The organism is Cricetibacter osteomyelitidis, from assembly GCF_004340985.1.
In the GTDB taxonomy this organism is placed as follows: Bacteria; Pseudomonadota; Gammaproteobacteria; order Enterobacterales; family Pasteurellaceae; genus Cricetibacter; species Cricetibacter osteomyelitidis.
In genome coordinates, this window is record NZ_SLYB01000007.1 from 56,942 (window position 1) to 112,198 (window position 55,257).

Genomic DNA, 55,257 nt, shown 5'->3' on the forward strand with positions numbered 1-55,257 from the left:
GCGGGCTGTGTTCAGGCACAACGTTCTGCGGATTCCGTAAAATTGTTGGCAGTAAGCAAAACAAAACCTGTTGAAGATATTATTGCAGCTTATGAACATGGTCAGTACGCGTTCGGTGAAAATTACGTGCAGGAAGGTGTGGATAAAATTCACTATTGCCAAGAACGGGGGATTGCATTGGAATGGCATTTTATCGGGCCGTTACAATCGAACAAAACCAAATTAGTGGCAGAGCATTTTGATTGGATGCAGACCTTGGAACGGAGTAAAATTGCCGATCGACTAAACGATCAACGTTCAGCACATAAAGCACCGTTAAATGTGTTGATTCAAATTAATATTAGCGGAGAAGCCTCGAAATCCGGTATCCAACCGTCAGAAATGCTGGTTCTGGCAAAACACATCGAAAACCTACCGCACTTACGTTTACGCGGGTTAATGGCTATTCCGGAACCTACTGATGATGAACAGGCTCAGACCGAAGTATTTAATCAAATGCAAAGGTTATTCCTGCAATTACAACAAGCCTTGCCAAATCAGCAAATCGATACTTTATCAATGGGCATGACAGATGATATGCAGACCGCAATAAAATGCGGTTCAACGATGGTGAGAATCGGTACGGCAATTTTCGGTAAGCGGAATTACGGTAATCATCAATAACACAGTGGCAACAAGGCAGTATATGCTTTGTTGCTATACTTGATTTAATATTTCCAATAAAACGGGAATATGACTTTTTTCCGGATTTTTGACCGCACTTAAGAGTAACACAGAACCTTGTTGTCGTTCTAATTGTTTTAATTCTGCCAATCCTTGTCGCTGTTCATTTCCTTGTAATTCTTGCCGATATTGGATTTTAAAAAGCCTGAAATTGCCATCCGGATCTTGATGAAACCATTTGCGTAATTCATTGGAAGGTGTAACGGACTTTAGCCATAAACACTGTTGAAATAATTCTTTGTGTATGCCGCGCGGATAGAGACGGTCGACGAACACGGCCGGTTTATTTTTTTGTGGTACAAAATCATAAATACGCTGAAAACTAAACATCATCACCTCTTATAACGTTGATCTGATAGCAAAAGTGTGAAAAGGCATTTGGGGTGTTAAAGTGTAATTAAAGGTAACATAGCCAATATCATTTCCGATGATTGTGCCGCCGCGATAGGTAAAAATTCTTCAAAAGACATACTTGCTTCGCCATTCCCCGCATCGGAAATCGCACGAACCACCACAAACGGCACATTAAAACTATGACATACCTGAGCAATGGCAGCGGCTTCCATTTCTACGGCAGCGACCGTCGGGAAGTTTTGCTTGATTGTGGCCAATTTTTCGCCACCGTGAATAAAACTGTCACCGGTACAAATTAACGCACGTTTGACATTTTTACCTTGTTGTTTAACAATTTTCTCTGCAAGATCTGCTAATTTTGTATCAGATTTAAATGCCGACGGACAAGCGGGCAGTTGACCGATAGCGTAGCCGAAAGCGGTGACGTCGGCATCGTGATAGCAGGTTTGTTCGGAAATTATAATATCGCCGATATGTAATCCTTCACATACGCCACCGGCAGATCCGGTATTAATGACTATATCCGGACGGGCGAGTTGCAATAATAGGGTAGTGCCCATTGCGGCAGCCACCTTACCGATACCGGATTGCAATAATGCCACATCAATACCGTTAATTTTGCCTTCATAGATCGTGCAAGTTGCTAATTCAGTGGTGTTCACATCGCTCATTTTTTCTCGTAAAATAGCTACTTCTTGAGCCATTGCACCGACAATACCTACTTTCATTATTATTCCTTATATTTTTAATGTTTTTTTAATTTTTCGATAAAAAGCACTGCTGCCATCTGCAAGGGCTCGTTCAAAATCGGTAATATTTTTTATTTCATCACCATTTATCCGGCAAATACTGTGTGGATTTAAATGTAATGAATTTGCTCCTTTTTTGGTGGTGACAAAAACATTTACGCCTAATTCTTTGAGATCTTTAATGTTGCCTTTATAGCGATGTCCCCACGGATAGGCCAAACAATCTGCTTCTTTATTTAATTCTTGTTGTATGTAATATTTATTTTTTGTAATTTCATTTTCTAATATTTGTTTAAATTGAGCTTTGCTTACTTTATCAAAAAGTTCTGATGTATTATCGTTAAATAATTGAGTTAATTTTTTCTTTTTATCTTTATCTGATAAATGAATAAAATCAGCCTGTTTTTCTAATTGACGATATTTTTCCACGAAGTGATTTTTTGGTCTGAAACCGGCTAAGGAAATTTGACTCCGCATTTTAAATATTGGTAAACCATTGAGTTTATCGGCATCTTGAATATTGTCGTATAAACCGTCAAAGAACAAATTATAGCTTTCCCGTTTGAGATATTTAGAGGTATTTTCATCAAAAAAACCAAAAACTTCTACTGTTTTTGCGGTTAAGCCATGAGAATGGGTATGCAATTGAAAATCAACCAGACCGCTTTGATACATCTCGCGAATTTCATCCCAATTGAGATATTCCTCATTTGTACCGATATATCTTGTATTTAGAAAAATAGTCGCTTTAATGCCGTATTTTTTTAAAATAGGAAAAGCCAAAATATAATTACTCTTATAACCATCATCAAAAGTTACTAAAATACTATTTTTCGGTAATTGATAATTTAATGATTTCAACTCTTCCATTTTAAATGTTGTTTTATGTTGAATATGAGCCATTTGTAAATCAAATTCTTCAACACTTATTTCAGCATTACCGATTGTATCGCTGATATTATGATACATTAAGCAATGTACAAAATTCTGACGTTTTTTATTATAAATAATATAACTTAAACTCAATATTAGAATAAAAGAAATATAATATGTCATAATAAATTGCTCTATAAATGAAATGATAAATAGATTTATTTTTTACGTTCGTTTTCTACTTTATCCACTAAATAATCCAGTACGGCAAAAGTGTAATCATCGTTATATAAGGTACTTTGAGTAAGGACATATTTGCCATTGATAACAACAAAAGGAATCGTGAATACGCCGTATTTTTGTGTCAGTTCAATGGCTGATTTGATTTTTTGTTGGATTTCCGGTGTTTTCAAGGTTGTAATAAACGCTTCTTCTTCCACTTTGTGTTTTTTAAGCCAATGAATAAATTTTTTATTTTTAATTTGTTGATTGGATTTATCGGCATTTTCAAATAAAAATAAATTAGCCAGATCTTCCCGTCCTAAGCTAATCAGAGTGAAATAAATGCTTGGCGTAAAAATAGCATCTTCTGTGGCGACGGGATGACTTTTTAAGATAACCCGGTTTCCATTAATTTGGCTGTATAATTCTAATACATCATGAGTAGATGAGCAGCCGCTGCAATCATAAGCAAAAAACGAACGAATGACAATTTTCTTATCCGGGCGGGGGAGTTCAACAATCGGTTCGAGATAAGAAAAGTAATCTTTGCCATCTTCAAAGTGCGGTTGTTCTTCGAACGTATTTTCCGATTCCACTGCATTTACTGGATCGGCAAATACCGTAGGAGAGAAAAATAACAATAAAGCAGCACTTAATTCACGTATGTCCATTTGTAGCTCAAATTAATTACAAGGTTCAATATAATCTACTAATAATTGCAAGTTTCGATTGCCACGAAATTCGTTAATATCCAATTTATAAGCTAATTTGGCAATTTTTATTGACAGATCGGGATAATAACGGGTATCTACGTTAAATGCAATGGCATCCACCAATGCTCCGCCGTTTTTCGGTTCCACTATCATTTTTAAATGTTTTTCGCCCACTAATCGCTGTTGCAGGATTTTAAATTCACCGTCAAACATCGGTTCCGGAAAGGATTGTCCCCAAGGTCCGCCCTGTTTTAGTTGTTCGGCAGTATCTAAATTCATCAGTTGTGATGTGAGCTCACCATCGGTCCAAATTGTACCTTGCAGTTGTGCATCATCTAGCCATTCGGTCACAGTTTGATTAAATAATTGTTGAAATTCGTTGAAACGATTAGCAACAATACTTAACCCCGCCGCCATTGCATGCCCGCCGAACTTTAAAATGATTCCCGGATTGCGGCTATCAATACGTTCCAGCAGATCTCGGATATGTAAGCTTTCAATGGAACGGGCAGATCCTTTCAGCATGTTATCCTGATCTTGTGCAAAGGCAACTACCGGGCGATGAAATTGATCTTTGATGCGGGAAGCTAAAATACCCAATACCCCTTGATGCCAATCCGCTTGATACAACGCAATGCCCACCGGTAATTCTTGCTTAAGTGCGGTCAAATTTCGGCAAATTTCCAAGGCTTCCAGTTTCATGCCTTGTTCGATTTCTTTGCGGGTTTGATTCAAACCGTCTAATTCTAAGGCTAACGCACGGGCGGTAGCCATATCTTCCGCCAATAATAATTCCACACCGACGGACATATTATCCAATCGACCCGCGGCATTAAGCCGTGGACCGATAGAAAAGCCAAGATCGGATGCTACAAATTTAGCCACATCACGATTTGCTACTTCCGCCAATGCCAAGATCCCGCAACGACAACGTTGAGCACGAATTCGAGCTAAGCCTTGATAGGCGAGTATGCGGTTATTTTGATCCAAGGGTACGACATCGGCAATGGTACCTAATGCGACTAAATCCAATAAATCGGCGAAATTAGGCAGTTTTTCCGTTGGTATCAAGGCTAATTCGCGGAATTTTGCCCGCAGTGCCAACATCACATAAAATGCCACACCTACACCGGCAAGGGATTTGGACGGAAATCCGCATTGAGATAAATTTGGGTTCACGATAGCATCGGCTTGCGGCAGTATTTCCGGCGGCAAGTGGTGATCTGTAATAATCACTTGCACGCCATGGGATTTCATAAAATCCACCCCTTCCAGCGATGAAATACCGTTATCTACCGTAATCAGCAATTCAACGCCTTTTTCTAACGCTTCTCGAGCCACCGCAACACTTAATCCGTAGCCTTGTTCAAAGCGGTTCGGTACTAAATAATCCACATTGGTAAACCTGAGTTGACGCAATGCCAACACAGTTAACGCGGTGCTGGTTGCACCGTCTGCATCAAAATCACCCACGATAACAATTTTTTTATCTGTTTGTTTTGCCTGCAATAATAGTTCTACCGCTTGCTCAATGCCTTGCAATTTTGGTGGTAGCATAGATTGCAAAGAGCGGTCTAATTGTTGTGAATTTTGAATGTGTCGCGAGCGGTAAAGACGATCCAGCAAAGGATTTTCATTAACGATTTCACCGGCAGGAACAGGACGACGTTGAATAATCTTTTTCATTACTAATGAGCTATAAAGCTAGAGATTCTCTCTAGCTTATTGATTTTATTTTTGTTGTTCTAAAGCGGCTAATAAATCTTTTGGTGCTAAATAGCCACCGAGCATTTCACCACTTGAAGTGATAATGCTTGGTGTGCCATGTACACCGAATTGAACGCCTAAATTATAGTGTTTTTTCACTGTATTTGGTGTTTTTAAGGTTTTCGGCATATTGCCTTTTTCCGCTTCATTTAAAGCAAATTGCGGATCTTTGGCTGTCCAAATGGCTTCCATTTGTTCAGCGGTTTTATTCATTCCCGTACGTGGAAATGCCAAATAGCGTACAGTGATACCTAAATCATTGTATTGCTTGATTTGTTCGTGCAATAAATGGCAATAATGGCAAGTGATATCCATAAACACCGTTACCACGTGTTTTTCATTTTTTGCCGGATAAATAATCATTTCTGATTGTAATGCATTCAGTTTATCCAACAACATTTTGCCTACAACATCAGTGAAACCCTGTTCGGCCATTTCATACATTTTGCCTTGCAACACATACTTGCCGTCTTCACTGGCATACAAAATACCCTGATCGGTAATTATTGTTTTAATTCCTTTCAATGGGGACGGTTTGATTTCGATATCTTGTGCCCCAAGTGCTTGTAAACGTTTGATGATCGTTGCGTCGTTCGCCATTGCCGTGCCGGCTGAAGCGATTAAAAGTGCGGTCAGTAATTTTTTCATTTTTGTCCTAAATTAAAATTTTGCCAAAATTGACCTTTAATTATAAAAGGATTATGGGATTTTGCCTACCATAATTAAATAAAATAGCTTATAATTTGCCACTTTAATAATTATGTTCAAGTGTTTAGAATTAAATTATGTTTGAAATTAATCCAGTAAAAAGCAAAATCGCTGATCTTGCCGAACGTACGAATGTACTTCGGGGGTATCTTTGACTTTGATGCCAAAGTTGAGCGGTTAGAAGAAGTCAATGCCGAATTAGAACAGCCGGATGTGTGGAATGAACCGGAAAAGGCACAGGCATTAGGTAAAGAGCGTTCGGCATTAGAAGCGGTGGTGGAAACCATCACCGTATTAGAGCGTGGTTTGGAAGATGTGGACGGGCTGTTAGAGCTTGCCGTAGAAGCGGAAGATGAAGACACGTTCAATGAAGCAGTGAGCGAACTTGACGAATTAGAAGCTAAATTGGCTCTGTTGGAATTTCGTAGAATGTTCAGCGGTCAGCACGATGCGGCGGACTGTTATGTGGATTTACAAGCGGGTTCCGGTGGTACGGAAGCACAAGACTGGACAGAAATGTTGTTGCGGATGTATCTGCGTTGGGCGGAAAGCAAAGGTTTTAAAACCGAACTAATGGAAGTTTCCGACGGTGATGTAGCCGGTTTGAAATCCGCTACCATCCGTATTTCCGGCGAATATGCTTTCGGTTGGTTACGTACGGAAACAGGCATTCATCGCTTGGTGCGTAAAAGCCCGTTTGATTCCAACAACCGCCGTCACACATCCTTTAGTGCAGTGTTTGTATATCCGGAAATTGATGATGATATTGATATCGAAATCAATCCGGCGGATTTGCGAATTGACGTATATCGAGCCAGCGGTGCGGGTGGACAGCACGTAAACAAAACCGAAAGTGCGGTACGGATCACTCATATTCCAAGCGGTATTGTGGTGCAATGTCAAAACGACCGCTCACAACATAAAAACAAAGATCAGGCAATGAAGCAACTGAAAGCCAAATTGTATGAACTTGAATTACAAAAACAAAACGCGGAAAAACAAGCAATGGAAGACAGCAAATCCGACATCGGTTGGGGCAGCCAAATCCGTTCTTACGTACTGGACGATTCCCGTATTAAAGACCTACGCACCGGTGTAGAAAACCGCAACACCCAAGCTGTACTCGACGGCGATCTAGACCGCTTTATCGAAGCCAGCTTAAAAGCAGGATTATAAAAAAATTGAAAAATCCACCGCACTTTTGTGTTGGACGGATTCCCGCCGATTTTGAATGTTGCCTATGGTGACGGCATGAAGTGCGAGCCGTGTGAGTAAAACTATGCTCGCCGACAGGCGAAAGCCACAAGGCGAAGAAACAATATTAAAATTAATAAGGTAAATAAAAAAATGTCAGAACAAACCCCAGAACTTGATTTCCATGGCGAAATGGCAGTCCGCCGTGAAAAATTAGCCGCACTGCGTGCCAAAGGAAATGCCTTTCCGAACACTTTCCGTCGCGATGCATTGGCACAAGAGCTCCATAATCAACATGACGATACCGACGGTGAAACACTCAAAGAGCAAGCTATTGAAGTCGCCGTTGCCGGCCGAGTAATGACTCGCCGAGCAATGGGCAAAGCCACCTTCATCACCTTACAGGATATGAGCGGTCGCATCCAGCTTTATGTCGCTCGCGACAATCTGTCTGAAGGTGTCTATAAAGAAGATGTCGGCAACTGGGATCTGGGTGACATTGTCGGTGTAAAAGGCACCTTATTCAAAACTAAAACCAACGAATTGACCGTAAAAGTGCATTCTGTACAACTGCTGACCAAAGCATTACGCCCGCTGCCGGATAAATTCCACGGCTTAAGCGATATGGAAACCCGTTACCGCCAACGTTATTTGGATTTGATCGCGAATGAAGAATCCCGCCGCACCTTTATTATCCGTTCTAAAGTGATTGCCGGAATGCGTGAATACTTTATTTCCAAAGGTTTTATCGAAGTGGAAACCCCAATGTTGCAAGTCATCCCCGGCGGTGCGGCAGCGAAACCTTTTGTTACGCACCACAACGCATTAGATATTGATATGTATTTGCGTATTGCACCGGAACTGTATTTAAAACGCCTTGTGGTGGGTGGTTTTGAACGTGTGTTTGAATTAAACCGCAACTTCCGTAACGAAGGAGTATCCGTACGCCATAATCCGGAATTTACCATGATCGAATACTATCAAGCCTATGCAGATTACCATGATTTAATGGATAACACGGAAGAATTGTTACGCAAATTAGCCATTGATATTTTAGGTACAACTATTGTACCTTACGGCGAATACGAATTTGATTTCGGCAAACCGTTTGAACGTATTACTATGCACGAAGCTGTTGTGAAATATGGTAACGGCATTACAATGGATGAATTACAGGATTTCGACAAAGCCTGTGCAGTTGCCAAAAAGTGCGGTATTGAAATCCAAAAATCTTGGGGTTTAGGCTCTGTGGTGAATGCAATTTTTGAAGAAGTGGCGGAACATCATTTAATTCAACCGACCTTTTTAGTGGCTCACCCTGCGGAAATTTCGCCATTAGCACGTCGCAATGATGAAAATCCGGAAGTGACCGATCGTTTTGAACTCTTTATCGGCGGTCGCGAAATCGGTAACGGCTTCTCAGAGTTGAACGATGCAGAAGATCAAGCGGAACGCTTTGATGCACAAGTAGCCGCCAAAGACGCAGGCGATGACGAAGCAATGTTCAAAGATGATGATTTTGTTACCGCACTTGAACACGGCTTGCCGCCGACCGCGGGTGAAGGTTTGGGAATCGACCGCTTGGCAATGCTTTATGCCAACGTCGCATCAATCCGTGATGTGATTTTATTTCCGGCGATGAAGCATAAGGGATAATAATATGAAGGGGAATTTTAATCATTCCCCTTCCTTTTTTTCTGTTAGAATGTTAACTCGGCATTGAGTTTAAAGTTTCGCCCTGCAGAATAGAAGCGATTAATCCCCTCTCCTGTTTTTTGATCAATCAAATTACTTGTGCCAAACGGGCGAATGGAACGCACGGAATCCCAAGTGATGTATTTACGATTCATCATATTATATACACCGGCTTGTAAAGTAAGATTTTTTAGCGGTTTAAAGTACGCAATAAAATCTACTAAGGTATAAGTGCCGCTACGCCATTTTATACTACTGTCGGTTTTTCCTTCCTCACGATAATACATATTATAAGTGTCTTTGGCTTTTTTGCTGCCTACGTGAGTAATATAGAGATCAGCGCCAAACTTATCTTCAGGATGTTGGTAACCAAGACTGAATACTGAGGTTTTCGGCTGAATGGCATTCATTGGTACATTCTTTCGAGAACGGCCTCTTTGGTAAGTAAATTTATAACTTGCATTGAAACCTTCTAATGCATTAATCAATTGTCCAAAATAAATTTTAGAATTCATTTCGAATCCTGTTACTTTGGCATCCTGTAAATTTATATTTTGATAAAGTTGATAATTTATCGTGCGAGCTTGCCCGCCATATTGATTTGTTTCATTTTTACTGCCGATATACACAAGATCAATGAAATTATCGTATTTTGTTTTAAAAATACTCGTAGTGATAAAACCGGCGTTGCCGTAGAATGTTAAAGCAGCTTCTTGCGTTTTAGCTCTTTCTGGTTTTAAGTTGACATTTGGCAATATAGAAAAATCAGGATGCTTAAATGTAAAATAGAGTTCATCGGATGTCGGTGCTCTAAATCCTTTAGAATATTTAAATTGTAATTTCAAATGTTCTGTGGGATCCAAAGCCATTTCTAAGGCATAAGAATGCGCTCTATATTTTTTGTTTCGGGTAAAATAGTTAATATTTTCTTGCACATTGGCTTTTCTTGCGGCTTCATTTGCTTTTGCACCGGCCGCTTCCGCTTCCTTCCATTTAGCTAAAGCATCTTGATAGCCAGAAGGATTTCCGCTGTAATCACTATAATTTGGTTTTGGCGTTGATTTATATGGCGGAGTATAAGGTACAAACATTGTGACCATATCATCCGGCAACTTAGGACTTACACCCGCAATGTATTCAGGTTTATACTTAACACGGTCGTAGCGATAACCTACATTAAAACTTAAGTAGTTATTAATTTTGAAGTCATCGGCAAAATAAAGCGCACCGCTTTTAGTTTTGACAGGAATCAGGAATGATGTTTCAGGCTCATTTCGCGGGCAAGTATAGGCATTTGTGTAACCTTGACCATATATATCTGCATAAGCTTCAGCGCAGGAGGCGTAAGGCTTACCGCTACTATCTGTACCGAGAAAACGATCTGCCCACCATTGCGGTAAATAGGCATAATAACCCGCACGATTTACCATTTCTTTTTTAACTGTGTTATATGAACCACCATATTGCAATAAATGTTCTGTGGTGAATAAGTCTAACTGTTTGGTAAGATCTAAATTAATTTGTTTTGTATTGGTATTTAAGTCACGTTCGCGATAAGAACGTTCCAGATAACCGCTATTATTTGGTGATATAAAACGATCTGAATAACTGGCATCTTTGACTTTAGCAAATTTATTGCCTTTACTATCTGTAACCGGAGTGTCAAAAGAGAATTCCTTTGGTGTATAAGTATATGTCCAAGAGAAATCCCGTTCTGATTTGTAGGCATTTATAGTTCCATTACAATTAAAAATAGAACAGTCGAACCAGTATTGATTTAAACGCCTAATATGAAAAACTCCATTCACTTCAGCACCATTTTTAATGAGAGTGTCAGAATTTTTTATGCTTAATTGGTCGCCATCTTTATCAACAATTTTGCCGTTTTTAACTTGTAAACCAAGAGGATTGCTAATCATATTGCATTTTTCATTACCATCACAATATTCATCCGTGCGGGCTCGTGTTTTAATTTTTTGTTGAGAATAGGTGAGTTTAAGCGTATCCCAAAAAGGTGTACTACTGAAATTTTCGTAAGTAAAGGAATAGTTTGAACGTTTAGTTTTATCATTGGTATGACGAAGTTCTTCCTCATCCGCATTAATGGTAGTCGTTCTTTTCAATGTATATGAAAAATCATGTCCTTTGCTTTTATGTTCATAAGTATCGGAGGCAACTGTAAAGCGATGTTTTTCATTTGGAGAATAAGAGAATTTAATTAATGTGCTATTTTTATCAATTGTGTAAGGATCGGTTTTATCTCTTTTTCTCCCTTGCTCTGTCGGATCAAAATCTTTATAGCCGTAATTTTCTAATTCGTGTCCGTGACGTTTGGTTTTCACAAATAAAATATCAAACCATTTATAACGACCTGCGGCAGTTAATGAATTCATCCATTGATTATCCGCGGTGGCATAACCGGTTTTATAGCCTAAATGGTAATCTTTCTCTAACAAATAATCACGTGCATCTTTTGTTTCAAAAATAACGGCTCCGCCTAGTGCACCACTACCGGTTTTAATTGAATTCGCACCTTTACTGATACTAACCTGTTTTAATGTTTCAATTTCAGTGCTATTGCGCGTATTATTGAAATTACCATACCCTTCAAATAATTCTTTGAATCCTTGAGAAGATAATGTTTCCGCTTGGTGTAAACCGTCAACAGTAATGGCGACACGATTTTCATCTACGCCTCGAATAGCATAACCACTAGACCCCATTCTACCGGCTTCAACTACAGTTACGCCTGTTTCATAACGCACCAAATCGCGATTATCTTGAACTTGCTGTTTACTCAGGGTTTTTGCTGATTTCACCGTTGTTCCAACCCTTTGTTCTTTTACTTGTTCTTGAATATTTCCATTGTTATTTGTATTTCCGAGAACATTAATCGTCTCTAATTGATCGGTTTCCTTTGCATCTCCTAGAGTAGAATAACTCAATAAAGCGACAGCAATCATTGAAAGGCGGGGAAGTTTATGCTTATTTATTTTTCTGTTCATTTTATTTTATCCTATCTAATAAAAAGTATTAACGTACAATCTATTTTTCTGAAATATGACCCTGATCCAAATGTACAAAACTGACTAAATCGTCATTGCTTACTTGAAATGCTTGTCCGAAGCCTTTAACAAATAAGCCTTGCTCCGGTTTGAAGCCAAATAGTTTGAAGTCTTTTAATTTTGATAATTCGTCAATTAATTTGCCGTGACGGGCTTTGAGCATTTGAATGCTTTGTTCCCATTCTTCGCTGTGACGAGTAACTACACGGGCTTTTGCATCAAAAGAAAGGCGACGGCGGGCAAAAATTTGACGGCTTACACTTTCATCTTCAATCAGCATTAATGCCACTTTAGGCACATCAAGCAAATTACGCGCATGACGGGCAATTGTTGAAATTAACACTTGATACTCACCATTGAGAATAATAAAAGGAGCATAACTGACATTGGGATTGCCATTATTATCTACAGTTGCAAGCATAATGGTTTTGCATTGCTGCTTTAATTCTTGAATTTCAGGGCCTAAACGATTTTGTAATATTTCTTGACGAGCAGTCATTTTGCATGTTTCCTTAGTTGTTGTCTTAATTAAAATTTTTAAATTTTTCCACTTGTTCGGGAAAGAGTTCGCGTTGTTCATTACGTCCTAAATAGACTTTGAACACCGTATTGCCATTAGACGCAATGAAAGCAATGTTATAACTTTCTTTGCCGCGAAACGGTAAACTGACAAAAGCGATGGTAGCAATATTGTCGAGTTTTAAATGCCCGTACAATGAGCCTTCTTTGCCATTCATATTGAGATTATAATAACCGCGACCAATCATGCCGCTTGGGAATTGATCTTTGATTTCAAAAATCGAACCCTCTTTTTCGATAATAGTTGTCAATGTTCCCCATTGGCTAAGTGCGGTCAAAATTCTTTCTAATTCTGTTGCCGGAAAAATCCGGACGAATTGATCAGGCAGGGATTGTAATATTTCACCTTCCGGCAAATTAAAATGTGCAGCCATATCAAGCGTAATAGCCAGGGGATTTTCATTAATATATTGTTGAATTTTTTGCTGAAGAGTTAACATTTATTTTTAATTTTAAAATATTGATTGAGAATTATTATCATTATTTTATTGTTCTTTCCCTTATTTTTCAATTATTTTATTTATTTTTAAAAATTTATTTGGCGTTTATATGTGATATTTTGGCAATCAATATGAATATTTATTCCAAATAATTTAATGATTTATTGATTATTTGATATACATAATTGGATTTCAGATTTCTTATTAATAAAAAAATCTGTGCTACAATATACAACTTTATTTAACCTCGTGGTTCGCAACCATCCCACGTAAAAAAACTAGGAATATCAATGAAAAACACAAATCCAACTCATCGTAAAGCGGTGGTTATTTTTTCCGGTGGACAAGATTCCACCACTTGTTTGGTCAAAGCCATTCGTGATTATGGTGTCGAAAATGTAGAAACCGTGACGTTTCAATACGGACAACGCCATAGTATCGAATTAGAAAAAGCCCGCTGGATTGCTCAGGATCTTGGCGTGAAACAAACCTTGGTTGATATGTCGGTGATCAAAGCCATTACTCAAAATGCTCTAATGGATACTCAGGCAAAAATTGAACAGCAAGGCGATATGCCGAATACTTTTGTAGATGGGCGAAATGCCTTATTTTTGCTTTATACCGCCATTTATGCCAAAGGGCAGGGGATTACGGATATCATCACCGGCGTGTGCGAAACCGATTTCAGCGGTTATCCCGATTGCCGCGATGTGTTCATCAAATCCATGAATGTGACTATTAATTTGGCAATGGATTACAATTTCAATATCATCACTCCATTGATGTATCTCACCAAAGCACAAACGTGGCGGTTGGCGGATGAATTGGGTTATTTGGATTATATTCAACGGCATACGCACACTTGTTATCTCGGCGTAGAGCAAGGTTGCGGAGAATGTCCGAGCTGTATTTTGCGTGAAAAAGGCTTGCAGGAATATCTCGGCAGTAAAAATAAGAATTAGCATTAAGGAAATAAAACGTGGCACTTATCAGTTTAACAAATGGTTATCTTTCTTTCGGCGATCATCCCTTATTGGATCACACGGATTTGCACATTGAAGCGGGCGAACGGGTTTGCTTGGTGGGGCGGAACGGTGCGGGTAAATCCACATTGATGAAGGTTCTTGCTGGTGATGTGGTGTTGGATGACGGTAAAATTCAATATGAGAAAGATTTGATCGTGTCCCGTTTAGAGCAAGATCCGCCGCGTCACGCTGACGGCAATGTATTCGATTATGTGGCTGAAGGCGTGGGGCATTTAGCGGATTTATTGAAAGAATATCACCGTATTTCACTCACTTTAGAAACGGATTACAGCGAAGCGGTGCTGAATCAGCTGGCTCAAGTGCAGAGCAAACTGGAACATAACGACGGCTGGCAGTTTGAGAATAAAATCAATGAAGTGCTGGTTAAATTGGAACTTAATCCTAATACCAAACTGGCTGAATTATCCGGTGGTTGGCTACGTAAAGCCGCGCTGGCTCGGGCATTAGTGTGCAATCCGGATGTGCTATTGCTTGATGAACCTACCAACCATCTGGATGTTTCGGCCATTGAATGGCTGGAAGAATTTTTGCGCACCTTTGATGGCAGTATAGTGTTTATTTCTCACGATCGTTCCTTTATCCGTAAAATGGCAACCCGTATTGTGGATTTAGATCGAGGACGGTTGATGTCTTATCCCGGTAATTACGATCAATATTTAGTAGAAAAAGAAGAACATCTACGGGTTGAAGCATTGCAAAATGATTTGTTCGATAAAAAATTAGCTCAAGAAGAAGTCTGGATCCGCCAAGGCATTAAAGCCCGCCGTACTCGGAATGAAGGTCGTGTGCGAGCGTTAAAAGCCTTGCGGGAAAAACGTCGTCAACGCCAAGATGTACTCGGCACGGCAAAAATAAGTGTCGAAAATTCCACCCGTTCCGGCAAAATCGTATTTGAAATGGAAAATGTCAGCTACGAAGTAGCCGGTAAAAAACTGCTTAGCAATTTCAGCACCACTATTTTACGTGGCGATAAAATCGCTTTAGTGGGTCCGAACGGTTGCGGTAAAACGACGTTTATTAAAGTATTGCTGGGTGAAATTAAACCGACTCAGGGTTCGGTACGGGTGGGGACAAAATTAGATATTGCTTATTTTGATCAATACCGTGCGGAATTAGATCCGGAAAAAACCGTGATGGATAACGTTGCGGACGGCAAGCAAGATGTGGAAGTAAACGGCATTAAACGTCATGTGCTGGGTTATTTGCAGGATTTTTTATTTCCGCCAAAACGAGCTATGACTCCGGTGAAAGCCTTATCCGGCGGTGAACGCAACCGTTTGTTATTGGCGAAATTATTGCTTAAACCGAATAATTTGTTAATTCTGGACGAACCTACCAATGATTTAGATGTGGAAACCTTGGAATTATTGGAAGATATCTTAACGGATTATCAAGGTACATTGCTGATTGTAAGCCACGACCGTCAATTTATCGATAATACTGCGACGGAATGTTATTTCTTTGAAAGCGAGGGCGTGTTGAATAAATATGTGGGCGGTTTCTATGATGCCAAACAGCAACAAACCAATTATTTCGCACAAAAAGCTGAACAGGAAGCGTTGAAACAAAAGAAAATTCAACCGACCATCACAGAAAGTGCGGTGCAAAAAGTTTCAGTAAAACCGAAAGCGGTGAAATTGTCCTATAAAGAACAACGGGAATTAGAACAGCTTCCGCAGCTATTAGAAGAATTGGAAGAAAAAATCACCGCACTTCAAACGGAAGTAGGTAGTGCAGAATTTTTCCAACAACCTCACGAATATACATCAGCAAAATTGCAAGAACTGGCAGATACCGAGCAAACCTTAGAACAGCTCTTTGAACGTTGGGAAGAGTTGGAAGGGAAAAAATAATGTAGAATGGGGACTTGTTACCCACCGATAAAATTATCAACAAAATTAAAACGGTGGGTAACAAGTGCTTACCTACGAAATTAATAAATTTTTAACCGCACTTTCAATATGTTCGGCTTGCGTGATAGCCGAAATCACTGCCACGCCGTCAGCTCCTGCTTGCAAAATTTCAGACACTGTTTCCACTGTAATTCCGCCAATAGCGACTAACGGCTTATCAATCCCTGAAGTGCGGATGGATTTTAGCAAATTCAGTCCTACCGTCGGTTTAGCATCAGCCTTGGATTGAGTATCAAAAATCGGGCCGACACCGAAATAATCAATGCCGTCAATTTGTGCATTTTCGATGGCTTGTTCCAGATTATTCACCGATAAACCGATTTGCAGCCTGCCTTGGCATAAACGGATCACATCTTGAATCGGGCGATCATCTTGTCCTACATGTATGCCGTCTGCTTGGATTTTTAAGGCCAAATCAATATCATCGTTAATAAAAAACGGCACATTGTATTGCTTGCACAACATTTGACATTGTTTGGCTAATTGCAGGATTTGTTCGCTGTTTTGCAAGGCGTTTTTACCTTTTTCGCGAAATTGGAAGCATGTTATGCCTGCTTGTAAAGCCTGTTGTAAAATCTGCAATAATTTATCAGCGGGATTACCGTTTAAATGACGGCAATCCTGTGATCCTGCGATAAAGTATAATCGTAAATAATTTTCCATTATTTCTCCTCAAACTCGCTGTATGCCCAATGATTGGTCGGGCCGTGTCCGTGACCGATTTGCAGCGGATGGCAAATGGCTTGGGTGATAAAGTTTTTGGCTGTGCGGATCGCCTGTTCCACGGAATTGCCTTTTGCCAATTCCGCCGCAATACAGGCGGAAAATGTACAACCTGTTCCGTGAGTGTGCGGTGTATCAAAACGCGGACTTTCTACTGTAAAATTGTCATCATTGCTGAAAATCCAATCACGGCAGACCGCACTTTGCGATTGATCGCTGTGTCCGCCTTTCAATACCACGGTTTTTGCTCCCAGTTGTTGTAAAATATTTGCCGCTTGGCGGGCAGAGCGGTCATCAATAACATTAATACCCGTTAAAGCTTCCGCTTCCGGCAGATTCGGCGTAATCACATCAGCGAGCGGTACTAAGTGCTGTTTCAGGGCGGCAATGGCATTTTCTCTTAACAGTGCTGCGCCGCCTTTGGCGATCATTACAGGATCCAGCACCAATTTGCCGAAATTGTATTGTTTCAAGGCGTTTGCCACACATTCAATCACTTCCACCGTGCCGAGCATACCGATTTTGAAAGCAGAAATCTGAAAATCATCGGCAATAGCTTTGAGCTGGCTTTCAATTGTACTGAGCGGAATGTTGTGAATGGCCGTCACGCCTAAGGTGTTTTGTGCGGTCACGGCGGTAATTACTGATGTGCCGAATACTTTTCGCATTTGAAAGGTTTTTAAATCTGCTTGAATGCCGGCACCACCACCGCTGTCGGAACCGGCAATAGTTAAAACTTGTGGAATATCAGACATATCGAATTTCTCCATATTGTTGTGCTTGTTCATCCGTAAGTTGAGCCAGTTGATCGAGCAGCTTCACATAAAACTGACCGTGTTCGGTAAGTTGTAAGGTTTGGGCGGCTAATTCACCGGCCACAGCATAGGAGGTGCAGGCATTAATAAGTGCGGTGAAATATTGTGATTTTTCTGCCACCGCTAAAAATGCCCCGCATACGGCACTTAATAAACAGCCGGAACCGGTGATTTTCGGGAATAACGGCGAACCGTTGTGGATAGTCGCCACTTGCTTACCGTTGCTGAGATAATCTGTTTCGCCGCTGATCGCAACCACACATTGATATTGCTGTGCAACTTTTTTCGCGATTTCCGCCAAATCACCGTTGCCTTGTCCGCTATCCACTCCTTTCGCCTGCCAATCCGCTTGCGCTAAATAAGCTATTTCTCCCGCATTACCGCGAATTGCGGTGAATTGAATTTCTTGCAATAAACGTGCTACCGTTTGTTGGCGATAGTTGGTTGCACCTACGCCGACGGGATCGAGCACCACCGGAATATGTTGTTGATTGGCAGTTTTGCCCGCAATAATCATGCCTTCAACCTGTGGTTCGGTCAGTGTGCCGATATTGATTACCAAGGCTTTAGAAAACGCCGGCATTTCCTGCATTTCCTGTACCGCATAAGACATAATCGGTGAAGCACCGAGAGCCAGCAAGCCGTTTGCCACATAATTTGCCACCACATAATTGGTGATATTGTGAATCAGTGGATTTTGCCTACGGATTTGTTGAATATAATTGAGTTCCATTGCAATTGTTTCCTTGTAAATAATAAAAAATTGCTTGGAGAGAGTAAGAGATATGATGTGAAATGATTTAGTTTCCTACGCCAGTATTAACTGTTTCAGGTTCACGGGTATTATCTCAGCTTACGCACCCCGACTAATTTAGAGCGTGTCTATGCCCCATGTGGGATATAGATACGCCTAGAAGTATAAATTTATTTGACGAATAGGACAATATATTTTCTAATAGTTCAACAATTTCAAATTAAGGATTTAAAATGATCAAAGTTTACGGCATTAAAAATTGTGATACGGTGAAAAAAGCCCTAAAGTGGTTGGCGGATCACCATATCGAACATACATTGCACGACTACCGCACCGACGGTATCGAACAACATTGGTTGAACCGAGCGGAACAGCAATTCGGTTGGCAGAATCTGGTGAATAAACGCAGCACTACATGGCGGAATTTATCTGATGATGTGAAAGAAAATCTGTCAAAAGACACCGCACTTTCCGTATTATTTCAACAACCGACCTTGATTAAACGCCCGATTATTTTGCAAGACGGCATTGCATTGATTGGATTTAATGAAAAAGATTATGCAGCAATATTTCAGCGTTAAAAAGAGCGGTCAAAAATGAAAGAAAATATTCTTAATTTAGCGCAAGATTTAATTCAACGCCCGTCAATCAGCCCGGATGATCAAGGCTGTCAGCAACTCATTGCCGAACGATTGGAAAAATTAGGATTTTCCATTGAATGGATGCCCTTTAACGATACGTTGAATTTATGGGCAAAACACGGCACAGCCGGGCAGGTAATTGCTTTTGCCGGACATACGGATGTTGTGCCGGTCGGGGATGAAAACCAGTGGACGTATCCGCCGTTTTCTGCACAAATTATAGACGGTATGTTATATGGTCGCGGTGCAGCGGATATGAAAGGTTCGCTGGCGGCAATGATTGTGGCAGCGGAAGAATATGTCAAATCTAATCCGAATCATAAAGACACCATTGCATTATTGATTACATCCGATGAAGAAGCCGCTGCTTATGACGGCACAAAGCGAGTAGTGGAAACCTTGATGCAGCGCGGTGAACCGATTCACTATTGTATGGTGGGTGAGCCATCCAGTTCTAAACGGTTGGGCGATATTGTGAAAAACGGTCGCCGCGGTTCGATTACCGGTAATCTTTATATCGAAGGTGTGCAAGGTCATGTGGCATATCCCCATTTGGCGGAAAATCCGGTGCATAAATCTTTGCCGTTTTTGACCGCACTTACTAATTATCAATGGGATCAAGGCAATGAATTTTTTCCGCCTACCAGTTTGCAGATTGCCAATATCAAAGCGGGTACAGGCAGCAATAACATGATTCCGGGCGAGCTTTATGTGCAGTTTAACCTGCGTTATTGCACAGAAGTCACCGATGAAATCATTAAACAAACCGTCGCCAAATTATTGGCTGAATACGGTTTAAAATATCGCATCGAATGGTGGCTGTCCGGTAAACCGTTTTTAACCAAACCGGGTAAATTAGTTAACGCTGTTTCCAACGCCCTTGAGCAAATCGCTCATATCAAACCGAACTTAGACACCGGCGGCGGCACATCCGACGGTCGTTTTATTGCCTTAATGGGGGCGGAAGTAGTGGAACTCGGCCCGTTAAATGCTACCATACACAAAGTCAATGAATGTGTCAGTTGCGATGATTTGGCAACATTGGGATTGGTGTATAAGCAGATGTTGGTTAATTTGTTGGAGCATTAATATGAAATTCAACCAAATAAAATTCACTCCGGCAATGCTCACGGGAAAAAGCCGTGAGCATTTAGTTCATTTACCTTGTCCGTTTTCCGATAAACACGCACTGCAGGCAGAGGCGTGCAAAGCATTTCAGGCATTGCAGCAAAGTGCGGCACAAAACGGCTTTAATTTGCAGCCTGCCAGCAGTTTTCGGGATTTCCAGCGTCAGCAGATGATTTGGAATGGCAAATTTAACGGCGAACGTAAAGTACACGATGATTTCGGCAATCCACTGGATTTGACCGGGCTTTCCGATTGGGAAAAAGCTCAAGCTATTTTGCGTTGGTCTGCCTTGCCCGGTGCGAGCCGTCATCATTGGGGGACGGAAATTGATTTTTTCGATCCCGATTTGTTGCCACAAAATCAATCTTTACAGCTTGAACCTTGGGAATATGATAAAGGCGGTTATTTTGCCGAACTCAGCGAATTTCTGCAACAAAACCTACCGCACTTTGATTTTACCCTGCCGTTTATGGCAATGCCGGAAAATAAAAAAATCGGTCGCGAACCTTGGCATATCAGCTATTTACCGGCGGCAGAACAAGCTACCGAGCAGTTTAGTATAGAGATTTTGTTAGATAGCTGGGTGGGGGAAGATATAGCCGGTTCGACAATATTAGTAAGATATATTAATCAAATTTTCCAAGATTATCTTCTTTCGTAAAAATTGTATCAATTTAAGTACCTCGGTGTTTGTTGCCAAGCTCACCGAGTATTTTATTGATTTATTTCTTTAATTTTATATTTGCCTCTTCTTTCAATGTTTGTTTTTAAATTTTATGTGATTGAGATCACAGTTCTATAAAAATTCACTGTTTTCTGGAACCGGTTCCATGATAAATTTTGCACTAAATTTACAGAGTTGTACCAATTTAATACTAAACGAGGTGATTTATGAAAAAATTATTAATGTGTTTAATTCCTTTTGTATTGGCAGGATGTGGTGAACAGAATGCGAATACAGCATCAGATCAACCAACAAAATTAGTGGCGGCACATAATCAGACCAATATGACCAGTCCCTATCAAACGGGCATGTTAAAATTAAAAGAAACGGCAGAAAAATCCAATCAATTCCAAGTCGAAGTGCATGCAGGAACTATCGGTACAAATGAAAACGAATTAGTAGAAAAATTAGTCTTAGGCGGTGCTGATGTTGTTTTAGTTTCACCGGGATTTATGACATCAGCAGGTATTGACGAAGTCGATTTATTCTCTCTGTTGTATTTATTTAATAACTATGAGCATTGGGAAAAAGTAGTAGATAGTGATGTCGGTAAAAAAATTGCAGATATTATTTATGAAAAATCAGGCAATAAATATCGTGTGATTGGCTATTGGAGTGCCGGTGTAAGACATTGGTACGGTAAAAAGCCTATTAATACAATTGCAGATGCAAAAGGTTTAAAAATCAGAACACAGACTTCCGGCGTTGTTTCTGATTTCTGGATCAAAATTGGGGCTGTTCCTACTTCTGTTGCTTGGGCCGAATTATATCAGGCATTAGCCAGTAATGTTGTTGACGGCGCTGAAAATGCTTATCCATATTTAGTACCAATGGAACATCATAAAACAACAAATGGTAAATATATTTCTGAAACGGCACATGACTATACAACTCGTTTCTTATTAATGAGAGAAGCAACTTGGAAAAAATTGACCGATGAACAGAAAGCAACATTGGAAACAGCTGTGAAAGAGGCTACTCAAGCCGAACGCAATGCTATTTATGCGGAAGAAAACCAATATAAAGAAAAAGCTATTGCAGACGGTGCTGTGGTTAATGAGGTTGATAAAATCCAATTCAGCGATATTGCCCGAAGTATTCAGGATGATTGGGCAAATAAACACGGTATGACCGAGATTTTAAACCAAATCAGACAGGTCAAATAAATCATTAGAGTAGAAATAAGGTGATATTATGCAAAAATTGATCTCCTATTTAGAAAAAATACAATTGATTTTAGGGACTGCGTTTCTGGCTGTTTTTGTATCAGTCACCTTAATTCAAGTGATTACGCGTTATTTGGGTATCAGTGCAACTTGGACGGAAGAAGTTGCAGTTAATACTTTCATTTGGTCTATGTTGCTCGGTGCTTCAGTAATGGTGCGAGAGAAACAGCATTTCAGTTTTAACTTGTTGGATAATTTATTTTCATCACGGAATAAATGTTTTTATGTCATTTTCCAAGATTTGATTATTTTGACCTTCTGCATACTATGCACGGTATACAGTGCAGAAATAACACAAACCTTTTGGGATTCCCGCTGGGTAACGATTCCTTCTTTAAAACAGGGTTATGCTTGGCTTATTTTACCGATTACCTTTGCCACCATGAGTATTTATCTTTTAGAAGATATTGTGAAGCAGCTGATTAAACTAAGAAAAGGAAACTGATTATGACACTTTTATTGATTACATTACTGTTTATCGCGTTGATTATTATCGGTATTCCTATTGCATTTTCCATTGCTATTGCAGCCTTAGCCGGTATTAGTGCTGTGGGAGGCATTCCACATACAATGATTCCGATGAAAATGTTTTACGGATTGAATTCTTATGTGTTGTTAGCCGTGCCATTATTCGTGCTGACGGCGACTATCATGAATCAGGGCAATATTTCCAGAAAGCTAATCGATTTTTCCTTAGGAATAGTTGGTCGTTGCCCGGGCGGTTTGGGTCATGCAAATGTCATGGTATCAATGTTATTTGCGGGAGTCAGCGGTTCGTCTCAAGCAGACACAGCCGGTATCGGTAAGATTTTAATTCCGAATATGATTGAAAAAGGTTATAGCCGTGAAATGGCCGTCGGGGTGACGGCTGCGTCATCGACAATCGGCAGTATTATCCCTCCGAGTATTACTATGGTTATTTATGGCGGTTTGACAAATACATCGGTAGGTCAACTTTTTGTAGGGGGGCTTTTGCCCGGTATCATTATCGGCTTTGGTATGATGGGATTTGTTTATTACGTTGCCATTAAGCAGGCATTGCCGAAAGAAAGTAAAATGCCTTGGAATATTTTTTTCCAATTGTTTAAAGATTCCGTACCGGCATTGATTACACCGTTGATTATTATTTTAGGTATTGTTTTCGGTATTTTCACACCTACGGAAGCAGCTGCATTTTCTGCCGTATACGCCTATATTATTAGTGCATATTATTATAAAACCATTACTTATAAAGATTTGCCGAAGATTTTTGTAGAGACATTGAAGTTAAGTTGTTTATCTTTATTTGCTTTAGCTGCAGCCTCTGCACTAGGGGAATTTTTAGGTTATTTCAGAATCAATATGGTTGTTGCCGAATTTTTTAATAATATGGGAGGAAGCCAATATGTATTCTTAGGATTAATAATTGTATTTTTCTTATTTATTGGCACTTTTATGGATGCAATTCCGGCCATGGTATTATTTGTGCCGGTTATTTTTCCTGTAGCTCAGTTATTGGGTGTCGATCCCGTGCAATTGGGCATTACCATTATTATTACGTTATCAATAGGATTAGTGACACCACCATATGGATTATGTCTGTTAATTGCCAGTGTGATTGGTGAATTGCCTATCGGTCGTTCATTTAAAGCGGTTCTGCCATATATTACGATTATTTTATTTGTGTTGGCGCTTGTTATGTTTGTGCCATCCATATTATTAGCTGATTTAATGCAATGACAATTAAGAAAAAAGCAACTATTCAAGATGTTGCGCTATTAGCCGGAGTTGGTAAAACCAGTGTTTCCCGTTATTTAAACAATGAATTTGATATTTTATCTGATGAAATAAAAGAGAAAATTCAAATTGCTATAACATCCTTGAATTATAAACCTAGCCAATTGGCCAGAAGTATGAAAGGGGGAAAAACGAAATTAATCGCACTGGTTTTTGCTGATCTAAGTATTTCTTATGCTACGGAAATTATGCAAGGCGTAGAGGCTGCGTGTCGAAAGTATGGTTATACCTTATTAGTATTTAATGCCAATAATGAAAAAGCACAGGAAAAAAAGATTTTACAGATTTTAACCGGCTATCAGGTTGAGGGCGTTATTATTCAGGCACTGAAAACCCATGATCAAAATTTTAAAGGTTTTACTTTGCCTGTGGTTTCTGTAGATCGCACGATTTATGGATTAAAAAATGATCTTGTGCATCTTGATAATAATCAGGCTGTGCAAATAGCGATGGAACATTTAGTTAATCAAGGTTTTCAGCGTATTTTGTTTATTACTGAAACTATACGTGATATTGAAGCAAGACAGCAAAGAACTGCGGCATTTAATGAATTTATCCAACATAATTCAAATTGTTCGGGAGAAGTCGTAGAACTTCGGAATACAAAAAATGAGGATGAAATAGATCCTGTCGTTTCAGCATTCTATCATCTTGAACCGGATATAAAAAAAGCTATTTTTACTGTCAACGGTTCCGTCATGTTAAATACGACATTAGCGTTAAAGCGGTTAAAGTTGAAGTGGGGGAAAGATATTGGTCTAATCGGATTCGATGATCCTATATGGGCCTCAGTTGTCGGCTGCGGTGTAACAACCATCCGACAACCTACAGACAAAATTGGTTATACCGCTTTTGAATTATTACTCAAACGAATTAGAGGCGATGATTCGGATGTGCAAACTGTGTTATATCCGGGAGAATTAATTATTAGAGAATCTACTCAGTTATGATAATACATTCAAAATAAAGGTAATAATATAGGAGAACAAGATGCAATTTAATTCACACTTGGATGTCGTTACGTTTGGTGAAGCAATGGCAATGTTTATTGCAACGGAAACCGGGAATTTAGCTGAAGTTTCATCTTTTATGAAAAGACCTGCCGGAGCAGAATTAAATGTTGCCATAGGTTTAGCAAGACTAGGTTTTAATGTTGCTTGGATGAGCCGCATCGGTAAGGATTCATTCGGAGCATTTATTCTGGATGTATTAAAAAAAGAAAAAATTCAGACCGCACTTGTTAGTATTGATAACGAACATCCCACTGGTTTTCAATTAAAATCAAAAATAGCAGATGGCAGCGATCCCGCTATTGAATATTTTCGCAAAGGCTCTGCTGCCAGCTATCTTTCACCGATGGATTTAAATAAAACGTATTGTGCAACCGCAAAACATTTACATATTACCGGAGTTGCTGCGGCTATTTCGGAATCCTCTTACCAATTATCTGATTATTTTGCTGATTTTATGCGAAGTGAAAGAAAAACAATTTCATTTGACCCGAATTTACGCCCATCCTTATGGAAAAATACTGAGATAATGAAAGAAAGAATTAATCATCTGGCATTCAAGTCTGACTGGTTTTTACCCGGTATCAAAGAAGGTTCAATTTTAACCGGATTGCAATCGGAAAAAGATATGGCAGATTTCTACTTAGAAAAGGGTGTGAAAGCCGTTGTCATTAAATTGGGTGAAAAAGGTGCATATTTTAAACAACAAAACGGCAATGAAGGTTATGTTGAGCCATTTTTTGTAGAAAATGTTGTGGATACCGTAGGAGCCGGCGATGGTTTTGCTACTGGCGTTGTCAGTGCTTTACTGGAAGGAAAATCTTTTTATGACGCTACAGTGAGAGGCAATAAAATAGGTTCATTGGCAATTCAAGTTGCAGGCGATAGTGAAGGATTACCTACACGAGAACAGTTGGGTAACTATTAAATTCGAGGTCTCAAAATGAAAAAAAATATTGTGCTGTATAAGAAAATTCCTTTAGAACAACGTTTAAAATTACAGGATAAATTTAATGTTACTGAATTTGATGAGATCAACTCTCAGAATTATGATGAATTTATTAAAGCAATTAATAAGGCTGAAGGACTGATTGGTGCAAGTGTCAATTTACCGGAAAATATTTTAAAAAATGCACCGCACTTGAGGGCTATCTCAACGATATCTGTTGGTTATGATAATTTTGATGTGGATTATCTTACACAACGCGGTGTTCGCTTAATGCATACACCCAATGTATTGACCGATACTACAGCAGACACTATTTTTTTACTGATATTGGCAACTGCACGTAGAGCAGTAGAACTATCACTACTGATTAAAGAAGGTAATTGGAAACAAAGCATCGGGGAAGAGTATTATGGAACAGATGTTCATCATAAAACCTTAGGTATTTTAGGCATGGGACGTATAGGTCAAGCTGTTGCAAAAAGAGCATTCTGTGGTTTTGACATGAATATTTTATATACTGGCAATCGCCCGAATTCTTTAGTTGAAGAAAAATATGAAGCGAAATATTGTTCTTTAGACGAGTTATTAAAATTATCAGATTTTGTATGTATTACTTTACCTTTAACAAAAGAAACAGAAAAATTGATTACAAAAGAAAAGCTGGCATTAATGAAAAGTAATGCTATTTTGATTAATGGTGCGCGAGGTAAAATAGTCGATCAAACGGCATTAATTGAAGCATTGAAAAATGGTGTAATCCGGGCAGCCGGTTTGGATGTATTTGAGCAAGAACCTTTACCGATGGATTCTGAATTATTGCAATTGTCTAATGTTGTTTTATTGCCGCATATCGGTTCTGCGACTGAAGAAACCCGTTTGGGAATGGTTAAATGTGCGGTAGATAATTTGATTGCGGCATTAGATACGCCTCCGCCTCAAAAAAATTGGGTTAATCCGCAAGCCGAATAATATAATTCAGTAATCCATCAAAATAACATTACCCATAAAGCAAAAAGCCCTGTATAATAGTTGGGCTTTTTTCATTCGTTCTAGCGTGCGGCTAACAAAAATGATTTTTGTGAGATTATTTTTGCTAGTCGCAACGAAATGGAAAAAGCATTTATTTATCAATTTCTAAAAGAAAGGAAAATCTTGTGACTCCGATTGTAAAACAATTTAAATATGGTCAGCATACTGTGACCCTCGAAACCGGTGCGATTGCTCGTCAGGCAACTGCTGCGGTAATGGCAAGTATGGATGACACTACAGTATTTGTTACTGTGGTGGCGAAAAAAGATGTGAAAGAAGGTCAAGACTTTTTTCCATTAACCGTTAACTATCAAGAGCGTACTTACGCGGCAGGTAAAATCCCCGGCGGTTTCTTTAAACGCGAAGGTCGTCCGTCTGAAGGCGAAACGTTAATTGCCCGTTTGATCGACCGTCCTATTCGTCCGTTATTCCCGGAAGGTTTTTATAACGAAATTCAAATCGTGGCTACTGTGGTTTCTGTGAACCCACAAATCAGCCCGGATTTAGTGGCGATGATCGGTGCGTCTGCAGCACTTTCTTTATCCGGTGTGCCGTTTAACGGTCCTATCGGTGCGGCTCGTGTTGGTTTTATTAACGATCAGTTCGTATTGAACCCGACAATGGCAGAACAAAAAATCAGCCGTTTGGATTTAGTGGTTGCAGGTACGGATAAAGCCGTGTTAATGGTGGAATCTGAAGCGGACATCTTAACCGAAGAACAAATGTTGGCGGCGGTGGTATTCGGTCATCAACAACAACAAGTTGTGGTTGAGGCGATTAAAGAATTTGCCGCAGAAGCAGGTAAACCGCGTTGGGATTGGGTTGCACCTGAACCGAATACGGCATTGATCAACAAAGTGAAAACCATTGCTGAAGCTCGTTTAGGTGATGCGTATCGCATTACTGAAAAACAAGTACGTTATGAACAAATCGATGCTATCAAAGCAGATGTTATTGCACAAATTACTGCAGAAGATGAAGAAATCAGCGAAGGTAAAATCATTGATATTTTCACCGCACTTGAAAGTCAGATTGTGCGTGGTCGTATTATTGCAGGCGAACCGCGTATCGACGGCCGTACCGTTGATACTGTGCGTGCATTAGATATCTGCACCGGCGTATTGCCGCGAACTCACGGTTCTGCGATTTTCACCCGTGGTGAAACGCAAGCATTGGCGGTAGCTACATTAGGGACTGAACGCGATGCGCAAATTATCGATGAATTGACCGGTGAACGCAGCGATCATTTCTTATTCCACTACAACTTCCCTCCATATTCTGTGGGTGAAACCGGTATGATCGGTTCACCAAAACGCCGTGAAATCGGTCACGGTCGTTTAGCAAAACGCGGTGTGGCAGCTGTAATGCCGACATTGGCTGAATTTCCATACACCGTACGTGTGGTATCTGAAATCACAGAATCTAACGGTTCATCATCAATGGCTTCCGTGTGTGGTGCGTCATTGGCATTAATGGATGCCGGCGTGCCGGTGAAAGCGGCGGTTGCCGGTATCGCAATGGGCTTGGTGAAAGAAGAAGATAAATTCGTGGTGCTTTCCGATATCTTAGGTGATGAAGATCACTTAGGTGATATGGACTTTAAAGTAGCAGGTACTCGTACCGGTGTAACAGCACTACAAATGGACATCAAAATTGAAGGTATCACCGCAGAAATTATGCAAATCGCCTTGAACCAAGCAAAATCTGCCCGTATGCATATTTTAGGTGTGATGGAACAAGCGATCAGCGGTCCGCGTGCGGAAATTTCTGATTTCGCTCCGCGTATTTACACCGTGAAAATCGATCCTAAGAAAATCAAAGATGTCATCGGTAAAGGTGGTGCCGTAATTCGTGCATTGACTGAAGAAACCGGTACATCTATTGATATCGACGACGATGGTACAGTGAAAATTGCAGCGACTGACGGCAATTCTGCGAAAGCAGTAATGGCACGTATTGAAGAAATCGTGGCAGAAGTGGAAGCCGGTGCGGTGTACAAAGGTAAAGTAACCCGTATTGCGGATTTCGGTGCGTTTGTGGTGATCGTAGGTAACAAAGAAGGTTTGGTACACATTTCTCAAATCGCTGAAGAGCGCGTAGAAAAGGTATCCGACTACTTGCAAGTAGGTCAAGAAGTGATGGTGAAAGTGGTTGAAATTGACCGCCAAGGCCGTATCCGCTTGACAATGAAAGAACTTGCTCCAAAACAAGAAACAACAGAAGAAACTGCTGAAATTGAAGATTTAGCAGAATAATTTCTGAAAAACAGACCGCACTTTGCTTAAAGTGAAGTGCGGTCGATCTTTAAAGAATTTTGTCTGTCATTAATATCGTGCTTTATTAAGGCTTATAGAATGTTACAACTGAATCGGTTGTTTAATTTCTTACTGATGTGGTTGCCGGGAATGATTATTGCATTGTGCTTGTCCGCTTGCGTAAATTCGGAGCGAGTCTTTGTTGCACCAAATAAAGTCATGCTTGCTGACCAACATCCAAATACGCATTTTGAACAAGAAGTGATGATTGTTCGGATTAGTCAGGTATTACTTGTCGGACAAATGAGTAGAGATGAACGTGCAAATCTGCACTTTGAACGGGGTGTGTTATATGACAGTCTCGGTCTTTGGGCATTAGCACGTTATGATTTTACTCAGGCTTTAGCTTTGCAACCGAAAATGGTGGCAATTTATAATTATCTTGGTTTGTATCTTTTGTTAGATGAAGACTATGATGGTGCATTGGAAGCATTCAATGCCGTATTAGATATCGAACCGAGCTATGATTACACTTATTTAAACCGAGGTTTGGATTTTTATTACACCGGTCGTTATGGTTTGGCGGAAAAGGATTTTATGGCTTTTTATGAGGCTGATAAAACCGATCCGTACCGCGTGTTGTGGTTATATTTAAACGAATTTAACCAAAATCCGAGTGAAGCTAAACAAAATTTAGTCCGCAGGGCAGCAACGCTTTCTAACGACTATTGGGGAACTCAGGTTGTTCAATATTATTTGGGCAACATTTCGTTAAAACAATTATTGCAAAAAGCGGAACAGTTTGTTGATCCGTCATCCCCACAATATGCTGAAATTTTAACAGAAACTTATTTTTATCTAGCAAAACAAAAACTCAATGCAGACCAAAAAGACGAAGCAATCGCTTTGTTCCAGTTAGCAGTGGCGAATCGGGTGTATAACTTTGTTGAGTATCGTTTTGCCTTGTTTGAACTTTCAAAATTAAAAGCTCAAACTATACAGGCTGTTGTACAGGTTACTCCTGTTCAAGAAACAGAATAAACGCAACAACATTGGTTTTGTAACTGGATTTTTAACGATTTAACTAACTGAGAACGGAATGCCTTGGGCCTTTCTTTTCTCTTTTCGAGTATTATATGACAGAAACACAAATTACTTTTAGTGATTTAGGCTTGCCTGAATTTATCCTTTCCGTAGTAACCGATTTAGGATTTACCGCTCCTTCACCCATCCAACAGGCTTGTATTCCGCACCTGTTACAAGGCAATGACGTATTGGGGATGGCACAAACCGGTAGCGGTAAAACCGCAGCGTTTTCTTTACCGTTGTTGGCACAAATCGAAACCGATAAAAAACATCCGCAAATGTTGGTGATGGCACCGACTCGCGAATTAGCCATTCAAGTAGCGGATGCTTGCGAACAATTTTGTAAATATGCCAAAGGCACACGTATTGTGACCCTTTACGGCGGTCAACGTTATGACATTCAATTACGTGCTTTAAAACAAGGTGCACAAGTGGTGGTGGGAACACCGGGACGTATTTTAGACCATATTCGTCGCGGCACATTGGATCTTTCCGAATTAAAATTCATTGTATTGGATGAAGCGGACGAGATGTTACGTATGGGCTTTATTGATGATGTGGAAACCGTGATGGCGGAATTGCCTGAACAGCATCAAACCGCGTTATTTTCAGCCACCATGCCGGAACCGATTCGTCGTATTACCAAACGTTTTATGACCAACCCGCAAGAAGTGAAAATCCAATCCACACAGCGTACCGCACCGGATATCACACAAAGTTACTGGTTAGCTCAGGGTTTCCGTAAAAACGATGCTTTAGTGCGTTTCCTTGAAGTGGAAGAATTTGATGCGGCGATTATTTTCACCCGCACTAAGACCGGCACGTTGGATGTAACGGAATTATTGGAAAAACACGGTTTCAGTGCAGCGGCATTAAACGGTGATATGACTCAACAACACCGTGAACAAACCTTAGATCGGCTACGTAACGGCAGTTTAGATATCGTAGTGGCAACAGATGTGGCCGCCCGCGGTATCGATATCGAGCGTATCAGCTTAGTGGTGAACTACGATATTCCGTTAGATGCAGAAAGCTATGTGCATCGTATCGGACGTACCGGTCGTGCGGGTCGTGCAGGCAGAGCATTATTATTTGTAGAACCTCGTGAACGTCGTTTGTTACGCAATATCGAACACCTAATGAAAAAGCCGATTGATGAAGTGGATGTGCCGAATCACGTTACTTTGGAACAATGTCGTCGTTTGAAATTCCAAGCGAAAATTACCAAACAGCTGGAACACCGTGATCTGGAATTATACCGCAGCTTGTTGGAAGATATGTTTACTGCCGATCAAGATCAGGAAGACATCGCTGCGGCTATGATGATGTTGTTGCAAGGCAAGCAAAAAATGATTCTGCCGCCGGATCCGATTGTGAAAAAAGGCCGTGATCGTAATGACCGTTCAGATCGTGGCGACCGCCGTGATCGTCGTGATAACCCGCGTTCGCAAGAACGTCGCGGCTATGGTGAACCCAAATCCATGGATTTATACCGTATTGAAATCGGTCGTGCTGACGGTGTGGAAGTACGTCATATTGTGGGAGCGATTGCTAACGAAGGCGATATCAATAGCCGTTATATCGGTCATATCAAGCTCTATGATGATTATTCCACCGTCGAACTGCCACAAGGTATGCCGAAAGAAATGTTACAATTATTCGGTAAAACCCGTGTGCTAAATAAACAAATGCAAATGTCGTTTATGGGCAAAGTGCAAAGCGACAGTGGACGTGGTGAGCGTGGCAATAGTCGCGGTGACAGACGTGGCAATGATCGTGGTTTCAAACGAGATCGCAGTGAACGTAAATTTAACGAAAAAAGCAACCGCTCTTTTAACGATCGTCCTCGTGGTGATCGTAAAGAAAGACGCCCACGTGGTCGTTCATAGTTGATATGTTGTAAGGTGGGTTCTTGTTGCCCACCTTTATTTTTAGTTACTAATTATTTTAATCGTTCAAATCCTGCTTTTAAATCCGCTATTAATTCATCTACATCTTCAAATCCGATATGTACGCGAATTAATGTACCGCTTAAAGTGCGGTCGATATTCGGGCGAATTTTCGCGATTTCTTCCGGCTGATTGGACAAGATTAAGGATTCAAATCCGCCCCATGAATAAGCCATCGTGAACAGTTTAAAATGATCCATAAAGTTTGCCAGTTGTTCATTGGTGAGTCGTTGAGTTAACTCAAATGAGAACAAGCCTGCAGAACCGGTGAAGTCCCGTTTGAAAAATTCGTGTCCCGGGCAGCTTGGCAGAGCAGGGTGATACACGGCTTTCACTTCGGGTTGTTGAGCTAGCCAGTTTGCCACTTTAATGCTGCTGACTTCATGTTGTTTGAAACGCACACCCAGCGTGCGGATGCCGCGCGCTGTAGTATAAGCGGTGTCGGCATCCACCATTTGCCCCATTAAATAAGAATGTTCGCGTAGTTGATCCCAACAACGGGCATTAGAGACTGCCGTGCCGATCATCGCATCGGAATGACCTACCAGATATTTAGTTCCGGCTTGAATAGAAATATCAATGCCCTGTTCTAAGGCTTTAAATAAAATACCGCCCGCCCAAGTATTATCAATCATAATCACAATATCCGGATTTTTAGCTCGTGAGGCTTGTACAATAGCGGGAATATCCGGTACTTCCATGGTGAGCGAACTTGGTGATTCTAAGAATAATACTTTCGTATTCGGCCGAATGAGTTCGGCGATTTCAGCCCCTTTCATCGGATCGTAATAAGTGGTTTCAATTTGTAATTTTTTTAAAACTGTATTGCAAAAATCCTGTGTAGGTTCATAAGCAGCTCCGCTCATTAAAACATGATCGCCGGATTGCACAAAAGAAAAAATTGCATTAGTGACGGCGGCGGCTCCGCACGGATAGAGATAGCAACCTGCACCACCTTCGATTTCACACATTAAGTCTTGCAAGGCAAAGTGGGTAAGCGTGCCGCGACGACCATAGAATAACTCGCCTTTATAGCGATTAATAGCGGCTTGTTTTTTATCCGCCATGCTGTCAAATATTAAAGAAGAAGCTCGTTGAATCACAGGATTGACGGCTCCTTGAGATACCCGCTTATTACGTCCGGTGTGTACAAGTGCGGTAGAAAGATTTTGTTTTTTATTAGTCATAGTAGTCCTTTAATATCTTAGATTAAAATGATTAATTTGATAGATAAAACCAACTATCTAATATTACTCTTTTTTTTTAGAATACACAGTACAAATTTTATATTTACTCAACAATAAGGAAAAATGAAATGGTATTAGTAACTCGTCAAGCTCCTGATTTTAACGCGGCAGCAGTATTAGGTAACGGTGAAATCGTTGATAATTTCAATTTCAAACAACACATCGCAGGTAAAGCAGCAGTCGTTTTTTTCTACCCGTTAGACTTCACTTTCGTTTGTCCGTCTGAATTAATCGCATTCGACCATCGTTATGCTGAATTCCAAAAACGTGGCGTTGAAGTGGTTGGTGTATCTATTGATTCTCAATATACGCACAATGCATGGCGTAAAACTCCGGTTGACCAAGGTGGTATTGGTGAAGTGAAATATGCATTAGTGGCAGATACCAAACACGAAATCGCACAAGCATACGGCATTGAACACCCGGAAGCCGGTGTTGCATTACGCGCTTCATTCTTGATCGATGCAAACGGTGTAGTGCGTCATCAAATTGTCAATGACCTTCCGTTGGGTCGTAATATTGATGAAATGTTACGTATGGTTGATGCATTACAATTCCATGAAGAACACGGTGAAGTTTGCCCTGCACAATGGGAAAAAGGTAAAGAAGGTATGAAAGACAACCCGGAAGGCGTTGCAAAATATCTTAAACAAAACGCAGATAAATTATAATTATATTCAATCTGTTTGGTTATTTATATGCCACGTGAAAGCGTGGCTTTTTTATGAATAAAATTCGGGATGATAGTAGATCTAAGAAAATTATGGATACAAAAAATGGCAGATTGTCCTGCCATTTTTCTTATAATGCTAATTATTACCAACCTTTTTGTCTGGTATGCCTTTATTCTTCATATGATTCCGCATTAAAACGTTCAATTCGACCACCTAAGCCACGTAGTTTTTCTTCGATACGTTCATAACCACGGTCAATGTGGTAGATTCGATCTACAATGGTTTCACCGGAAGCAATGCAACCGGCTAATACAAGGCTTGCGGAAGCTCGTAGATCCGTTGCCATTACTTCTGCGGCACAAAGATGTTCTACGCCATGACAAATAGCCGTGTTACCTTCGATTTCAGCTTTACCGCCCATACGGATTAGTTCCGGGATGTGCATAAAACGATTTTCAAAAATGGTTTCAGTAATAATACTTGTGCCTTCAGCCACCATGTTCAGCAATGTGAATTGAGCCTGCATATCTGTCGGGAACGCTGGATAAGGAGCCGTGCGGATATTCACTGCTTTCGGACGATTACCGAACATATCTAGAGTAATGGTATCTTCGGTCACATCAATTTGTGCACCGGCTTCACGCAATTTATCCAATACGGCATCAAGTGTATTCGCTTTGGTTCCTTTACAGGTAACGCGACCGCCGGAAATTGCACCGGCAATGAGAAACGTACCGGTTTCAATACGGTCGGGAACGATATGATGCTCACAACCGCTTAAATGTTCCACACCTTCAATAGTAATCATATCGGAACCCGCACCAGTGATTTTGGCACCCATTTTATTTAAGAATAGTGCGGTATCAGCGATTTCCGGTTCGCGTGCCGCGTTTTCAATGGTGGTTGTACCTTTAGCAAGAGTTGCCGCAATCATTACAGAAAGGGTTGCACCTACACTGACTTTTTCCATCACTAAATGAGTAGCGACTAAACGGTTTCTCACTTGTGCTTTAACATAACCGTCTTCTAACGTGATTGTTGCCCCCATTTTTTCTAAACCATTGATATGCATATCCACTGGTCTGGCTCCGATAGAACAACCGCCCGGTAATGATACCTGACCTTGATTAAAACGGGCTACTAACGGTGCTAATGCCCAAATAGAAGCACGCATGGTTTTCACTAATTCATAAGGAGCAACAAAGTGATCGATTTTTGAAGCATCTAAATGAACCGTACCTTGTTCGTCACGTTCAACTACAACACCCAGTTTACGTAGAATTTTAAATGTAGTATCAATGTCTTTTAATTTTGGTACATTGGTTAATGTTACCGGTTTTTCTGCTAAAATAGCGGCAAATAAAATCGGTAAAGCTGCATTTTTTGCACCGGAAATTTGCACTTCGCCTTTTAGCGTACATTGACCGTAAACTCGAAATTTTTCCATTATAGTTTCCTTGATATTTAATTAATTCGGCATATTAAATAGACGTTCGCGTTTCCATTTATCAACAGTAAAGGTTTTAATGGTTAACGCATGAATTTCGTTACTGGCGATATGCTCCATTAGCGGCGCATAGATCATTTGTTGTTGTTTTACTTTGGATAATGCGGCAAAGGCATCGCTCACGGCAATTACACCGAAATGGGAATTTTCACCTTGCACATATACTTCATCAAGCTCTAAAGCATCTTTTAAAATTTGTTCTATTTGTTGCGGTTCCATTGAAATAAATTTCCCAGGTAATGTTGTTAATGACATAAAAAGGTATTGAACCAATCGGATAAACCGAATAAATCCGCCAATGTGGTGATTTGTTCCGGAATATGAATAAGTCGAACGGATTCAGCTTGTTGTTTGGATATATTTAATAATTCACAAAGTAAAGCAAAACCGGTCGAATCAATGCGTTCTAAATTTGATAGATCCCAAACTAAATTTTGTTTATTGATTTTTTCGGCGGATAAAAAAGTACGTTGTTGCACTGCTTGCGACAGGGCAGACAACGTATGACGAGATAATTCTCCGGCAAGGCGGAGAATTTGTTTATCTTGCTCTTGAACCACTGTCCAATTCAGTGATTGTATTGTTTCATTGACCATTATTTACTCAAAGTAATCGGTTGATTTGCCGCTTGTTGGATTTGAGCGGTTAGTGCATCAATACCTTTGTTACGCAAAGTTGATGCCCATTCGTTTTGTTTGGTGACAACCATACTCACGCCTTCAGCTGCCATATCATAAACCTGCCATTCACCGGTTTTGCTGTTTTTACGCCAAGAAAAATCCAGCTTGGTTGGTGTTTGATTGTTTTGAATTAAATTGACACGTACTTTCACAATAGTTTTATCGCCGACATCTTTAGCTTTTTCAATTTCGATGTTTTGATCGGAATATAGTGTTAATGCCTGAGCATAAGCCTGTTCAATGAAACTGCCGAAAGCACTAAAGAATTTTGTACGTTGTTCCGGTGTAGTAGATTTGAACTGCGTACCCAATACTAAAGAACCTGCATAGTTTACGTGTACATAAGGCATTAAATCATTACGTACGATGGTTTTTAAATAGTTTGGATCTTGCTTGATCTTGCTTTGGTTATTTTTAATATCCGCAAATAGTCGATCAGAAGCCTGTTGCATTAATATATATGGGCTTTCACCGGCAGCCATCGCCTGCACGACAAAAAGTGCGGTCATTATTATAACAGTTTTTGCTAACCAATTTTTTATATTAAGTTTTAACATTGAGATTCTCCAAATTGAATATTACTTTCCTAAGTCGAATTATTTTGATTCAGCGGCAGCATCGTTGCTTTCAGCCGAGTCATCTTTTTTCTCTTTATCACCGTATAAGAATTGGCCGATAAGATCTTCAAGCACCATTGCAGATTTGGTATCTTCAATTTTAGCTCCTTCTTTTAACATTTCTACGGTTTCGCCGTCATCAAAGCCGATATTCAACGAAATATATTGTTCGCCTAATAGACCGGATGTTTTGATGGATAAAGAACTCGTATCGGGAATTTTATTATATTCCGCATTAATGGCAATCGTGACTTTTGGCAAGTAGTTTTTTTCGTCTAAAGTAATATCTGCTACACGACCGATTACCACACCACCGATTTTTAATGGGGCACGTACTTTTAGTCCACCGATATTGTCAAAAGTTGCAGTGACATAGTAAGATTTTGTTTCACTAAAACCTTGCACGTTGGCTACTTTCAACCCTAAGAACACTAATGCTCCAATACCGAGCAATAAAAATAACCCAACCCAAAATTCATATTTAATTGTTTGTCGCATAAAATTTTCCTAATAATTTTTCTTTTAACCGCCAAACATCATTGCAGTTAAAACAAAATCTAATCCTAACACCAATAATGATGCATTTACCACGGTTCTGGTGGTGGCTTTGCTGATACCTTCCGATGTAGGCACGGCATCATAACCGTTAAATAACGCTACCCATACCACTACAATGGCAAAGCATAGGCTCTTAATAAACGCATAAAAAATATCGGTTTTCCAGCTTACTGAATTTTGCATGACCGACCAGAAACTGCCGTCATCCACACCTTTCCAATCTACGCCTACCAATGAACCGCCCCAAATACCGATAGCCGTAAAAATGAAAGCAAGAATCGGCATTGTGATAACTCCGGCCCAAAAGCGGGGAGCGATCACACGACGTAGCGGATCTACCGCCATCATTTCTAAACTTGAAAGTTGTTCCGTAGCTTTCATTAAACCGATTTCGGCAGTCAACGCAGAACCGGCACGACCCGCAAATAAAAGTGCGGTCACAACCGGGCCTAATTCACGCAATAGCGATAACGCCACAAGTTGCCCTAAGCTGGTCTCGGCGGAAAAATCCACCAACACAACATAGCCTTGCAAACCCAGCACCATACCGATAAACAATCCTGACAGCATAATAATCAACAAGGATTGCACACCTAGCACATGCATTTGTTTAACCAACAATGGGAAGTGTTTGCGAATTTGCGGTTTGCCCACTAATGCCCCAAACAGCATAAAACCTGCTCGTCCAAGTGCTTGCAAATAGCGGATTGCACTGCTTCCCAAGGCGGAAATAAAATTCACTATCATGAAAACAATTCCCCGATATAATCTTTCGCCGGATAGTGGAAATGTACCGGCCCATCCGCTTCACCGTTTAAGAATTGTACCACTTGCGGATCTTGGCTTTGCAACAATTGCTCGGCGGTGCCTTCGGCGATAACGCGTTTATCCGCAACAATATAGGCATAATCGGCAATGCTCAGCACTTCCGTTACATCGTGGGAAACCACCACTGATGTGAGTTGCAACGCATTATTCAAGCGTTTGATTAAATCCACAATCACGCCCATGCTAATGGGATCTTGTCCGGTAAACGGCTCGTCATACATAATTAAATCCGGATCTAACGCAATGGCACGAGCCAAGGCGGCACGTCTTGCCATCCCGCCGGACAGTTCGGAGGGCATTAATTCCGCCGCACCGCGTAAACCTACCGCTTCCAGTTTCATTAATACCACTTTGCGGATCAGATTTTCTGATAAATTCGTATGTTCACGAATAGGAAACGCCACATTGTCAAAGGTGGAAATATCCGTAAATAATGCTCCTGACTGGAATAACATCCCCATTCGCTGACGGGCTTTGTATAACGTCGAATTAGACATTGAACAAATATCTTGTCCGTCAAATAAAATCTCACCTTGCTCTGGTTGCAGTTGCCCCCCGATTAGCTTTAACAACGTGGTTTTACCAATCCCCGAAGGTCCCATAATTGCAGTCACTTTACCGCGTTTTACCTTCAGATTCAGATTGTCGTAAATAATTCTCGAACCCCGTTTAAAAGTGAGATTTTTCACTTCAATTAAGTTCTCACTCATAAAAATCCTATTGTTTATAAAATAAGTGCGAATAGTCCACTAATTTGGCAGCAAAGTCAAATTTTAGTTCCCGGTTTATGATGATTTTTTCATAAGTTTTACTGTTAACAAATGGGATTTGAGCTGACGAAATCAAATTAAAAAAGCAAATAAATTTTTATGTTTACAGATTTTTTGCAACTTTTTTATCAAAAATTTGCACTAGATCGCAAAATTGAACTTTTGTATTTGATATTCTTGATCAGGCATTTTAGAATCTACCTAGTTTAAGTTAATTTCTATCATTTAAGGAGTATCTATGAAAGTAGCAGTATTGGGTGCCGCAGGTGGTATCGGTCAAGCGTTATCATTATTATTGAAGTTGCAATTACCGGCAGGCAGCGAATTATCATTATATGATGTGGCTCCGGTTACACCGGGCGTGGCAAAAGATGTCAGCCATATTCCGACAGCAATTAAAGTAGAAGGTTTTACCGGTGATGATCCGACTCCGGCATTGCAGGGGGCGGATTTAGTGTTGATCCCGGCGGGTGTAGCACGTAAACCGGGTATGGATCGTTCCGATTTATTCAATATTAATGCAGGCATTGTGCGTAATTTAGTGGAAAAAATTGCGGCAACCTGCCCGAAAGCCTGTATCGGTATTATCACGAATCCGGTGAATACTACCGTGGCTATCGCGGCTGAAACATTGAAAAAAGCCGGTGTGTATGACAAACGTAAATTATTTGGTGTCACCACCTTAGATGTGTTACGTTCCGAGGCGTTTATTGCGGAATTAAAAGGTTTGGATGTGGATAATATCAGCGTGCCGGTTATCGGCGGTCACTCCGGCGTAACTATTTTGCCGTTGCTTTCTCAGGTTCAATATGCAGAATGGAATGCAGATGAAATCTCACCGTTGACCAAACGTATTCAAAATGCCGGTACAGAAGTGGTTGAAGCAAAAGCGGGCGGCGGATCTGCAACCCTGTCAATGGCTCAGGCTGCCGCCCGTTTTGCCCGTGCGGTCTTAAAAGGCTTAAACGGCGAAATATCGGTGATTTGCACCTATGTGGAAGGTGACGGCAAATATGCCCGTTTCTTTGCTCAACCGGTACGTTTAGGCAAAGACGGAGTAGAAGAATTACTACCAATCGGTCAGTTATCACAATTTGAACAAGAAGCCTTAGAAGGAATGTTGCCGACTTTACGTGCGGACATTGAATTAGGCGAAAAATTTGTGAACGGTTAATATTTATTGTTCCTGCAAAAGAGCGGTCGGTTTTGGCCGCTTTTTTATTTTTGGTTGCACTGGCAAAAATTTCCGTTAAAATAACCGCACTTTATTTTTATTAACACAAATGGAAGAGAACTATGTTTGGAAAAGGCGGTCTGGGCGGTTTAATGAAACAAGCTCAGCAAATGCAAGAACGTATGCAAAAAATGCAAGAAGAAATTGCACAATTGGAAGTCACCGGTGAATCCGGTGCCGGCTTGGTGAAAGTGACAATTAACGGGGCTCATAACTGCCGTCGTATTGAAATCGATCCTTCTTTAATGGAAGACGATAAAGAAATGGTAGAAGATTTAGTTGCCGCCGCATTTAACGATGCCTTGCGTCGTGCGGAAGAATTGCAAAAAGAAAAAATGTCATCCGTTACCGCCGGTATGCCATTACCGCCGGGATTTAAAATGCCGTTTTAATTTAAACCACATCACTCGGGCACCATCATATGGTGTCCTACATTATTATGCAAACCAGTCCACTTTTAGAAAATCTTATTGAAGCGTTACGCTGTTTACCGGGCGTGGGGCCGAAATCAGCACAACGAATGGCATATCAACTATTACAACGTGATCGCAATGGCGGTATGAATTTGGCTCGTGCCTTAACGGATGCGATGTCAAAAATCGGTCATTGCGAACAATGCCGCACTTTTACCGAAGAAGATGTTTGTACCATTTGCAATAATCCACGTCGTCAAAACAGCAAATTGCTTTGCGTTGTGGAAATGCCTGCTGATATTCAGGCTATTGAACAAACCGGGCAATTTTCCGGTCGTTATTTTGTACTAATGGGGCATTTATCGCCGTTAGATGGCATAGGTCCAAGGGAAATCGGCTTGGATCAGTTACAACAACGCCTGGAAACGGAAGATTTCAATGAAGTAATTTTAGCAACTAATCCCACTGTTGAAGGTGATGCCACAGCAAACTATATCGCTGAAATCTGTTTACAAAATAATATTAATGTCAGCCGTATTGCTCATGGTATTCCGGTAGGCGGTGAGCTGGAAATGGTGGATGGCACTACGTTGACTCATTCGTTTTTAGGGCGGCGGAGTTTGGGATAGCTCGGTAAATAAATTGCTTATGTTTTACAATTTAAACATAAATAAGAGAATGACGATGGCAAATTTATATTCTGCTTTTAACGGTTAGTCGTAGAGAAAATAGTGAAGTTTATAATGTAGCTCAAGCCAAAGTATAAAAAATAACGACTATTCTGCATATTTCGCTTTCATTTCCTCAATTACCCGCGCTCGACGGCGGTTTAATTCATCCCGAATGCCTTTTTGTTGGAATCCGTCGGCGATCACCTGTTGCACATCCACGGCATTAGCGACGAGATAGCATTGCCAGAGATAATCGTGCTGCGGATAATCTTTTTGTTCAAATCCTGTGCGACCGCGGGTGTCAGCCAAGCAGACCAGCATTAATTCTTGAAAACGTTGGGGTTTTCGCCATACATCTAAACTGTTAAACAGATTCAACACCGTTTTCGGTCGCAGTTCAAAGGCCTTGTGAATGTGCGTGTGATATTTGCACGTCAGTAAGGCTAACTCTTTTATATAAGTAGGTACTTTTAAGCGATTGCTTAAATGGCGGGTAGGAACGATGCCTCGTTGTTCGTGACCGTAGTGGTGGGGCAGAATATCTTTAGGCGTTAAGCTTTTACCGAGATCGTGGCAAATTGCCGCAAAACGTACCGCACTTTTGTGAAAATCCGTTTGTTCTGTGAGCAATACGGATTGTTGCAATACCAACATTGTGTGAACAAAGCTATCTACTTCGGGGTGATGCTTGACAGGATTTGGCACGCCGTATAGCCGATCAATTTCCGGCATCAGCACATTTAATGCACCTACTTTACGCAAGGTTTCAAAATATACTTCAGGATGTTGCTCATTCAGGGCTTTTTCCGTTTCCAACCAAACCCGCTCGGCGGTAAGGTATGCTAATTCACCGGATTGACTGATGGTTTGCATTAATTGTAATGTTTCCGGTGCAATGGTAAATCCTTGCGGATAAAAACGGGCGGCAAATCGTGCTACACGTAATACGCGCAACGGATCTTCAATAAAGGCATCTGAAATATGGCGTAAAATGCGGTTGTTGAGATCTGCAATGCCGCCGTAAGGATCAATAAAATTGCCTTGTTCGTCTTGTGCAATGGCATTAATGGTAAGATCGCGTCGGATCAAATCGTCTTCCAGCGTTACATCAGGGGAAAATTCGCAAATAAAACCGGTGTAACCTGAGCCGTTTTTCCGTTCTGTGCGGGCAAGAGCATATTCTTCTTTCGTGTTTGGATTGAGAAAAACCGGAAAATTTTTGCCTACTTGTTGATAACCTGCGGCAAGTAAATCGTTAGTGGTTGCACCGACAACGACCCAATCACGATCTTTCACCGGCAAGCCGAGCAGTGCATCCCGTACCGCTCCGCCCACTAAATAGACTTGATATTCAGCCACTGATATTTATGCCCAACCGTTATTGCGACGGCGTTTTGGTAGAATTAACGGAATGATTAAGCCGAGCAGTAAACCCGCACCTAATACCGCGCCGCCGTAAATGAACCAGCGGATTACGATTTCCCGTTTATCGGCATCCAACATTGCTTCCAAATCACGGTTTTTGTTTTTCAAGATTTCTAATTCCCGTTTTAATTGAGAATTTTGTTCTAATAATTCGCTGCTTTGTTGTTCTGATTGTTTGGTGCGACGCTGCATTTCATTGGTGCGTTGCTGCCAATCCGCATCAATTTTGCTGAGCTTTAAACTTAATTCTTGTACTTGATTACGCAAGCGGGGATTTTCTATTTTACTGCTTGGTGTATCACTTAATTCGCTATTTAAAATCCAGGCTTCACGGTTACGATCGTCGCGGATTAAACTATAACGTTCACGTTTTTCCAGCACGGTTACAGCAGTGCCGGATTGAATTGCACCGGCAATCTTAAAATTATCGCCCGCACCTTTGCGTAAATAGGTGTTGAGATTTTCCGTCACATATTTTGTTTCAGCAGCTTGTACCGTTTGAACGGAAAGTGCGAAAGCCGCACAAGAAAATAAGATTTTAGCTAATTTTTGCATTAAGATTTCCCTTGATTACCATAATAAAAAAGAAAAGTGCGGTAGATTTTACCGCACTTTTGGATGATTTTGTATTAATTCTTAGTGAAAGATAGCACTAAGGATTGAGTAAATGGTGATAGAAAGTAATGCTCCGGCCGGTAATGTTACCACCCAAGATGTCACGATGTTGCGGATAACGGTAAGGTTCAATGCTGCGATACCGCGAGCAAAACCAACCCCTAATACCGCACCCACTAAGGTTTGTGTGGTGGAGATCGGTAAACCGGTTCCTGATGCGACAACCACGGTGATCGCACAGGCGAATTCCGCTGAAAAACCGCGGCTTGGGGTTAAATCGGTGATACCGGTACCGATAGTGCCCATTACTTTATAACCCATCACAGCCATACCCAGCACAATACCCACCGCACCTAATGGCAGGATCCACCAAACAAGCTGGCTTTTAGCAACGATTTCACCGTTATGCTGAATAATGGAAACCACCGCAGAAACAGGCCCGATTGCATTTGCAACATCGTTTGAACCGTGAGCGAATGCCATTGAACAGGCGGTAAGCAACATTAAGATACTGAATACTTTTTCCACACCGCCGAATGTACCGCCCTGCATTCGTTTTTCAAAGGATTTACTGCGTAAATAGAAATAGCAAATCACAATAGCAACGATAGCAATCGTTAGTGAGACTAAGAAAGTTTCAGAGTTGCTTAAGTTTAAACCAACATGCTTTAAACCTTTTTTCATTGTGACAATACTTAGGATGAACGCCGTTAATCCCATATAAAACGGACCGTATTTTTTAGCGTTTTGTAATGGCGTCTCGGTATCGAAAATCAGCTTTTGCGTACTCATAAAAATCGCATAGGCAATAATACCGGCGACAAACGGGGTAATAAACCAACTACCGACGATATTACCGATTTCTTCCCATTGTACCGTATGAGCCCCAACGGTGACACAGGCAAACCCAATAATCGCCCCGATAATTGAGTGTGTGGTAGATACCGGCCATCCCATACGTGATGCAATCAATAACCATAACCCTGCCGCACCTAATGCGGACATCATACCGAGCACTAAAATATCCGGTGTACTTACAAATTCAGTGGGATCGATAATGCCGCTTTTAATGGTTTCGGTCACTTCACCGCCGGCAAGATAGGCACCGGCGAATTCAAAGATCATTGCAATAAAAATAGCCTGTTTCGCTGTCACCGTACCGGAACCGACAGATGTTCCCATTGCATTAGATACATCGTTCGCACCGATACCAAAAGCCATCAACAGCCCTAGCACAGCCGTAATAATAACAAAAACATTACCGTATTGAGCAAGTAGTTCCATCTTTATTTCCTACTAAATTAGTTAAAAATTACGAGCGGGCAATCATCAGTTCGATGCGAGAGCCTACACGCTGAGCTTGATCAGCTAATACACCGACCCACTCAATGACTTTATATAAGAACATCATATCAATCGGATTGTATTCTGTTTCGATTTGACGTAATGCACGACGTAAGGAAATTTGCATATGATCGGTATCATCTTCAATGGAATCTAATTCATTAATCATATCGTTGACCAGATTTAATTCACGGCCACGGAAACCTGTTTCCAGCAGTTGATCCATTTCTTTGATTACTTTATTTGCTTGTACGGTTGAATCCAAGCTACGCTGTAAGAAAGCAATAAATTCTTCTTGGATCACTTCAGGAATAATCAGTTGACGACCGATAATGCGGCCGGCGATATCTTTAGCGATATTTGCCAATTTATCTAATTGAGTCACTAACTCGAGTAAATCGGTACGATCGATAGGTAAGAATAAACCACGTGGTAATTTCAAACGGATTTCACGTTTCAGAGTATCTGCACAGCGTTCAAGTTCAGAAATTTGTGCACGTAATTTTTCAGCTTTATCCCAATCTTCTACAAAGGTTTTATTAAAGAACGGGATTAATAATGCACAGCTCTCAGTTACTTTTTCTGAATGCTTTTGCAATGGTTTCAAAGGGGAATGAGCGAATAAACCTAAAATGTTATTCATTGCCATATTGATATTCTCGTTAAATTAAAATCTAAAATGGGATTAAAACCCGTGTAGTTCTCACTAAATCCATAAGAACTTTGCAAATTTTACAAGATATAGCACCGAATTACCAAATTTTAATCGAAAAAAAATGTGTTTTACGCGATAATGCACGTTATTATTTTTATCTGAAATAAAAATAACGAATTGATCCTAAAGGAATTAATATGAGTAATGAAATTGAATTAAAATTATCGGTAGATCAAGCATTTGCCGATTTTTTAAGCCGCCAGTTATCGGAATACCGCGTTTTAAGCGAAAAACAGACCGCACTTGGCAATTACTATTATGATACGGAACAACAATTTTTTGCCAAACATAAAATGGGCTTGCGGGTTCGTACGGAAGACGGACAATGTACCATGACCTTAAAAACCGACGGCAAAGTCACAGGTGGATTGCATATTCGACCAGAATATAATGCCGCACTCGAAACCTCAGAACCGCAATTAGACAAACTCACTGATTTTTTGCATCAAGAATTAGGTGCGGATTTTGCGTTGCCAAACACGCCGTTAAGACCGATTTTCAGCACGGATTTTAACCGCACTTTATGGATTGTCAAATTTGGCAACGGAGCAGAAATTGAAGTGGCGTTAGATCAAGGAGAAATCAAAGCGGGCGATAAACAACAAGCCGTCAGCGAAGTAGAATTTGAGATAAAACAAGGCCAAGTCAGTGATTTGCTTACTTTTGTAGATGGCTTGACACTCACCGACGGCGTGCGTTTAAGTTCAGTCAGCAAAGCAAAGCGGGGTTATTTATTAGCGGATAACGGCTTGATAAAACCGATTGAATGGTTAGAAAAATGGAAAAACGTGTTGGATCTTGAACAAAATGCGGTTAATCCAAGTGAAATTTTAACCGCACTTTTCCAACACGAACAACAGCTTATCGAAGAAACCGTACAATTCGGTGCCGATTATTTTGCGCAGGATTTTCTGCGTACAGTGGAACGCATCGGGGCATTTTTCAACCTTTACCATTACTATAGTGAAAACGGTCGGTTACTGACTGCTACACTAACCGAACAGCAAGAAAAAGGTAACGATCAAGCAGATGAACAAACGGTGCAGGAACTTGTGGATTCCAATGCCCGCTTGCTGGATCATATTAAAGACATTATCCGTCTCCACAGTGAAAGCAAAAATAACCAATTGGCAATGGAAAAACTCATTGAAATCTTGCATTTAGGGCGATATATCAACCGATTGATCGGATTGATTCGGATGACGATAAAATAGGATTGAAAAATGGCAAAAGCACCAAAAACCGCTTATGTCTGTAGTGATTGCGGCGCGGAATATGCCCGTTGGCAGGGACAATGTTCAGCCTGTAAGGCATGGAATACCATCAGCGAAGTGCGGTTAGTTTCGGCAAAATCTGTAAAAAATGAGCGTTTCAGCGGTTATGCGGGCGAAACGCAATCTAAAATTCAAACGCTGTCAGATATCAGTTTGCAGGAAACCCCTCGTTTTACCAGTGGGTTTAATGAATTGGATCGCGTACTGGGCGGCGGTATTGTACCGGGATCGGCGATTTTGATCGGCGGACATCCGGGGGCAGGAAAATCCACGTTATTGCTACAAGTGATGTGCGGATTATCGCAAAATATGACCGCACTTTATGTGACCGGTGAAGAATCTTTGCAACAGGTGGCCATGCGGGCGAATCGTTTGGGCTTACCGACGGATAAACTGCAAATGTTGTCGGAAACATCCGTCGAACAGATTTGTAACTTAGCGGATCAACTCAAACCGCAAATTATTGTCATCGACTCGATTCAGGTGATGCACCTGGCGGATATTCAATCGTCTCCCGGCAGTGTAGCTCAAGTGCGGGAATGTGCTTCTTTTCTGACCCGTTACGCCAAAAACCGCCAAACCGCCATTGTAATGGTGGGGCACGTCACCAAAGACGGTACATTGGCGGGACCAAAAGTGTTGGAACACGTGATTGACTGTTCGTTATTACTGGAAGGGGAAACGGATTCCCGTTATCGCACCTTACGCAGCCATAAAAACCGTTTTGGAGCAGTGAATGAGCTTGGTGTGTTTGCAATGACCGAGCAAGGTTTGCGGGAGGTGAAAAACCCGTCGGCAATCTTTTTAAGTCGTGGTGATGAACAAACCTCCGGCAGTTCTGTAATGGTGCTGTGGGAAGGGACACGTCCGCTGTTGGTGGAAATTCAAGCCTTGGCAGATCATTCTATGCTCGCCAATCCGCGCCGTGTGGCCGTGGGATTAGAGCAAAACCGCTTGGCTTTACTGCTTGCCGTATTGCACCGCCACGGCGGATTGCAAATGTCTGATCAAGATGTGTTTGTCAATGTGGTGGGCGGCGTGAAAGTCACCGAAACCGGGGCGGATCTGGCCTTATTGCTTGCCTTGATTTCCAGCTTCCGCAATCGCCCGTTACCGCAAGATTTGGTCGTGTTCGGTGAAGTGGGCTTAGCTGGTGAAATCCGCCCTGTGCCGAGCGGTCAGGAACGTATTTATGAAGCGGCAAAACATGGTTTTAAACGAGCGATAGTGCCCTATGCCAACCGCCCGAAAAGTGCGGTGGAAAATATGCAGGTTTTTACCGTGAAAAAGTTAAGTGATGCTTTAACCATATTGGATAATTTTTAGGAATTAAAATGTTTGATATAAGATCGAAAACTTCCGCCGCCGTATTATTGGTGATCGGCTGTGTGGTATTCGGTTTAGGCAGTATTATTGTAGCCTCCGTGTCAGTCGGAGCTTATGCTATCGCTTTTTGGCGACTGCTTGTAGCGGCAATGATCTTTTTATTCTTAAGTCGTTTATTCGGTCAGCACTTTCCCCGTTCCCGCAAAGCCAAAAATTATGCTTTAATCGCCGGATTGTTTTTAGCTTTTGATTTGGCCTTTTGGCATGAAAGTATTTATGCCGTCGGACCGGGGATTTCCACTTTATTGAACAGCCTGCAAATTTTCTGGCTTTCTGCTATCGGGTTTATTTGGTTTAACGAACGACAAAGCAAAGTGCAGGCGTTCGGTTTGTTTTTGGCAGTAGCTGGTGTGGCTTTCATTGGTAGTCCGGAATTTTCTCATAATGATACCGCACTTTGGGGTTTTATTAGCGGTGTGCTATCCGGCTTTATGCTGGCGTTGTCTATGGTATTCGTGCGTAAAACCCACGAAGTGGAAAAAACACAAATTTTTCCGTTGATGTTGCTTATCAGCATTGGCGGAATGCTCTCTTTGATTATCCCGACATTAATTTTAGACTGGGGCAAAATTCTGCCGGCTACTTGGGCACAAGTAGGATGGATTTTAGTTTACGGTGCAGTAATGCAATGTTTCGCCTGGGGATTGATCGCTTATGCGATCCCATTGTTATCGTTGGGATTAACAGGCTTATTGTTGCTCTCCGAACCTGTTGCAGCCTTGTTGATCGACTATTTCTTTTTAGGCAAAACCATTAACGCAATGCAGTGGTTTGGAGCATTACTCACAATGGCGGCAATTTATTTAGGGTCATTTAAACCTAAAAGCAAATAAAATGCTGGAAAATAGTATATAATCAGTTTTTTGTCCTAACTTTTCACCCACCGTGTGAAATGACTTGTTATTTGGAGAAAATAAAATGGATCGTAAAATTAAAGCATTAGATGCCATTGATATAAAAATTCTAAATGAATTGCAACAAAATGGTAAAATTTCCAATATTGATTTGTCTAAGAAAGTGGGACTGTCCCCTACGCCTTGTTTGGAACGGGTGAAACGCCTGGAAAAGCAAGGAATTATAATGGGTTATCGAGCTTTGTTGAATCCTGAGTTGCTCAATGCCCCGTTGCTGGTGCTGGTGGAAATCACCTTAATCCGCGGTAAACCGGATGTGTTTGAAGAATTTAATGCAGCAGTGCAGGCATTGGATGAAATTCAAGAATGTCATCTAGTGTCCGGTGATTTTGACTATCTGCTTAAAACTCGCGTGGCGGATATGGCGGCATACCGTAAATTGCTTGGCACCACCTTATTGCGTCTGCCCGGTGTAAATGATACCCGCACTTATGTAGTGATGGAAGAAGTGAAACAAACGAATTTTTTACAATTAAAATAATATGATAGAACGAATTAAACGATTTACCCCAAAACAATATTTAGTAGAATTTTTACTCGGTGTGATGACCTTGTTTGGCTTGTATTTAGTCATTGCATGGGCGGGTTATAGCCCTTTGGATAATGCTTGGTCGGTATCCAGTTATCAAACGGAAACTATTAACAAAGCCGGAGCATTGGGGGCGTGGATTATTGATTTATTTTTTTCTTTATTCGGCCGAGTGGGAAATTTGATTCCTTTTGTACTATTCATTGCACCGATTTATTTTATTCGCAGTAAACGAGCGGATTATTTAAGTTGGTCGCAAGTGGGCGTATTTGTGGGGGGCTTTTGTCTTTTATTGCTCGGTTTGACCACCTTATCTAGCTTATCTCTCCCCGGTGCTGTGGATTATTTAGCTGGTGGGACATTAGGGGGAATTATTGCAAACTTTTTAGTGCCTATGCTCAATAAATTCGGTGTGATTTTGTTGGCATTGGTACTGAGTGGAATTGGTTTTATGCTATGTTCCGGCACAGCATTAATTAACTTTATGATGAAAGTTTACCGCTGGTTAATGATTAAAAACGAACCTGAAAGCGAGAAAAAAAAGGAGCTGCAAGTACCGCAAGAATTAGAGGAAATTACGGCTGAAGAAATTACCTTAGATCCGCTGGTGCATCCATTGCCGGCATCGCAAATCACTGAAAAAGATGAAACTGATGAACAAAACATCGGATCGAATAATGACGATGAAGATGATGAATTAGTGAATATTGAAAATTTCACAAAACCGGAAATTTTTGGTTTATCACCGGCAGTGCGTATTGATGAGGATCGGCTGGAAGCTAACAGCGTTATTGATCAATCAATGAAAGCTCCGCTCTTTAACGGCTACAATATTGAGCAAAACACAGCGTTACCGATTGTAACTATTGTAACCGATGAAAGTAAAAATCTATCGGAAAACCTACCGCACTTATCGCAAAGAGAGCCGCAAATTTTGTCGCCAAATGATATTGTGACCGTTGCCGATGTACAACAAATCACAAGTAATAATGCTGTGGTAAATGAAGTGATGCCGACAGTAAAATTGGCCATGGCAAATAATACGCCGATGTATGATTTCAACGATGATGAAACAGATCAAAGCGAACACGGCTATCTGGCGGAGCAATTTAAAGCACAAGAACAGCAAAAATTGCGAGAGTTGGAAAGCCGTGCAAAAGCCATGGGCGAGCAGGATGTGTTAAAAGTGATTTTACCGCAAGAAAATAAGTCGTCTGAAATCGCCGAACCTGTTAAAAAGCAGCCTGAATATAAGCCTTATGAAAACACGTTATTACATCCGTTGCTACAACCGACACCTGTGAATATCATTAAACCCACAACACCGTTACCGAGTGTAGATTTATTAGAAAAAATGCCTGTGCAAACCAACGCTGTCACAGAGCAAGAAATTATTGGAACATCTCATAAAATCGAACAACAGTTACGTAACTTTAAGGTTAACGCTACAGTAAAAGACGTGTTAGTCGGTCCCGTAGTCACGCGTTATGAACTTGAACTGCAAGCCGGTGTCAAAGCATCCAAAGTCACCAGTATTGAAACGGATTTAGCGCGGGCATTAACCTTTAAAGCGATCCGAGTGGCAGAAGTGATCCCTGGCAAGCCTTATATCGGTTTGGAAACGCCGAACCGCCATCGCCAAATCGTGCCGCTGCGTGACGTGTTGGATTGTAATGAATTTAGCCATTCCAACGCATTATTGCCAATGGCATTGGGTAAAGATATCAGCGGTAAACCGGTGGTGATCGATTTAGCCAAAACACCGCATTTATTAGTAGCGGGTTCGACCGGATCGGGGAAATCCGTAGGTGTTAATACGATGATTTTAAGTTTGTTATTTAAGCTCAAGCCGGAACAAATGAAATTCATCATGATTGACCCGAAAGTGGTGGAATTATCCATTTACGATGGTATCCCGCATTTACTTACGCCGGTGGTAACCGATATGAAAAAAGCCGCCAATGCCTTGCGTTGGTGCGTGGAAGAAATGGAACGTCGCTATTTGTTATTGGCCGCCTTGCGTGTACGTAATATAGAGGGATATAACGAAAAAATTGACGAAGCTGCTGCCATGAATTTACCGATTCCGAATCCGATTTGGAAACCGGGCGATACGATGGATACTCTGCCGCCGGCATTGGAAAAATTGAGTTATATTGTCGTGATCGTCGATGAATTTGCGGATTTAATGATGGTTGCAGGCAAACAAGTGGAAGAATTTATCGCCCGTATCGCCCAAAAAGCCCGTGCCGTGGGGATTCACTTGATTTTAGCCACTCAGCGTCCGTCCGTAGATGTAATCACGGGTTTGATCAAAGCAAATATTCCAAGCCGAATTGCCTTTACGGTAGCAAGTAAAATTGACTCTCGTACTATTTTGGATCAAGGTGGTGCGGAAAGTTTGCTAGGCAAAGGAGATATGCTGTATTCCGGACAAGGTTCAAGTGATCTGATTCGTATTCACGGTGCTTTTATGAGTGATGCGGAAGTGGGCAAAATTGCCGACGAATGGCGTGCTCGTGGTAAACCGGAATATATCGACAGTATTTTAGAATTTGTCGATGAGGATGATATGAGCGGTGGTGATGATGATTTTGTGGGCAATAGTGATGATGAATTAGACCCGTTATTTGATAAAGCGGTAGAAATTGTCGTCAGCACGGGAATGACATCAACATCATTCTTACAACGCCGATTAAAAGTCGGCTTCAACCGAGCCGCTAATATTATGGAACAGCTTGAAATGCAAGGCATTGTGTCCGAAATGCGTAACGGCAAACGGGAATTATTATCTCGTACGCCAGTGGATTATTAATTATTTAAAAAGAAAAGTAGTAATGAAAAAAACAATTTTAAAAACGACCGCACTTTTAACATTATTAGCAAGCCCATTAGTATGGGCAGATGCGAGTAGCGAATTGCAAAGCCGTTTGCAGAAAATCAATAATTTAACGGCAGATTTCAGCCAAACCGTGAGTTCTGCTAACGGCAAAAATGTGCAACAGGGTTCCGGCAAATTCCAAATTAAACGCCCGAATTTGTTCCGTATGGATACTAAAACTCCACAAGAAACCCAAATTATTGCAGACGGTAAAACCTTATGGTTCTACGATCCTTTTGTGGAACAAGTGACCGCCAATTGGATGAGCGATGCCATTAATAACACACCGTTTGTGTTATTAACCGGCAACGATAAAAATTACTGGAATCAATATTCCGTGGAACAAAAAACCGATACTTTTGTGTTAAAACCAAAAGTAAAAAACAGCAATATCCGCCAGTTTGATGTGCGAATTGATGCCAACGGCGTGTTAAAAGGTTTCAGCACCATTGAAAAAGACGGTCAAAGTAATCTTTATGTATTACGTAATATCAACAACGCGGCGTTATCTAATGATTTATTTAAATTCAACGTACCGAAAGGCGTAGAATTTGACGATCAACGTAAGAAAAAATAAACGATCAGAAAATAATTGAAGGCAGATATGTCTAACTTGAGTTTTGATTTTGCAGAAAACGATTTTCGTCCTTTAGCGGCGAGAATGAGACCGACTAATCTTGACCAATATTGCGGTCAGCAACATTTAGTAGGGCAGGGAAAACCATTACGCAAAGCAGTTGAAGCGGGACATATTCATTCAATGATTTTCTGGGGGCCGCCGGGTACGGGTAAAACCACCTTGGCGGAAATTATTGCCCAACGTATTAACGCGGAAGTGGAACGAATTTCTGCGGTGACTAGTGGCATTAAAGAAATTCGAGAAGCCATTGAACGGGCGAAACAAAACAGTCTGGCAGATCGTCGTACTATCCTTTTTGTGGACGAAGTCCATCGTTTTAACAAAAGCCAACAAGATGCTTTCCTGCCCCATATTGAAGATGGCACCATTATTTTTATCGGTGCCACCACGGAAAATCCCTCTTTTGAATTAAATAATGCTTTGCTCTCACGAGCCAGAGTGTATGTTTTGCGACCTTTAACCGTACAGGATATCGAACGGATATTACAGCAAGCGATTAATGATAAAGAACGTGGTTTAGGCAAAGAGCGGTTGATTTTACAAGAAAATTTATTGCATGACTTAGCGGAATATGTCAACGGCGATGCTCGCCTTGCTTTGAATTGCTTGGAATTAATGGCGGATATGGCAGATGAAACAGAAAATGGCAAAAATTTAGACCGCACTTTGCTTACGGAAGTGCTGGGTGAACGTCAAGCCCGCTTTGATAAAGGCGGAGATCGTTTCTATGATCTCATTTCTGCCCTGCATAAATCCGTGCGTGGTTCAGCACCGGATGCTGCATTATACTGGTATGCCCGTATTATCACTGCAGGCGGCGATCCCTTATATGTGGCACGCCGTTTATTGGCTATAGCATCGGAAGATATCGGCAATGCGGATCCGCGGGCAATGCAAGTGGCGATTGCCGCTTGGGATTGTTTCACCCGCGTTGGGGCTTATGAAGGCGAACGAGCCATTGCTCAAGCGATCATTTATCTTGCGATTGCACCGAAAAGTAATGCGGTGTATGAAGCGTTCAATGCAGCAAAAAAACAAGCCAAAGAAAGCCCTGATTACGATGTGCCTGTGCATTTACGCAATGCCCCAACCAATTTAATGAAAGAATTAGGTTTCGGCCAAGAATACCGCTATGCCCATTTTGAACCCAATGCCTATGCAGCAGGCGAAAATTATTTTCCCGAACCACTCAAAGACAACCAATACTATTTCCCAACCAACCGCGGTATGGAAAGCAAAATCAAAGAAAAATTGGATTGGCTACGACAGCAAGATGCTGCAAGTGATAAGAAACGGTATAAGTAGATATTTACGAAAAATGAGTTTCAATACCATATTATAATTTTACTTTCTATGTCTGTTAGAAATTTGTTTTTTTGTTTCAAATTTAAAGTGTTTCACTCATAGTTGATTTGACTTTCCTTTCTTTATTGTTTCAATCTACGCACCCGTGAAAGGTGCGAGTGCATTGTGGGCGCGTTATGAGAATGCCTGCGAGTTTCAACTCACGCACCCGTGAAAGGTGCGAGCTAACCGCAGCAAGTAAAATCACCAAAAATACTTGGTTTCAACTCACGCACCCGTGAAAGGTGCGAGCTCCCTCACGGACTTTCAGCACCGTATCAGGGCGTTTCAACTCACGCACCCGTGAAAGGTGCGAGATCAGAATTTATCCGATTTATTGAGTGGCAACTGGTTTCAACTCACGCACCCGTGAAAGGTGCGAGTTTCATTTATAGTCCTACCGTCTGTGTAGTGGTCAACAAATTTTTCAGTCCCTGATAGGTTGTTTTTAAATAATCGGAGTGAGTCCATCAAGATATTGATGCGGACGAGCATAATTATAATACATAATGTAATCTTTCGTGTCCGCTACCGAGCTTTCAAATGAAGGATAGTTTTCCAACATCCATTCATATTTAAAACTTCTGAACCAACGTTCCGTTGGCGCATTATCCCAACAGTTACCTCGATGGCTCATACTTTGTACTAACCCATGCCTTTGCACGCATTGCGTAAAGAGTTTGCTACCGTAGATACTTCCCTGATCGGAATGAAAAAGCATAGTGGTTGTTGGCTTTATACGCAGCACGGCGTAATTTAATGCATCAACAACCAATTGTGCATCATGGTAACGACTCATTTTCCACCCTATCAGCTGTCGATTGCGTAAATTAATCACTATCGCTAAATAGCACCATACACCATTCACTCTCACATAAGTGGTAT

Annotated in this window: 53 protein-coding genes, 1 CRISPR repeat array and 2 riboswitches (1 of these 56 running past the window's edge); of the genes, 28 read left to right on the top strand and 25 right to left on the bottom strand. The window is 40.9% G+C overall.

The features are described 5' to 3' along the window. Positions 1-663: the 3' portion of a YggS family pyridoxal phosphate-dependent enzyme gene (locus tag EDC44_RS04820; RefSeq protein ID WP_131975928.1), read on the top strand. 48 nt of this gene lie to the left of the window's left edge; only the last 663 of its 711 coding nucleotides appear in the window; the start codon falls outside the window, past its left edge; it ends in the stop codon at positions 661-663. A 33-nt stretch (positions 664-696) separates the two neighbouring features. Here EDC44_RS04820 and EDC44_RS04825 read toward each other — a convergent pair whose 3' ends face one another. The 6 genes from EDC44_RS04825 to dsbC are packed head-to-tail and all read right to left on the bottom strand — an operon-like array spanning position 697 to position 6,049. Then, the gene (locus EDC44_RS04825) at positions 697-1,053 is read right to left on the bottom strand and encodes a DUF488 domain-containing protein (RefSeq protein ID WP_131976029.1); all 357 of its coding nucleotides are present in this window, start codon (positions 1,051-1,053) and stop codon (positions 697-699) included. Between the two features lie 56 nt (positions 1,054-1,109). Continuing rightward, on the bottom strand, positions 1,110-1,805 hold the full coding sequence (gene mtnN, locus EDC44_RS04830; RefSeq protein WP_131975930.1) for a 5'-methylthioadenosine/S-adenosylhomocysteine nucleosidase: 696 nt from the start codon (positions 1,803-1,805) through the stop codon (positions 1,110-1,112). A gap of 9 nt (positions 1,806-1,814) precedes the next feature. Then, positions 1,815-2,882, bottom strand: coding sequence for a polysaccharide deacetylase family protein (locus tag EDC44_RS04835; protein WP_207896718.1), 1,068 nt, complete (start codon positions 2,880-2,882; stop codon positions 1,815-1,817). A 35-nt stretch (positions 2,883-2,917) separates the two neighbouring features. Then, positions 2,918-3,592, bottom strand: coding sequence for a thiol:disulfide interchange protein DsbA/DsbL (locus EDC44_RS04840; RefSeq protein ID WP_131975932.1), 675 nt, complete (start codon positions 3,590-3,592; stop codon positions 2,918-2,920). 12 nt (positions 3,593-3,604) lie between these two features. Continuing rightward, positions 3,605-5,320, bottom strand: coding sequence for a single-stranded-DNA-specific exonuclease RecJ (gene recJ / locus EDC44_RS04845; RefSeq protein ID WP_131975934.1), 1,716 nt, complete (start codon positions 5,318-5,320; stop codon positions 3,605-3,607). Positions 5,321-5,365: 45 nt separating this feature from the next. After that, the gene (gene dsbC / locus EDC44_RS04850; protein WP_131975936.1) at positions 5,366-6,049 is read right to left on the bottom strand and encodes a bifunctional protein-disulfide isomerase/oxidoreductase DsbC; all 684 of its coding nucleotides are present in this window, start codon (positions 6,047-6,049) and stop codon (positions 5,366-5,368) included. 137 nt (positions 6,050-6,186) lie between these two features. Here dsbC and prfB point away from each other — a divergent pair. Next, positions 6,187-7,285, top strand: a protein-coding gene (gene prfB / locus EDC44_RS04855; protein ID WP_131975938.1) for a peptide chain release factor 2 whose coding sequence is annotated in 2 segments (ribosomal slippage) — positions 6,187-6,261 and positions 6,263-7,285 — 1,098 coding nt in all. Because the reading frame shifts where the segments join, the coding sequence is not laid out codon by codon here. A 171-nt stretch (positions 7,286-7,456) separates the two neighbouring features. Beyond that, positions 7,457-8,959: a lysine--tRNA ligase gene (gene lysS / locus EDC44_RS04860; protein ID WP_131975940.1), complete on the top strand. Its 1,503-nt coding sequence runs from the start codon at positions 7,457-7,459 to the stop codon at positions 8,957-8,959. A gap of 44 nt (positions 8,960-9,003) precedes the next feature. Here the strand turns inward: lysS and EDC44_RS04865 are convergent, their stop codons facing one another. The 3 genes from EDC44_RS04865 to hutX are packed head-to-tail and all read right to left on the bottom strand — an operon-like array spanning position 9,004 to position 13,082. Next, a complete protein-coding gene (locus EDC44_RS04865) occupies positions 9,004-12,003 on the bottom strand; it encodes a TonB-dependent hemoglobin/transferrin/lactoferrin family receptor (protein ID WP_207896722.1) in 3,000 nt (999 codons plus the stop codon). Between the two features lie 40 nt (positions 12,004-12,043). Continuing rightward, on the bottom strand, positions 12,044-12,562 hold the full coding sequence (gene hutZ, locus EDC44_RS04870) for a heme utilization protein HutZ (RefSeq protein WP_131975942.1): 519 nt from the start codon (positions 12,560-12,562) through the stop codon (positions 12,044-12,046). Between the two features lie 25 nt (positions 12,563-12,587). Then, the gene (gene hutX / locus EDC44_RS04875; RefSeq protein WP_131975944.1) at positions 12,588-13,082 is read right to left on the bottom strand and encodes a heme utilization cystosolic carrier protein HutX; all 495 of its coding nucleotides are present in this window, start codon (positions 13,080-13,082) and stop codon (positions 12,588-12,590) included. Between the two features lie 243 nt (positions 13,083-13,325). Further along, positions 13,326-13,370: riboswitch (PreQ1 riboswitch) on the top strand. Positions 13,371-13,372: 2 nt separating this feature from the next. Here hutX and queC point away from each other — a divergent pair. Beyond that, on the top strand, positions 13,373-14,044 hold the full coding sequence (gene queC / locus EDC44_RS04880; RefSeq protein WP_131975946.1) for a 7-cyano-7-deazaguanine synthase QueC: 672 nt from the start codon (positions 13,373-13,375) through the stop codon (positions 14,042-14,044). Between the two features lie 17 nt (positions 14,045-14,061). After that, positions 14,062-15,981 carry an ABC transporter ATP-binding protein gene (locus EDC44_RS04885; RefSeq protein WP_131975948.1) on the top strand — a complete coding sequence of 640 codons (1,920 nt, stop codon included), beginning with the start codon at positions 14,062-14,064 and terminating at the stop codon, positions 15,979-15,981. 72 nt (positions 15,982-16,053) lie between these two features. On the opposite strand, the gene thiE is transcribed toward EDC44_RS04885, so the two are convergent. From thiE to thiM, 3 genes are read right to left on the bottom strand one after another with little or no spacing between them, the layout of a single operon-like run. After that, entirely contained in the window at positions 16,054-16,704 is a 651-nt protein-coding gene (gene thiE, locus EDC44_RS04890) for a thiamine phosphate synthase (protein ID WP_131975950.1), read from the bottom strand. Continuing rightward, on the bottom strand, positions 16,704-17,519 hold the full coding sequence (gene thiD, locus EDC44_RS04895; RefSeq protein ID WP_131975952.1) for a bifunctional hydroxymethylpyrimidine kinase/phosphomethylpyrimidine kinase: 816 nt from the start codon (positions 17,517-17,519) through the stop codon (positions 16,704-16,706). Before thiD ends, thiE begins: the two co-directional genes overlap by 1 nt. Then, on the bottom strand, positions 17,512-18,312 hold the full coding sequence (gene thiM / locus EDC44_RS04900) for a hydroxyethylthiazole kinase (RefSeq protein WP_131975954.1): 801 nt from the start codon (positions 18,310-18,312) through the stop codon (positions 17,512-17,514). The genes thiD and thiM overlap by 8 nt, the downstream gene beginning before the upstream one ends. Before the next feature lie 55 nt (positions 18,313-18,367). Continuing rightward, a riboswitch (TPP riboswitch) is annotated at positions 18,368-18,454 on the bottom strand. Between the two features lie 112 nt (positions 18,455-18,566). On the opposite strand from thiM, the gene EDC44_RS04905 reads away from it, so the two are divergent. The 12 genes from EDC44_RS04905 to EDC44_RS04960 all read left to right on the top strand — a co-directional run bounded on the left by EDC44_RS04905 (position 18,567) and on the right by EDC44_RS04960 (position 32,046). After that, the gene (locus tag EDC44_RS04905) at positions 18,567-18,914 is read left to right on the top strand and encodes an ArsC family reductase (protein ID WP_131975956.1); all 348 of its coding nucleotides are present in this window, start codon (positions 18,567-18,569) and stop codon (positions 18,912-18,914) included. Between the two features lie 15 nt (positions 18,915-18,929). Continuing rightward, positions 18,930-20,063 carry a succinyl-diaminopimelate desuccinylase gene (gene dapE, locus EDC44_RS04910; protein WP_131975957.1) on the top strand — a complete coding sequence of 378 codons (1,134 nt, stop codon included), beginning with the start codon at positions 18,930-18,932 and terminating at the stop codon, positions 20,061-20,063. 16 nt (positions 20,064-20,079) lie between these two features. Beyond that, entirely contained in the window at positions 20,080-20,763 is a 684-nt protein-coding gene (locus EDC44_RS04915) for a M15 family metallopeptidase (RefSeq protein ID WP_131976035.1), read from the top strand. Positions 20,764-20,993: 230 nt separating this feature from the next. After that, positions 20,994-21,992 carry a TRAP transporter substrate-binding protein gene (locus EDC44_RS04920; RefSeq protein WP_131975959.1) on the top strand — a complete coding sequence of 333 codons (999 nt, stop codon included), beginning with the start codon at positions 20,994-20,996 and terminating at the stop codon, positions 21,990-21,992. A gap of 28 nt (positions 21,993-22,020) precedes the next feature. Then, on the top strand, positions 22,021-22,497 hold the full coding sequence (locus EDC44_RS04925) for a TRAP transporter small permease (RefSeq protein WP_131975961.1): 477 nt from the start codon (positions 22,021-22,023) through the stop codon (positions 22,495-22,497). A gap of 2 nt (positions 22,498-22,499) precedes the next feature. Next, complete coding sequence (locus tag EDC44_RS04930; protein WP_131975963.1) at positions 22,500-23,771, top strand: TRAP transporter large permease; 1,272 nt, start codon at positions 22,500-22,502, stop codon at positions 23,769-23,771. Then, positions 23,768-24,778, top strand: a complete 1,011-nt coding sequence (locus tag EDC44_RS04935) for a LacI family DNA-binding transcriptional regulator (protein ID WP_131975965.1) — start codon at positions 23,768-23,770, stop codon at positions 24,776-24,778. Before EDC44_RS04930 ends, EDC44_RS04935 begins: the two co-directional genes overlap by 4 nt. A gap of 40 nt (positions 24,779-24,818) precedes the next feature. Continuing rightward, positions 24,819-25,766 carry a sugar kinase gene (locus tag EDC44_RS04940; RefSeq protein ID WP_131975967.1) on the top strand — a complete coding sequence of 316 codons (948 nt, stop codon included), beginning with the start codon at positions 24,819-24,821 and terminating at the stop codon, positions 25,764-25,766. A gap of 15 nt (positions 25,767-25,781) precedes the next feature. Beyond that, positions 25,782-26,756 (top strand): NAD(P)-dependent oxidoreductase, encoded by a 975-nt coding sequence (locus EDC44_RS04945; RefSeq protein WP_131975969.1) that lies wholly within the window; start codon positions 25,782-25,784, stop codon positions 26,754-26,756. A 185-nt stretch (positions 26,757-26,941) separates the two neighbouring features. After that, positions 26,942-29,071 carry a polyribonucleotide nucleotidyltransferase gene (pnp, locus tag EDC44_RS04950; RefSeq protein ID WP_131975971.1) on the top strand — a complete coding sequence of 710 codons (2,130 nt, stop codon included), beginning with the start codon at positions 26,942-26,944 and terminating at the stop codon, positions 29,069-29,071. A gap of 99 nt (positions 29,072-29,170) precedes the next feature. After that, positions 29,171-30,112 (top strand): lipoprotein NlpI, encoded by a 942-nt coding sequence (nlpI, locus tag EDC44_RS04955; protein WP_131975973.1) that lies wholly within the window; start codon positions 29,171-29,173, stop codon positions 30,110-30,112. Between the two features lie 95 nt (positions 30,113-30,207). Next, a complete protein-coding gene (locus EDC44_RS04960) occupies positions 30,208-32,046 on the top strand; it encodes a DEAD/DEAH box helicase (RefSeq protein WP_131975975.1) in 1,839 nt (612 codons plus the stop codon). 53 nt (positions 32,047-32,099) lie between these two features. On the opposite strand, the gene metC is transcribed toward EDC44_RS04960, so the two are convergent. Further along, on the bottom strand, positions 32,100-33,293 hold the full coding sequence (gene metC, locus EDC44_RS04965) for a cystathionine beta-lyase (protein ID WP_131975977.1): 1,194 nt from the start codon (positions 33,291-33,293) through the stop codon (positions 32,100-32,102). Between the two features lie 128 nt (positions 33,294-33,421). Between metC and EDC44_RS04970 the strand changes: the two genes are divergently transcribed. Next, complete coding sequence (locus EDC44_RS04970) at positions 33,422-34,024, top strand: peroxiredoxin C (RefSeq protein WP_131975979.1); 603 nt, start codon at positions 33,422-33,424, stop codon at positions 34,022-34,024. Between the two features lie 172 nt (positions 34,025-34,196). Here the strand turns inward: EDC44_RS04970 and murA are convergent, their stop codons facing one another. From murA to mlaF, 7 genes are read right to left on the bottom strand one after another with little or no spacing between them, the layout of a single operon-like run. Next, positions 34,197-35,474, bottom strand: coding sequence for a UDP-N-acetylglucosamine 1-carboxyvinyltransferase (gene murA / locus EDC44_RS04975; RefSeq protein ID WP_131975981.1), 1,278 nt, complete (start codon positions 35,472-35,474; stop codon positions 34,197-34,199). A gap of 21 nt (positions 35,475-35,495) precedes the next feature. Further along, positions 35,496-35,753 carry a BolA family protein gene (locus EDC44_RS04980; protein WP_131975983.1) on the bottom strand — a complete coding sequence of 86 codons (258 nt, stop codon included), beginning with the start codon at positions 35,751-35,753 and terminating at the stop codon, positions 35,496-35,498. 26 nt (positions 35,754-35,779) lie between these two features. Continuing rightward, positions 35,780-36,130, bottom strand: coding sequence for an STAS domain-containing protein (locus tag EDC44_RS04985; protein ID WP_131975985.1), 351 nt, complete (start codon positions 36,128-36,130; stop codon positions 35,780-35,782). Further along, complete coding sequence (gene mlaC / locus EDC44_RS04990) at positions 36,130-36,771, bottom strand: phospholipid-binding protein MlaC (RefSeq protein WP_131975987.1); 642 nt, start codon at positions 36,769-36,771, stop codon at positions 36,130-36,132. The genes EDC44_RS04985 and mlaC overlap by 1 nt, the downstream gene beginning before the upstream one ends. A gap of 39 nt (positions 36,772-36,810) precedes the next feature. Beyond that, positions 36,811-37,329: an outer membrane lipid asymmetry maintenance protein MlaD gene (mlaD, locus tag EDC44_RS04995; protein ID WP_131975989.1), complete on the bottom strand. Its 519-nt coding sequence runs from the start codon at positions 37,327-37,329 to the stop codon at positions 36,811-36,813. A gap of 24 nt (positions 37,330-37,353) precedes the next feature. Further along, complete coding sequence (gene mlaE, locus EDC44_RS05000; RefSeq protein WP_131975991.1) at positions 37,354-38,136, bottom strand: lipid asymmetry maintenance ABC transporter permease subunit MlaE; 783 nt, start codon at positions 38,134-38,136, stop codon at positions 37,354-37,356. Then, positions 38,133-38,927 carry a phospholipid ABC transporter ATP-binding protein MlaF gene (gene mlaF / locus EDC44_RS05005; RefSeq protein WP_131975993.1) on the bottom strand — a complete coding sequence of 265 codons (795 nt, stop codon included), beginning with the start codon at positions 38,925-38,927 and terminating at the stop codon, positions 38,133-38,135. The genes mlaE and mlaF overlap by 4 nt, the downstream gene beginning before the upstream one ends. A 298-nt stretch (positions 38,928-39,225) precedes the next feature. On the opposite strand from mlaF, the gene mdh reads away from it, so the two are divergent. The 3 genes from mdh (at position 39,226) to recR (ending at position 41,263) form a co-directional block, all read left to right on the top strand. Beyond that, entirely contained in the window at positions 39,226-40,161 is a 936-nt protein-coding gene (mdh, locus tag EDC44_RS05010) for a malate dehydrogenase (RefSeq protein WP_131975995.1), read from the top strand. Positions 40,162-40,283: 122 nt separating this feature from the next. Further along, positions 40,284-40,613, top strand: a complete 330-nt coding sequence (locus EDC44_RS05015; RefSeq protein ID WP_131975997.1) for a YbaB/EbfC family nucleoid-associated protein — start codon at positions 40,284-40,286, stop codon at positions 40,611-40,613. Between the two features lie 47 nt (positions 40,614-40,660). Further along, the gene (recR, locus tag EDC44_RS05020; RefSeq protein ID WP_131975999.1) at positions 40,661-41,263 is read left to right on the top strand and encodes a recombination mediator RecR; all 603 of its coding nucleotides are present in this window, start codon (positions 40,661-40,663) and stop codon (positions 41,261-41,263) included. Between the two features lie 147 nt (positions 41,264-41,410). On the opposite strand, the gene EDC44_RS05025 is transcribed toward recR, so the two are convergent. The 4 genes from EDC44_RS05025 to EDC44_RS05040 all read right to left on the bottom strand — a co-directional run bounded on the left by EDC44_RS05025 (position 41,411) and on the right by EDC44_RS05040 (position 45,338). Then, positions 41,411-42,664 carry a multifunctional CCA addition/repair protein gene (locus tag EDC44_RS05025; protein WP_131976001.1) on the bottom strand — a complete coding sequence of 418 codons (1,254 nt, stop codon included), beginning with the start codon at positions 42,662-42,664 and terminating at the stop codon, positions 41,411-41,413. A gap of 6 nt (positions 42,665-42,670) precedes the next feature. Continuing rightward, positions 42,671-43,285, bottom strand: coding sequence for a TIGR04211 family SH3 domain-containing protein (locus tag EDC44_RS05030; protein ID WP_131976003.1), 615 nt, complete (start codon positions 43,283-43,285; stop codon positions 42,671-42,673). A gap of 81 nt (positions 43,286-43,366) precedes the next feature. After that, on the bottom strand, positions 43,367-44,629 hold the full coding sequence (locus EDC44_RS05035) for an inorganic phosphate transporter (RefSeq protein WP_131976005.1): 1,263 nt from the start codon (positions 44,627-44,629) through the stop codon (positions 43,367-43,369). A 28-nt stretch (positions 44,630-44,657) separates the two neighbouring features. After that, positions 44,658-45,338: a TIGR00153 family protein gene (locus tag EDC44_RS05040; RefSeq protein ID WP_131976007.1), complete on the bottom strand. Its 681-nt coding sequence runs from the start codon at positions 45,336-45,338 to the stop codon at positions 44,658-44,660. A gap of 203 nt (positions 45,339-45,541) precedes the next feature. Here EDC44_RS05040 and EDC44_RS05045 point away from each other — a divergent pair, with 203 nt between their 5' ends. The 7 genes from EDC44_RS05045 to EDC44_RS05075 all read left to right on the top strand — a co-directional run bounded on the left by EDC44_RS05045 (position 45,542) and on the right by EDC44_RS05075 (position 54,333). Then, positions 45,542-46,618, top strand: a complete 1,077-nt coding sequence (locus tag EDC44_RS05045) for a CYTH domain-containing protein (protein WP_131976009.1) — start codon at positions 45,542-45,544, stop codon at positions 46,616-46,618. A gap of 9 nt (positions 46,619-46,627) precedes the next feature. Continuing rightward, positions 46,628-48,004: a DNA repair protein RadA gene (gene radA / locus EDC44_RS05050; RefSeq protein WP_131976011.1), complete on the top strand. Its 1,377-nt coding sequence runs from the start codon at positions 46,628-46,630 to the stop codon at positions 48,002-48,004. An 8-nt stretch (positions 48,005-48,012) separates the two neighbouring features. Next, the gene (locus EDC44_RS05055) at positions 48,013-48,897 is read left to right on the top strand and encodes a DMT family transporter (protein WP_131976013.1); all 885 of its coding nucleotides are present in this window, start codon (positions 48,013-48,015) and stop codon (positions 48,895-48,897) included. Between the two features lie 85 nt (positions 48,898-48,982). Beyond that, complete coding sequence (gene lrp, locus EDC44_RS05060; protein ID WP_131976015.1) at positions 48,983-49,459, top strand: leucine-responsive transcriptional regulator Lrp; 477 nt, start codon at positions 48,983-48,985, stop codon at positions 49,457-49,459. 1 nt (position 49,460) lies between these two features. Beyond that, a complete protein-coding gene (locus tag EDC44_RS05065) occupies positions 49,461-52,322 on the top strand; it encodes a DNA translocase FtsK (RefSeq protein WP_131976017.1) in 2,862 nt (953 codons plus the stop codon). Positions 52,323-52,344: 22 nt separating this feature from the next. Further along, positions 52,345-52,965, top strand: a complete 621-nt coding sequence (gene lolA / locus EDC44_RS05070; protein ID WP_131976019.1) for an outer membrane lipoprotein periplasmic chaperone LolA — start codon at positions 52,345-52,347, stop codon at positions 52,963-52,965. 27 nt (positions 52,966-52,992) lie between these two features. Beyond that, positions 52,993-54,333: a replication-associated recombination protein A gene (locus EDC44_RS05075; protein WP_131976021.1), complete on the top strand. Its 1,341-nt coding sequence runs from the start codon at positions 52,993-52,995 to the stop codon at positions 54,331-54,333. 127 nt (positions 54,334-54,460) lie between these two features. Continuing rightward, a CRISPR array of direct repeats spans positions 54,461-54,755; the repeat unit is 32 nt; unit sequence GTTTCAACTCACGCACCCGTGAAAGGTGCGAG. A gap of 65 nt (positions 54,756-54,820) precedes the next feature. Here the strand turns inward: EDC44_RS05075 and EDC44_RS05080 are convergent. Beyond that, positions 54,821-55,257 (bottom strand): DDE-type integrase/transposase/recombinase (locus tag EDC44_RS05080; RefSeq protein ID WP_131976023.1); only part of this gene is annotated, 437 nt, incomplete at its 5' end.

What these genes read in the sequence shown, in the direction of transcription:
- EDC44_RS04825 (WP_131976029.1), bottom strand. Translation starts at nt 1,053, where the DNA reads ATGTTTAGTTTTCAGCGTATTTATGATTTTGTACCACAAAAAAATAAA.
- mtnN (WP_131975930.1), bottom strand. Translation starts at nt 1,805, where the DNA reads ATGAAAGTAGGTATTGTCGGTGCAATGGCTCAAGAAGTAGCTATTTTA.
- EDC44_RS04835 (WP_207896718.1), bottom strand. Translation starts at nt 2,882, where the DNA reads ATGACATATTATATTTCTTTTATTCTAATATTGAGTTTAAGTTATATT.
- EDC44_RS04840 (WP_131975932.1), bottom strand. Translation starts at nt 3,592, where the DNA reads ATGGACATACGTGAATTAAGTGCTGCTTTATTGTTATTTTTCTCTCCT.
- recJ (WP_131975934.1), bottom strand. Translation starts at nt 5,320, where the DNA reads ATGAAAAAGATTATTCAACGTCGTCCTGTTCCTGCCGGTGAAATCGTT.
- dsbC (WP_131975936.1), bottom strand. Translation starts at nt 6,049, where the DNA reads ATGAAAAAATTACTGACCGCACTTTTAATCGCTTCAGCCGGCACGGCA.
- lysS (WP_131975940.1), top strand. Translation starts at nt 7,457, where the DNA reads ATGTCAGAACAAACCCCAGAACTTGATTTCCATGGCGAAATGGCAGTC.
- EDC44_RS04865 (WP_207896722.1), bottom strand. Translation starts at nt 12,003, where the DNA reads ATGAACAGAAAAATAAATAAGCATAAACTTCCCCGCCTTTCAATGATT.
- hutZ (WP_131975942.1), bottom strand. Translation starts at nt 12,562, where the DNA reads ATGACTGCTCGTCAAGAAATATTACAAAATCGTTTAGGCCCTGAAATT.
- hutX (WP_131975944.1), bottom strand. Translation starts at nt 13,082, where the DNA reads ATGTTAACTCTTCAGCAAAAAATTCAACAATATATTAATGAAAATCCC.
- queC (WP_131975946.1), top strand. Translation starts at nt 13,373, where the DNA reads ATGAAAAACACAAATCCAACTCATCGTAAAGCGGTGGTTATTTTTTCC.
- thiE (WP_131975950.1), bottom strand. Translation starts at nt 16,704, where the DNA reads ATGGAAAATTATTTACGATTATACTTTATCGCAGGATCACAGGATTGC.
- thiD (WP_131975952.1), bottom strand. Translation starts at nt 17,519, where the DNA reads ATGTCTGATATTCCACAAGTTTTAACTATTGCCGGTTCCGACAGCGGT.
- thiM (WP_131975954.1), bottom strand. Translation starts at nt 18,312, where the DNA reads ATGGAACTCAATTATATTCAACAAATCCGTAGGCAAAATCCACTGATT.
- EDC44_RS04905 (WP_131975956.1), top strand. Translation starts at nt 18,567, where the DNA reads ATGATCAAAGTTTACGGCATTAAAAATTGTGATACGGTGAAAAAAGCC.
- dapE (WP_131975957.1), top strand. Translation starts at nt 18,930, where the DNA reads ATGAAAGAAAATATTCTTAATTTAGCGCAAGATTTAATTCAACGCCCG.
- EDC44_RS04920 (WP_131975959.1), top strand. Translation starts at nt 20,994, where the DNA reads ATGAAAAAATTATTAATGTGTTTAATTCCTTTTGTATTGGCAGGATGT.
- EDC44_RS04925 (WP_131975961.1), top strand. Translation starts at nt 22,021, where the DNA reads ATGCAAAAATTGATCTCCTATTTAGAAAAAATACAATTGATTTTAGGG.
- EDC44_RS04930 (WP_131975963.1), top strand. Translation starts at nt 22,500, where the DNA reads ATGACACTTTTATTGATTACATTACTGTTTATCGCGTTGATTATTATC.
- EDC44_RS04935 (WP_131975965.1), top strand. Translation starts at nt 23,768, where the DNA reads ATGACAATTAAGAAAAAAGCAACTATTCAAGATGTTGCGCTATTAGCC.
- EDC44_RS04940 (WP_131975967.1), top strand. Translation starts at nt 24,819, where the DNA reads ATGCAATTTAATTCACACTTGGATGTCGTTACGTTTGGTGAAGCAATG.
- EDC44_RS04945 (WP_131975969.1), top strand. Translation starts at nt 25,782, where the DNA reads ATGAAAAAAAATATTGTGCTGTATAAGAAAATTCCTTTAGAACAACGT.
- nlpI (WP_131975973.1), top strand. Translation starts at nt 29,171, where the DNA reads ATGTTACAACTGAATCGGTTGTTTAATTTCTTACTGATGTGGTTGCCG.
- EDC44_RS04960 (WP_131975975.1), top strand. Translation starts at nt 30,208, where the DNA reads ATGACAGAAACACAAATTACTTTTAGTGATTTAGGCTTGCCTGAATTT.
- metC (WP_131975977.1), bottom strand. Translation starts at nt 33,293, where the DNA reads ATGACTAATAAAAAACAAAATCTTTCTACCGCACTTGTACACACCGGA.
- EDC44_RS04970 (WP_131975979.1), top strand. Translation starts at nt 33,422, where the DNA reads ATGGTATTAGTAACTCGTCAAGCTCCTGATTTTAACGCGGCAGCAGTA.
- murA (WP_131975981.1), bottom strand. Translation starts at nt 35,474, where the DNA reads ATGGAAAAATTTCGAGTTTACGGTCAATGTACGCTAAAAGGCGAAGTG.
- EDC44_RS04980 (WP_131975983.1), bottom strand. Translation starts at nt 35,753, where the DNA reads ATGGAACCGCAACAAATAGAACAAATTTTAAAAGATGCTTTAGAGCTT.
- EDC44_RS04985 (WP_131975985.1), bottom strand. Translation starts at nt 36,130, where the DNA reads ATGGTCAATGAAACAATACAATCACTGAATTGGACAGTGGTTCAAGAG.
- mlaC (WP_131975987.1), bottom strand. Translation starts at nt 36,771, where the DNA reads ATGTTAAAACTTAATATAAAAAATTGGTTAGCAAAAACTGTTATAATA.
- mlaD (WP_131975989.1), bottom strand. Translation starts at nt 37,329, where the DNA reads ATGCGACAAACAATTAAATATGAATTTTGGGTTGGGTTATTTTTATTG.
- mlaE (WP_131975991.1), bottom strand. Translation starts at nt 38,136, where the DNA reads ATGATAGTGAATTTTATTTCCGCCTTGGGAAGCAGTGCAATCCGCTAT.
- mlaF (WP_131975993.1), bottom strand. Translation starts at nt 38,927, where the DNA reads ATGAGTGAGAACTTAATTGAAGTGAAAAATCTCACTTTTAAACGGGGT.
- mdh (WP_131975995.1), top strand. Translation starts at nt 39,226, where the DNA reads ATGAAAGTAGCAGTATTGGGTGCCGCAGGTGGTATCGGTCAAGCGTTA.
- EDC44_RS05015 (WP_131975997.1), top strand. Translation starts at nt 40,284, where the DNA reads ATGTTTGGAAAAGGCGGTCTGGGCGGTTTAATGAAACAAGCTCAGCAA.
- recR (WP_131975999.1), top strand. Translation starts at nt 40,661, where the DNA reads ATGCAAACCAGTCCACTTTTAGAAAATCTTATTGAAGCGTTACGCTGT.
- EDC44_RS05030 (WP_131976003.1), bottom strand. Translation starts at nt 43,285, where the DNA reads ATGCAAAAATTAGCTAAAATCTTATTTTCTTGTGCGGCTTTCGCACTT.
- EDC44_RS05035 (WP_131976005.1), bottom strand. Translation starts at nt 44,629, where the DNA reads ATGGAACTACTTGCTCAATACGGTAATGTTTTTGTTATTATTACGGCT.
- EDC44_RS05040 (WP_131976007.1), bottom strand. Translation starts at nt 45,338, where the DNA reads ATGGCAATGAATAACATTTTAGGTTTATTCGCTCATTCCCCTTTGAAA.
- EDC44_RS05045 (WP_131976009.1), top strand. Translation starts at nt 45,542, where the DNA reads ATGAGTAATGAAATTGAATTAAAATTATCGGTAGATCAAGCATTTGCC.
- radA (WP_131976011.1), top strand. Translation starts at nt 46,628, where the DNA reads ATGGCAAAAGCACCAAAAACCGCTTATGTCTGTAGTGATTGCGGCGCG.
- EDC44_RS05055 (WP_131976013.1), top strand. Translation starts at nt 48,013, where the DNA reads ATGTTTGATATAAGATCGAAAACTTCCGCCGCCGTATTATTGGTGATC.
- lrp (WP_131976015.1), top strand. Translation starts at nt 48,983, where the DNA reads ATGGATCGTAAAATTAAAGCATTAGATGCCATTGATATAAAAATTCTA.
- EDC44_RS05065 (WP_131976017.1), top strand. Translation starts at nt 49,461, where the DNA reads ATGATAGAACGAATTAAACGATTTACCCCAAAACAATATTTAGTAGAA.
- lolA (WP_131976019.1), top strand. Translation starts at nt 52,345, where the DNA reads ATGAAAAAAACAATTTTAAAAACGACCGCACTTTTAACATTATTAGCA.
- EDC44_RS05075 (WP_131976021.1), top strand. Translation starts at nt 52,993, where the DNA reads ATGTCTAACTTGAGTTTTGATTTTGCAGAAAACGATTTTCGTCCTTTA.